At 71.9% G+C, this 46969-nt stretch carries 46 protein-coding genes and 2 pseudogenes; 29 read left to right on the top strand and 19 right to left on the bottom strand.

Going from position 1 to position 46969, the window contains the following annotated elements; all coding sequences use genetic code 11:
- From ACFW2Y_RS13100 to ACFW2Y_RS13070, 7 genes and pseudogenes are all read left to right on the top strand, one after another.
- Window positions 1-392 (top strand): annotated as a pseudogene (locus ACFW2Y_RS13100) (methylaspartate mutase); the annotation flags it as partial.
- A gap of 86 nt (window positions 393-478) precedes the next feature.
- Window positions 479-1483, top strand: a complete 1005-nt coding sequence (locus ACFW2Y_RS13095) for an asparagine synthetase A (protein WP_384877230.1) — start codon at window positions 479-481, stop codon at window positions 1481-1483.
- The gene (locus ACFW2Y_RS13090) at window positions 1480-2787 is read left to right on the top strand and encodes a glutamate synthase-related protein (RefSeq protein ID WP_384877228.1); all 1308 of its coding nucleotides are present in this window, start codon (window positions 1480-1482) and stop codon (window positions 2785-2787) included. Before ACFW2Y_RS13095 ends, ACFW2Y_RS13090 begins: the two co-directional genes overlap by 4 nt.
- Window positions 2784-3203 carry a hypothetical protein gene (locus ACFW2Y_RS13085; protein ID WP_384877226.1) on the top strand — a complete coding sequence of 140 codons (420 nt, stop codon included), beginning with the start codon at window positions 2784-2786 and terminating at the stop codon, window positions 3201-3203. The genes ACFW2Y_RS13090 and ACFW2Y_RS13085 overlap by 4 nt, the downstream gene beginning before the upstream one ends.
- A 56-nt stretch (window positions 3204-3259) precedes the next feature.
- On the top strand, window positions 3260-4555 hold the full coding sequence (locus ACFW2Y_RS13080; RefSeq protein WP_384877224.1) for an MFS transporter: 1296 nt from the start codon (window positions 3260-3262) through the stop codon (window positions 4553-4555).
- A gap of 7 nt (window positions 4556-4562) precedes the next feature.
- The gene (locus ACFW2Y_RS13075) at window positions 4563-5336 is read left to right on the top strand and encodes a 4'-phosphopantetheinyl transferase family protein (protein WP_384877222.1); all 774 of its coding nucleotides are present in this window, start codon (window positions 4563-4565) and stop codon (window positions 5334-5336) included.
- A gap of 170 nt (window positions 5337-5506) precedes the next feature.
- On the top strand, window positions 5507-6742 hold the full coding sequence (locus tag ACFW2Y_RS13070) for a nuclear transport factor 2 family protein (protein ID WP_384877220.1): 1236 nt from the start codon (window positions 5507-5509) through the stop codon (window positions 6740-6742).
- A gap of 99 nt (window positions 6743-6841) precedes the next feature.
- On the opposite strand, the gene ACFW2Y_RS13065 is transcribed toward ACFW2Y_RS13070, so the two are convergent.
- Window positions 6842-7795, bottom strand: coding sequence for a hypothetical protein (locus ACFW2Y_RS13065; protein WP_384877218.1), 954 nt, complete (start codon window positions 7793-7795; stop codon window positions 6842-6844).
- A gap of 389 nt (window positions 7796-8184) precedes the next feature.
- Between ACFW2Y_RS13065 and ACFW2Y_RS13060 the strand changes: the two genes are divergently transcribed.
- Window positions 8185-10161 carry an ATP-binding protein gene (locus ACFW2Y_RS13060; RefSeq protein ID WP_384877236.1) on the top strand — a complete coding sequence of 659 codons (1977 nt, stop codon included), beginning with the start codon at window positions 8185-8187 and terminating at the stop codon, window positions 10159-10161.
- Window positions 10162-10278: 117 nt separating this feature from the next.
- Here ACFW2Y_RS13060 and ACFW2Y_RS13055 read toward each other — a convergent pair whose 3' ends face one another.
- The gene (locus ACFW2Y_RS13055; protein WP_384877216.1) at window positions 10279-11091 is read right to left on the bottom strand and encodes an amidohydrolase family protein; all 813 of its coding nucleotides are present in this window, start codon (window positions 11089-11091) and stop codon (window positions 10279-10281) included.
- Window positions 11092-11348: 257 nt separating this feature from the next.
- On the opposite strand from ACFW2Y_RS13055, the gene ACFW2Y_RS13050 reads away from it, so the two are divergent.
- Window positions 11349-13034, top strand: a complete 1686-nt coding sequence (locus ACFW2Y_RS13050) for a serine/threonine-protein kinase (RefSeq protein ID WP_384877214.1) — start codon at window positions 11349-11351, stop codon at window positions 13032-13034.
- Window positions 13031-13663 carry a hypothetical protein gene (locus ACFW2Y_RS13045; protein ID WP_384877213.1) on the top strand — a complete coding sequence of 211 codons (633 nt, stop codon included), beginning with the start codon at window positions 13031-13033 and terminating at the stop codon, window positions 13661-13663. Before ACFW2Y_RS13050 ends, ACFW2Y_RS13045 begins: the two co-directional genes overlap by 4 nt.
- Here ACFW2Y_RS13045 and ACFW2Y_RS13040 read toward each other — a convergent pair.
- Window positions 13648-14961 (bottom strand): MFS transporter, encoded by a 1314-nt coding sequence (locus tag ACFW2Y_RS13040; protein ID WP_384877211.1) that lies wholly within the window; start codon window positions 14959-14961, stop codon window positions 13648-13650. The genes ACFW2Y_RS13045 and ACFW2Y_RS13040 overlap by 16 nt on opposite strands.
- Before the next feature lie 39 nt (window positions 14962-15000).
- Between ACFW2Y_RS13040 and ACFW2Y_RS13035 the strand changes: the two genes are divergently transcribed.
- A complete protein-coding gene (locus tag ACFW2Y_RS13035; protein WP_384877209.1) occupies window positions 15001-15501 on the top strand; it encodes a MarR family winged helix-turn-helix transcriptional regulator in 501 nt (166 codons plus the stop codon).
- Here the strand turns inward: ACFW2Y_RS13035 and ACFW2Y_RS13030 are convergent.
- Window positions 15476-16651: an Lrp/AsnC family transcriptional regulator gene (locus tag ACFW2Y_RS13030; RefSeq protein ID WP_384877207.1), complete on the bottom strand. Its 1176-nt coding sequence runs from the start codon at window positions 16649-16651 to the stop codon at window positions 15476-15478. The genes ACFW2Y_RS13035 and ACFW2Y_RS13030 overlap by 26 nt on opposite strands.
- Before the next feature lie 58 nt (window positions 16652-16709).
- Between ACFW2Y_RS13030 and ACFW2Y_RS13025 the strand changes: the two genes are divergently transcribed.
- From ACFW2Y_RS13025 to ACFW2Y_RS13015, 3 genes are all read left to right on the top strand, one after another.
- Entirely contained in the window at window positions 16710-17954 is a 1245-nt protein-coding gene (locus tag ACFW2Y_RS13025; RefSeq protein ID WP_384877205.1) for a M20 family metallopeptidase, read from the top strand.
- A 2-nt stretch (window positions 17955-17956) separates the two neighbouring features.
- A complete protein-coding gene (locus tag ACFW2Y_RS13020) occupies window positions 17957-19420 on the top strand; it encodes an MFS transporter (protein WP_384877203.1) in 1464 nt (487 codons plus the stop codon).
- A 510-nt stretch (window positions 19421-19930) separates the two neighbouring features.
- Window positions 19931-21574: a TROVE domain-containing protein gene (locus ACFW2Y_RS13015; RefSeq protein ID WP_384877202.1), complete on the top strand. Its 1644-nt coding sequence runs from the start codon at window positions 19931-19933 to the stop codon at window positions 21572-21574.
- A gap of 48 nt (window positions 21575-21622) precedes the next feature.
- Here ACFW2Y_RS13015 and ACFW2Y_RS13010 read toward each other — a convergent pair whose 3' ends face one another.
- From ACFW2Y_RS13010 to ACFW2Y_RS12985, 6 genes are all read right to left on the bottom strand, one after another.
- The gene (locus ACFW2Y_RS13010; RefSeq protein ID WP_384877200.1) at window positions 21623-22627 is read right to left on the bottom strand and encodes a MerR family transcriptional regulator; all 1005 of its coding nucleotides are present in this window, start codon (window positions 22625-22627) and stop codon (window positions 21623-21625) included.
- Between the two features lie 6 nt (window positions 22628-22633).
- A complete protein-coding gene (locus ACFW2Y_RS13005; protein ID WP_384877198.1) occupies window positions 22634-23302 on the bottom strand; it encodes a HEAT repeat domain-containing protein in 669 nt (222 codons plus the stop codon).
- A gap of 91 nt (window positions 23303-23393) precedes the next feature.
- Window positions 23394-23930, bottom strand: a complete 537-nt coding sequence (locus tag ACFW2Y_RS13000) for an NUDIX hydrolase family protein (protein WP_384877196.1) — start codon at window positions 23928-23930, stop codon at window positions 23394-23396.
- 128 nt (window positions 23931-24058) lie between these two features.
- Window positions 24059-24439, bottom strand: a complete 381-nt coding sequence (locus ACFW2Y_RS12995) for a VOC family protein (RefSeq protein ID WP_384877194.1) — start codon at window positions 24437-24439, stop codon at window positions 24059-24061.
- Window positions 24440-24667: 228 nt separating this feature from the next.
- Window positions 24668-25594 (bottom strand): peptidoglycan-binding protein, encoded by a 927-nt coding sequence (locus ACFW2Y_RS12990; RefSeq protein ID WP_384877192.1) that lies wholly within the window; start codon window positions 25592-25594, stop codon window positions 24668-24670.
- A 197-nt stretch (window positions 25595-25791) separates the two neighbouring features.
- Window positions 25792-26544 carry a GntR family transcriptional regulator gene (locus ACFW2Y_RS12985; RefSeq protein WP_384877189.1) on the bottom strand — a complete coding sequence of 251 codons (753 nt, stop codon included), beginning with the start codon at window positions 26542-26544 and terminating at the stop codon, window positions 25792-25794.
- A gap of 293 nt (window positions 26545-26837) precedes the next feature.
- Between ACFW2Y_RS12985 and ACFW2Y_RS12980 the strand changes: the two genes are divergently transcribed.
- From ACFW2Y_RS12980 to ACFW2Y_RS12955, 6 genes are all read left to right on the top strand, one after another.
- A complete protein-coding gene (locus tag ACFW2Y_RS12980) occupies window positions 26838-27950 on the top strand; it encodes an ABC transporter substrate-binding protein (protein WP_384877235.1) in 1113 nt (370 codons plus the stop codon).
- On the top strand, window positions 27950-28843 hold the full coding sequence (locus ACFW2Y_RS12975) for an ABC transporter permease (protein ID WP_384877187.1): 894 nt from the start codon (window positions 27950-27952) through the stop codon (window positions 28841-28843). Before ACFW2Y_RS12980 ends, ACFW2Y_RS12975 begins: the two co-directional genes overlap by 1 nt.
- Window positions 28831-29751, top strand: coding sequence for an ABC transporter permease (locus ACFW2Y_RS12970; RefSeq protein ID WP_384877185.1), 921 nt, complete (start codon window positions 28831-28833; stop codon window positions 29749-29751). The genes ACFW2Y_RS12975 and ACFW2Y_RS12970 overlap by 13 nt, the downstream gene beginning before the upstream one ends.
- A gap of 3 nt (window positions 29752-29754) precedes the next feature.
- The gene (locus ACFW2Y_RS12965; RefSeq protein ID WP_384877184.1) at window positions 29755-30840 is read left to right on the top strand and encodes an ABC transporter ATP-binding protein; all 1086 of its coding nucleotides are present in this window, start codon (window positions 29755-29757) and stop codon (window positions 30838-30840) included.
- Window positions 30837-31538: an HAD family hydrolase gene (locus ACFW2Y_RS12960; protein WP_384877182.1), complete on the top strand. Its 702-nt coding sequence runs from the start codon at window positions 30837-30839 to the stop codon at window positions 31536-31538. Before ACFW2Y_RS12965 ends, ACFW2Y_RS12960 begins: the two co-directional genes overlap by 4 nt.
- Window positions 31539-31620: 82 nt before the next feature.
- Window positions 31621-32430 carry an alpha/beta fold hydrolase gene (locus ACFW2Y_RS12955; protein WP_384877180.1) on the top strand — a complete coding sequence of 270 codons (810 nt, stop codon included), beginning with the start codon at window positions 31621-31623 and terminating at the stop codon, window positions 32428-32430.
- A 115-nt stretch (window positions 32431-32545) separates the two neighbouring features.
- On the opposite strand, the gene ACFW2Y_RS12950 is transcribed toward ACFW2Y_RS12955, so the two are convergent.
- Window positions 32546-35266: an FAD/NAD(P)-binding protein gene (locus ACFW2Y_RS12950; protein WP_384877234.1), complete on the bottom strand. Its 2721-nt coding sequence runs from the start codon at window positions 35264-35266 to the stop codon at window positions 32546-32548.
- 215 nt (window positions 35267-35481) lie between these two features.
- Between ACFW2Y_RS12950 and ACFW2Y_RS12945 the strand changes: the two genes are divergently transcribed.
- The 4 genes from ACFW2Y_RS12945 to ACFW2Y_RS12930 all read left to right on the top strand — a co-directional run bounded on the left by ACFW2Y_RS12945 (window position 35482) and on the right by ACFW2Y_RS12930 (window position 37537).
- Window positions 35482-35949 (top strand): RrF2 family transcriptional regulator, encoded by a 468-nt coding sequence (locus ACFW2Y_RS12945; RefSeq protein WP_384877178.1) that lies wholly within the window; start codon window positions 35482-35484, stop codon window positions 35947-35949.
- Window positions 35950-36058: 109 nt separating this feature from the next.
- Window positions 36059-36688 (top strand): class I SAM-dependent methyltransferase, encoded by a 630-nt coding sequence (locus ACFW2Y_RS12940; protein ID WP_384877176.1) that lies wholly within the window; start codon window positions 36059-36061, stop codon window positions 36686-36688.
- A 110-nt stretch (window positions 36689-36798) separates the two neighbouring features.
- Window positions 36799-37050 carry a hypothetical protein gene (locus tag ACFW2Y_RS12935; protein ID WP_384877174.1) on the top strand — a complete coding sequence of 84 codons (252 nt, stop codon included), beginning with the start codon at window positions 36799-36801 and terminating at the stop codon, window positions 37048-37050.
- Between the two features lie 19 nt (window positions 37051-37069).
- Window positions 37070-37537, top strand: a complete 468-nt coding sequence (locus ACFW2Y_RS12930; RefSeq protein WP_384877172.1) for a hypothetical protein — start codon at window positions 37070-37072, stop codon at window positions 37535-37537.
- A gap of 132 nt (window positions 37538-37669) precedes the next feature.
- Here the strand turns inward: ACFW2Y_RS12930 and ACFW2Y_RS12925 are convergent, their stop codons facing one another.
- Window positions 37670-37993 carry a hypothetical protein gene (locus tag ACFW2Y_RS12925; protein WP_384877170.1) on the bottom strand — a complete coding sequence of 108 codons (324 nt, stop codon included), beginning with the start codon at window positions 37991-37993 and terminating at the stop codon, window positions 37670-37672.
- 709 nt (window positions 37994-38702) lie between these two features.
- Here ACFW2Y_RS12925 and ACFW2Y_RS12920 point away from each other — a divergent pair.
- Window positions 38703-39143 (top strand): ATP-binding protein, encoded by a 441-nt coding sequence (locus tag ACFW2Y_RS12920; protein ID WP_384877168.1) that lies wholly within the window; start codon window positions 38703-38705, stop codon window positions 39141-39143.
- 97 nt (window positions 39144-39240) lie between these two features.
- On the opposite strand, the gene ACFW2Y_RS12915 is transcribed toward ACFW2Y_RS12920, so the two are convergent.
- Window positions 39241-40158: an NAD-dependent protein deacetylase gene (locus ACFW2Y_RS12915; protein ID WP_384877166.1), complete on the bottom strand. Its 918-nt coding sequence runs from the start codon at window positions 40156-40158 to the stop codon at window positions 39241-39243.
- A 241-nt stretch (window positions 40159-40399) separates the two neighbouring features.
- Between ACFW2Y_RS12915 and ACFW2Y_RS12910 the strand changes: the two genes are divergently transcribed.
- Window positions 40400-40747: a VOC family protein gene (locus ACFW2Y_RS12910; RefSeq protein ID WP_384877165.1), complete on the top strand. Its 348-nt coding sequence runs from the start codon at window positions 40400-40402 to the stop codon at window positions 40745-40747.
- A 78-nt stretch (window positions 40748-40825) separates the two neighbouring features.
- Here the strand turns inward: ACFW2Y_RS12910 and ACFW2Y_RS12905 are convergent, their stop codons facing one another.
- Window positions 40826-41032 (bottom strand): hypothetical protein, encoded by a 207-nt coding sequence (locus ACFW2Y_RS12905; RefSeq protein ID WP_384877163.1) that lies wholly within the window; start codon window positions 41030-41032, stop codon window positions 40826-40828.
- A 517-nt stretch (window positions 41033-41549) separates the two neighbouring features.
- On the opposite strand from ACFW2Y_RS12905, the pseudogene ACFW2Y_RS12900 reads away from it, so the two are divergent.
- Window positions 41550-41714: pseudogene (locus ACFW2Y_RS12900) on the top strand (GntR family transcriptional regulator); the annotation flags it as partial.
- Between the two features lie 114 nt (window positions 41715-41828).
- On the opposite strand, the gene ACFW2Y_RS12895 reads toward ACFW2Y_RS12900, so the two are convergent.
- The 4 genes from ACFW2Y_RS12895 to ACFW2Y_RS12880 form a co-directional block, all read right to left on the bottom strand.
- The gene (locus tag ACFW2Y_RS12895) at window positions 41829-42788 is read right to left on the bottom strand and encodes a hypothetical protein (protein WP_384877161.1); all 960 of its coding nucleotides are present in this window, start codon (window positions 42786-42788) and stop codon (window positions 41829-41831) included.
- A gap of 23 nt (window positions 42789-42811) precedes the next feature.
- Window positions 42812-43267 carry an NUDIX domain-containing protein gene (locus tag ACFW2Y_RS12890; protein WP_383163824.1) on the bottom strand — a complete coding sequence of 152 codons (456 nt, stop codon included), beginning with the start codon at window positions 43265-43267 and terminating at the stop codon, window positions 42812-42814.
- A 181-nt stretch (window positions 43268-43448) separates the two neighbouring features.
- Window positions 43449-43679 carry a hypothetical protein gene (locus ACFW2Y_RS12885; protein WP_384877159.1) on the bottom strand — a complete coding sequence of 77 codons (231 nt, stop codon included), beginning with the start codon at window positions 43677-43679 and terminating at the stop codon, window positions 43449-43451.
- Between the two features lie 223 nt (window positions 43680-43902).
- Window positions 43903-44115, bottom strand: coding sequence for a hypothetical protein (locus ACFW2Y_RS12880; RefSeq protein ID WP_384877157.1), 213 nt, complete (start codon window positions 44113-44115; stop codon window positions 43903-43905).
- A gap of 140 nt (window positions 44116-44255) precedes the next feature.
- Here ACFW2Y_RS12880 and ACFW2Y_RS12875 point away from each other — a divergent pair, with 140 nt between their 5' ends.
- Complete coding sequence (locus tag ACFW2Y_RS12875; protein ID WP_384877155.1) at window positions 44256-45620, top strand: hypothetical protein; 1365 nt, start codon at window positions 44256-44258, stop codon at window positions 45618-45620.
- A 403-nt stretch (window positions 45621-46023) separates the two neighbouring features.
- Window positions 46024-46260, top strand: coding sequence for a hypothetical protein (locus ACFW2Y_RS12870; RefSeq protein ID WP_384877153.1), 237 nt, complete (start codon window positions 46024-46026; stop codon window positions 46258-46260).
- Here ACFW2Y_RS12870 and ACFW2Y_RS12865 read toward each other — a convergent pair.
- On the bottom strand, window positions 46257-46445 hold the full coding sequence (locus ACFW2Y_RS12865; RefSeq protein ID WP_384877232.1) for an HNH endonuclease: 189 nt from the start codon (window positions 46443-46445) through the stop codon (window positions 46257-46259). The two genes, ACFW2Y_RS12870 and ACFW2Y_RS12865, sit on opposite strands and share 4 nt — an antisense overlap.
- Window positions 46446-46969 lie beyond the last annotated feature (524 nt).

Genomic DNA, 46969 nt, shown 5'->3' with positions numbered 1-46969 from the left:
CCGGGGCACCGGTGAGCGCGGCGGCGAGCGAAGGGGACGACGAGGTGTACCAGGAGGCCCGCACCCTCATCGAAACCGTCCTCGACCTCGACGCCGACCTGTCCAGGGCCCTGCCGGCCGCCTTCGCACGGGGGCTGCTCGACGTGCCCTTCTGCCTCCACCCCGACAACGCCGGACGCTCCCTGGGGTTCGTCGACCCGGCGGGGCGGCTCCGCTGGGCCCGTACAGGGGGCATGCCGATCCGCCCGGACCGCGCGGCCGAAGCGGCTCCCCTCACCTCGGCCGGTCTGCTCGCCGCCCTCCACCACGTCGCCAACCACTACGACGACCCCCGGCACCGCGACGGCGGCGACGGCCACGACCGGCCAACGGTCACCCCGCTCGCCGTCTGAACCACCGGTGACCGGCGTCCGCCGCCCGCCCGCGGTCGGCGACCTCCGTCCGAACCATCCGCGACCACCACGAACAGGAGCCCGTTATGGACCAGCCCCTCCCCACCGACGCACCGGCGTCCCCGCCCCCGCTCGGTGAGCACCTCCGGTCGCCGCAACTGCGCGCCGCCATGCTCGTCCAGCAGGAGGCACTGCACGCGGCCCGCGCCTATCTGCGCAGCCAGGACTTCACCGAACTGCTGCCCCCGCTCGTCGGGCCCGTCACCGATCCCGGCGGGCGCGGCGCCAAAGCCCTCGACGTCGACTACTACGGCCACCCGTACAAACTGATGACCAGCGCCATCCTCTACAAGCAGGCGTCGCTGAGGGGCTTCCCCCGCCTCTTCTACATCGCCCCCAACGTGCGCGTCGAACCCGAGGAGACCGCCGGCACGGGGCGCCACCTCGTCGAGTTCCACCAGATCGACGTCGAGATCGCCGATGCAGGTCGCGAAGACGCCCAGGAGATCGCCGCCGGGCTGCTCACCCACGTCGCCGAGCACGTCTGGACGACCGTCCCCGACGTCCTCACCGAACTGGGCCGGTTCGAGAACGACTTCGCCGACCTCCGAGCCGGCAAGTACGACGTCTGCACCCACGACGAGGCCGTCGCCCGGCTGCTCGCCGCAGGCCACCCGCAGAACCCCGACGGCGAGATCGACTGGGCCGGCGAGCGGCTCCTCTCCCTGGAGGGCGACCGCCCCTTCTTCATCAACGACTACCCCAAGGGTTCCCGCGGCTTCTACGACAGGGAGGACCCCGACCGCCCCGGCGTGCTGCGCAACTTCGACCTGATCGCTCCGCACGGCTACGGCGAGCTCGTCTCCGGCAGCGAGCGCGAGGCCGACTACGCCACCATCGTCACCCGCATGCGGGAGAGCGGCGAGAACCCCGCCAAGTACGCCTGGTACCTCAAGGAAGCCCGCGAGGGGATACCGGCCAGCGCCGGATTCGGCATGGGCCTGCAGCGCCTGGTCCGCTTCCTCACCGGCCTCGACGCCCTGTGGCAGGTCAGCGCCTACCCGAAGCTCCCCGGGGTGGTGGCCCCGTGACCTCTCTCAGTGCCCCGGACTTCCCCGAGCAGGCGGTCCGCGCCCGCGCCCGCAACGGCACCGCCGAGGTCTTCCCCGACCCCGCCGGATACGGCACCCGGTTGTACGGCCCCGGCGCCGTGCCCCCCGGTGACGCCCTCGACCGGGCGCGCCTCGTCCCGCCCGTCTTCATGCCCCAACGCCTCGAAAAGCTCATCGACCTCGCCCGCGAACCGGAGTTCACCGACGTCGACCTCGCCTCCCGCGTCGGCGGCTTCACCGCACGGCTCCCGCTCTACCTGTCCGCCTTCGGGTCGACCCGGGCCGGCAGCGGAGACCTCGCCGTCCACGCGAGCCGGCAGGCCGCCCGCCTTGGCATCCCCATGGTCATCGGCGAGAACATGATTCCCGTGCATGGCTACCGCCGTGCCGGCGACGCCACCCGGTCCGCGCTCCTCACCCGTGTCGAGGCGTACCTGGACGCCGCGCCCGAAGGCGTCGGCGGCATCGTCGTCCAGCAGTCCACCGAGGACGCCGACTCCGAAGTTTGGAACCTCCTCTACAGCGACCCCGCATTCCGTCCCCTCCTGGAGACGGGCAGGCTCGCCTTCGAGCTGAAGACCGGCCAGGGGGCCAAACCCGGCCTCGGCGGGATGACGGTCGTCGACGGGGCGGAGGCGGAACAGCTCGCCCGCCGATTCACCGTCCGCAAGGTCTTCGACCGCGACGGCGAGCGCCAGCTGCGCTGCGCCACCCCCGGCACCTTCACCGAGGAGATCCTCCGCCAGCAGCTGCGGTTCATGCGGAACAACTTCCCCAAGGCCCGTACGTGGGTGAAGTTCCACCCCGGCCGTGACGTGGCCCGTGCCGCTCGCGCAGCCTGGTCCGCCGGAGCGGACGCCGTCACCGTCGACGGGGCCGAGGGCGGTACCGGTTGGGCTCCCGGAGTGTTCCTCGACCACGTCGGCCTGCCCCTCGCGGAATGTCTGCGCCGCATCGGCCACCCCGTCGGCTGCCTCCTGGCCGGCGGCGGGATGTGGGAGGGCGGTCGCGCCGTGCGCGCCCTCGCCCTGGGCGCCGGGGCCGTGGGCCTCGGACGAGCAGCCCTGCTGGCCGTCGACGAGGACCCCGACCACGGGCTGGAACGCCTCGTCGAGAGCATCGCCCTCGAACTGCGGCTGCTCATCAGCGCATTGGGCAAGTACACCGTCACCGCGCTGGAGCCCGAGGACCTGTGGTGGCCCGACGACCACCCGACGCACGTCGAGCACCGGGCCGCCCCTCCGTTCCCGATCGGCACGGAGCCCGCGGGGGCGACGTCATGACCGCCCGTCGGAGGCGCGGCGGGGACCGCGCGGTCCGGGCCCGCTTCTCCGTCCGCGAAGCCCCCGGCATCACCGTGCACCTCTCCCACGGTGTCGGGGGCGACGGTGCCGGACCCACTGCCGAAGACGTCCGTCGCTCCGTCGGCGATGCCGTCCACGGGGCGCTCCTGGCCGATGCGGCCCGACGGACGGCACAGCGCGTCCTCGCCGAGGCGGGCCGCGGCTACCTCGGAGGACGCGTCGAGCTGTGCACCCCCCGCCCGGGCTCCCGGAGCACCTGCCGCCCCACCGCCCGCGGCACCCGTGGGCGCCGTGCCGTGCGCCGCGCCGCCGACCGCGCCGTGGCCCTCGCGGTCGCCGCGACGCTCCGCGGCGATCCGGCGGACGCCCGGGTACGGGTCCGCCCGCCCCTCTGACGACGGGGACTCCACCACATCCCGCCCTCCTCCTCCGACCACAGGAAGCCGACACCATGGCAACGCCCCCGACCACCACCAGCGCACCGGCGGAGCAGAAGAACACCGTCGACTGGCGCCGCGTCAGCAGTCTCGTCATCGGCCAGGCCGCCGTCCAAGCCGGCAGCTTCGCCCTCCTCATCGCCATGAGCTGGACGGCGGTCCAGCTCGGTGGCCGGGAAGCCGTCACCTACGTCACCCTCGCCGCCACCCTGCCGCGCGCCCTGCTCCTCCTCTTCGGCGGCGCGCTCGCCGATGTGCTCGGCCCCCGTGCGGTCCTGCTCCGTGCAACCGGCATCCGCATCCTCGTCCTTGGAGCCGGAACCGCAGTCACCGTCACCACCGAGACCCTCTGGCCACTGATCGCGGTCGCCCTCGTCGACGGCCTGCTCCTCGGCATCTCCGGCCCGGCCTCCGGGGTGCTGCTGCCCCGCCTCGCCCCGCGGGAACAGCTCGGCCGCGTCAATTCGCTCTTCTCCATGGTGCTGCGCCTCGCCCCCATTGCGGGATCACCGCTCGGAGCCTGGCTCGTCACCGTCGGAGGCCTGCCCGTCGCCATGGCGGCCGGCGCCGTCGGCTGCGCCGTCTGGCTCGGCTGTGCCGCCCACGTCACCCGGGGCATGGCGCGGCCCGAGCCCGCCCCCCAGGGCCCCTCCCTGCTGCGCCGGTCCGGTGACGGCTTCCGGCTGCTCGCTGCCCACCCACGACTGCGATGGATGTTCGTGGCCTGCTTCTGCATGGACCTGGCGTTCCTGTGGCCGGCCGAAGTCGCGCTGCCGCTCCGGGCGTCCGAAGAGGGGTGGGGCGTCGGTGCCGTCGCCATGGTGTTGTCCGTCTTCGGCGCCGGTGCACTCGCGTCCGCCGCCCTGGGAGCCGCCCTCGCCCACCGGATTCCGGCACGCACCAAGCTCGTGGTGACCGGTGTCGGCCTCGCGGTCGGCATGGCAGCCATGGCGCTCGTACCCTCAGCCCTGGTGCTGGCCGCCACCGCCGGCGTCGTCGGCCTGCTGTCCGGCCTCAACGGGCCGGCGCTGGTGACCGGCTACCAGCAGGCCGTTCCCGAAGGGAGCATGGGCGCCGCGATGTCGACCTTCGCCCTCTCCGGGATCGGCGCGGCGCCACTGTCCCTGGCCCTGTTCAGCCCCGTCTCCCTGCTCCTCGGGGTGACCGGGACCTGGCTGCTGTGCGCAGCCCTCGCCCTCTGCTCCCCGGTCGCCGCGGCCGTCGCCCTGCGGGGCGGGACGGCCACCGCCACACCGCACGTCGAGGGTTCTCCCCGTATCGCACCGGAGCCCACCGCCACTTCCGTGTGAGGCAGACATGATCCCGCTGCTCCTTCCATCAGCGCAGGACCCCCCCTCGGCCGACCTCGACGGGACCGGCCGACCGGAGGGCGACCTTCTCGTCCCCACCTCCCTTCCCCTCCTGTCCACCCCCCTGTCACCGCTGCCCGAGCTGCGTCCGGTCCGCCCCCAACTCTGGCTGGTGGCCACCGACGTGCACCAGGACACGGCCGCCCGGTACGCGCCCCTCGTCCTGGACACGAGGGAGCTGGCCCGGGCCGACGAGTTCCGCCGCCCCGCCGACCGCGCCACGTACCTGTGCGCACACGTGGGACTGCGGCGTCTGCTCGGAGCCCATCTGGACGTCGCGCCCCGTGCCGTTTCGGTGGCCCGGGCGCCCTGTCCCTGCTGCGGCGAACCGCACGGACGGCCGGTGCTCCCGGGCCGGCGACTGCACTTCTCGCTCTCGCACTGCGAGGGGCTCAGCCTGATCGCCGTTGCCTCCACCCCCGTCGGAGTGGACATCGAACGGGTGCCGGCGCCCCATACGGTTGCGGAGGCGTCGGAGGTTCTCCACCCGGCGGAGGCGGCGGAGCTCGCCACTCTCGCCCCGGCCTTGCGCCCTGCTGCCTTCGCCCGGGTCTGGACCAGGAAGGAGGCCTATCTGAAGGGTCTCGGCATCGGTCTGGGCGCCGATCCGTCCGCCGATTACGTGGGTTCCGGTCCGGTCCCGTCCGCGCCGACCGGATGGATCCTGGTCGACGTCGCCGTACCGGAGGGGCACCGTGCCGCGGTGGCGCTGCAGGGGTGAAGCGCCCAGGCAGCGGCAACTCCGATCTCCGGCCCCGGTCCCGGTCCCCAGGGCCTGTGGTGCGACGCCGCGGGCGGGGCCCGTTCGGTTCCGGGGGCCGGCCGGAAGCACCGTGGTAGGGCCCGCGCCGCGCCCACCCGGACCGAAGCGGCGAGCCATGCGCAGAGGGCATGGCTCGCCTGCGAGATCGTCGCTTGTCGCATGGGTGGTGCGGCGCCACGATGAAGGGCATGACCACACCGCACACGATCGCCGTGCTCGGCCTGGGGCGCATGGGCTCGGCCATGGCCACGCGACTGGAGGCCCTGGGCCTGGACGTCACCGGCTGGACGCGCTCGGGGCGAACCACGGGCACCGTCAGGACCGCCGCCGACCCGGCCGACGCCGTGGCGGAGGCCGATGCCGTCCTGCTGTCCCTGTTCGACGGGCCGGCCTGTCGCCAGGTGCTCGACGAGGTCCGTGACGTCTTGCGCGCGGGCACGGTCGTCATCAACACGAGCACCGTCTCCCCTGCCGAAGCGTCGGAACTGTCGGGGGAGTTCGGTCCTTCCTACGTCCACGCCCCCGTGCTGGGCTCCGTGCCGGCCGTGGCCGCCGGTGCCCTGCGGATCCTCGTCGCTGCGGACGGAGGCGTACGGGACCGCGTCCGACCGGTACTGGAAGCGCTGGGCACCGTGCGGCACGTCGAGGACGCCTCCACCGCTGCAGTGCTGAAGCTGGTCGTCAACAGCAGCCTCGCCGGAGCCGTCCTCGCGTTGCGCGACTCCCTCCAGCAGGCCGATGCCCTCGGACTGCCGCGCGCCGAGGCGCTGGACGCCCTCGCGCTCGGCCCTCTCGGCGGGCTGGTGGCCCGCAAGCGCCCGTTCCTCACCGGGCGCCCTTCCGGAGCGGCCGAATTCACGGTCGGGGCGCTCGCCAAGGACATGGCACTGCTCGCCGAGGCGTCGGACGCCCCCCTGGGCGCTGCGGCCGGTCTCGCCGGTTCCCCCGTCGGCCCCGAGGCCGACATCGCCCTCGCCGCCACGGTCCCCCCGGTGGAGGACGCCGTGCTCGAACCACTGCGCGCCTATGCCCGCGGCCACGCCACGGGAGACCCCGCCCACTTCCGCGATGCCTTCCTGCCCACGGCCCACATCGAGGGCGTCCGGGAGGGCGCGTTCGTCTCGTGGCCCCTCGACGCGTACTGCGCACTGTTCCCGGGGCACCCGGCCCCGGACGAGCACGAGCGCTCCCGGCGCATCGACGCGGTCGACGTCCACGGCACCGTTGCGACCGCGACCATGACGCTGCTGCACGGTGCTGACGCGTTCGTGGACGTCTTCCTGCTGGTGCGGGGCGCGGACGGTTGGCGGATCGCCAACAAGGCGTACCACCGACGGGCCGCCGCAGCGCACCAGCGTCCTTGACGTCGGTCGGCGCGGCGCGGTCGCGCCGCGCGGCCCTCGCCCGCCCCGTGGCGCTGCGGCGACGGGCTCGTCCCACGGGCGACCGCCCCCACCGGGGGCTCAGTTGCCGTAGCGGCCGGTGGCGATCTCCCAGCGGTGGTAACCGGCGATCCAGGCGGTGAGGCCGTCGACGTAACGGTGGGCGGCCTCGCGCGCGGCCGGAGGGAGACCGAGGAGGTCGCAGATCCCGGGGACTTCGGACGACAGCTCGACGAAACGGTCGACCATCCCCTGGGCCTCGCACATGACCTGGGCTGCCGCCTCCTCCGGGGTGCCGCCGCGCTCCTCGCGGACGATCATCACCAGGTTGGCGACGTCACCGCGGGCGATTTCCTGGTCGTACGAGTGTACGTCGTTGGTGAACGACGGTATGTCCGCGGCCAGTTGCCTCATGCGCCGGAAGGTCGGGTGGTGCAGCACCTCCTGTGGCAGCTCGAAGCGGTTCAGCCGCTCGACCATGTCGAAGAGGGTTTCCATCGCGGCGGTACCCCGACGGAGCGCCAGATAGCCCTCCCGGTCCGGGAGCCGCCCGGAGAGCCGACCGGCGGCCTCGGCCGGGTGGCAGGCGAAGTACCACTCCCAGTTGTAGGCGGCCCGGGCTCGCCATCGGGCGGACATGCCGCGCTCGCTGCGTTCCCAGAGGTCGGCGAAGGCCTGCTCGACCGGCGTCCGGATCTCGGGGGCGGGGTCGTTCCCGTGGAGAAGGGACGTCAGCCGGGTGCACATCTGGGCCACTTGCGCCGGAGCCCGACCGAGGGCGGAGTCGAAGCGGTCGTCGAAGAGGAAGTAGAAGCCGAGCAGGTCCGCGGCGAGGACGAGGTCGTCGGCGGCGCTGTAGGGGCTGGTGAACGAGGCGAGTCGGGGCACGTCCCACCGGTCGTACGACGGAAGGTCGATGGTGACGGCCAGTCCGTCGTGGCGGAGCAGCCAATCCTGATGGCGCCGCGTCACGGACGCCCGGTGCGGATTGCTGCGGGGTGGGAACGGCAGGTCGAGCAATGCGACGTTGGGCATCTGTCCCCCAAGTTCTGCTCCCGGGTGATCGTCAGACGCCCCCCGGCGCGATCGAAGATTACTCGAATTGATCATTAACTGCCAGACGCGTCAAGCGGATCCCTTTCAAGCCAACGGAAGAGTCTCCTCCGGGTCGGCTCCAGGGTGAACCTCCCGGGCCGGTTCGTCGAGTGGGGCTACATGGTGTCGGTCTCCTGTTCCCCCGTTCGTCGTGGTGGGTGGTTCGGCGTCGTCGTGCGCCACTCGTGGCGGGGCGAGAGCGTTGGGGTTGCCGTGATGACCGTTGCAGTGACGGTTCTGCAATCTGGACCTGCAGTTTTCTTCCGTACTGCACGGTTTCGGCGGGTCAGTGGCGAGAACGACGATGGGGATGGTGCGCGGTGCCTGAGATGTGGACTCGGAGCGAGGGACACGAGGCCCCGTTCGTGGGGTACCACCGGGATGGGCACGCCCTGATCGGTCGTGACGAAGAGCTCGCCGTGCTCCGGACGGCCCTGGCCGGACACCGGCTGGTCACCGTGACCGGAGCGGCCGGGACCGGGAAGAGCCGACTGGCCCTGGCGGCCGTCTCCTCCCTGCCGACCGACCCCTGCCGGACGGTCGTTCGGGTGCGTTGGCACGACGGCGTTCCCGTGGGGCGCCGGGCGCTGACGGCGAGGGTCACCCGGGCACTCGGCGCCACCGGTCTCTCCTGGGAACCCGGGGGAACGTGCCCCCGCACGGCCGACCGACCGGCTCCACCCGGCGGAGTACTGCTGTTCCTGGACGACGTCGACCCCGTGCACACGGAGGGCATCGGCCTCGTCCAGACCCTGCTGATGGCGCTTCCGACCGTACGCGTCCTCGTCACCGCCCGGCGATCGCTCGGGCTCGGCGACGAGACGGTGCTGCGCCTGGAGCCACTGTGGTACGAGCCCGGGGCGGACCGTGCGCGCTCCTCGCCGGCCGCGGAGCTCCTGCTCTCCCGCGCCCGTGCGCACGGATGGCGAGGAGAGCCCGATCCGACGGCCGTGACACGGGTGTGCCGACTGCTCGAAGGCGTTCCCCTGGCCCTCGAACTCGCCGCCGGCCGACTGGGTGAGTGGACGATGGAGGAACTGGCCGACCACCTCGAATCCGGTCCGTGCCGGCTCGCCGACCCGGCCCCGCTCCTGCGGCGGCACCGCACGTTGCGGACCTCCATGGGAGCCGTGCACGCCCTGTGCGAACCAGCGGCCCGCAAGGTCTGGCGGCGCCTCAGCGTCTTCGCCGGAACCTTCACGGAGGCGGCGGCCGTGCCCCTGTGCTCCGGAGTCGACCTCGCGCCGCACGAGGTGCCGCCCGCGCTGGCGACGTTGAGCGCCACGGGGGTGCTCCAGGTGCACGGGGAAGCAGGAGGGGTGCGCCAGCACCGCTACCGCATGGCACGGGCGGCCCGGGACTTCGGCGCCGAACGGCTATCGGCAGCAGGAGAAGGGCCGGTGACCCGAGATCTGCACGCCGCCCACGTCCTCGGCACGGCGGCCGTCGCCGAGACCCTCTGGACCACGGGCCTCCAGCGTCAGGCCCTCCGCACCGTCCAGGACGAACACGACGACCTGGTGGCCCTGGTACGGCGATGCGCGACCGGGGCCGGACACGTCGAGGAGGCCCTGCAGGCCGTGCTCCACCTGTGGTTCTGGTGGGTGGTCCAGGAGCGTGCCGAGGAAGGGAGCGCCCATCTGCACGTGCTGCTGGCTCGACTCCCCTCCAGTAGCCCGCTCGCAGCGTACGGCCAGTGGCTCGCGGCCTGGCTCGGCGCGACCCGGGACCCCCGGACGGCCCAGCGGTTGCTGTCCCTGGCCTGGCCGGCCGCCGTGCTCGCCGGCGACGACGCCCTGCTGGGGCGCATCGCCCATGTGCACGGCACCCTCGCCTGGCGACGGCAGGACGCCGAAACGGCCGTGCGGTACTACCGACAGGCCGCGGAGACCACGCCCCGCGGGGCTCCCGGAGGCCCGCCGCCCAGCGTGAGCCTTGCTGCGCTGGCCGTCGCCCAGGCCCACCGCACCCCTGCGGCGGCCGTCCGCACCGCCCGTCGCGCCCTGGCCCAGCCGACCTGTGCGAACGATGCCTGGGCCGCCGCCCTGGCCCACTACGCCCGGGCCTTCGCCGATCACCGCGCCGGACGCACCGGGCGCGCCCGCCACCACGCCCGCCGCGCCCTGACGGAGCTGGAGTCCCGGCTCGACGCCCCGCAGGCGCACCGGGCACTGCGCCGCCTCCTGGCCGCCCTCGAACCCGGGGCGACGGCAACCGCACCGGCGCCGCAACGCCTCCGGCACGTACCGGGGCCCCGTGACGGAGCGTCGAAACCGCCCGCTGCGGCCACCCCGGCGCAGCGATGACCCGATGCTGCGGTCACCGCACCGGGCGGGTCCGTCGCCCCGCGGTACCGAGCCGCTGCACCGCGGGACCTGAGGGAAATGGTTCCCCGAGGGAGATCCCTCCGTCTCTTCCGAGGGTCAGAGACGGAAGACCCGGCGTGCGTTCTCGGAGAGGAACAGTCGGGTGGTCTCCTCGTCCAGACCCAGTTCGTCGAGGTGTTCCAGGGCCCGGGCGGGGGTGATCATGGGGTAGTTGGTGCCGAACAGGACCTTGCCGCGACCCCGTCCGCGCAGGTATTCGACCAGCTCGCGCGGGTAGCGGCGGACGGTGTAGGCACTGGTGTCGATGAAGACGCGGGAGTGCTTGTCGGCCACCGCGATCATCTCCGCCGTCCACGGGTGGCCGATGTGGCCGCAGACGATGGTCAGCTCCGGGAAGTCGAGTGCGACCTGGTCGATGTACGGGATGGGGCGACCGGTCTCGGACGGGCGCAGCGGTCCGGTGTGCCCGACCTGGGTGCAGAAGGGGACGCCGAGGTCGACGCAGGCGGCGTACAACGGGTAGTACAACCGGTCGGTGGGCGGAAGCTGCCACAGCCAGGGCACGATCCGCAGGGCCACGAAGCCGAGTTCCGTCACGGCCCGGCGGAGTTCCCGCACCGCCTCCACCGGACGGGTGAGGTCCACTCCGGCCACCCCGCGCAGCCGTCCCCCGGAACCGGCGACGAAATCGGCCACTTCGTCATTGCTGATCAGCGGCCCCCGGGGCCCGTACCAAGCTGCCGAAAGTCCGATCTCGACGTCGGCCGCGGCCATGGCGGCCACCGTCGCGGCGACCGGCAACGGTTCCTCAAGGAGCTTCGCTCCGGTCCACCGGCGCAAGGACTCGAACATCTCGTGGTTCGAGTGGCGGAGCGTCGGGTGCTGCATCCAGGCGTCGACGACGGGCATGGGCTGGCTGCCTCTCTTCCGGTTGCGCTGCCGTGTCCGGGACGGCCGGCCCGTCCCCGGCGCCGCCCGCACACGGTGCACCGAGCCGCAGCACCGCTCGCGCCCGGCGCCGGACGCCCGGGCAACCGCTTGCCGGGACCCTACTCGGTGCATGACGTCCACAACCGTCGGCTTCCCCCTATCGCCGGGAACCGGCCTTGGCGAGAATTTGTCTCTGTGGGGAGAAGAAGGCCGTGGCGGAGGGAAGGGGGACGAGGATGAGCGCATGGGTGGTCCCGGGATACACGGAGTCCAGGGAACTCGGCTCGGGCGGCAGCGGGCGCGTGGTGCTGGCCACCCACGACGGAACCGGTGTGCCGGTCGCCGTGAAGTACTTGAGCGAGCGGCTGCGCACGGACGAGGCGTTCGTCCGCGGATTCCGCTCCGAGGCCCGTCTCCTGGGCGCCCTCGACAGCCGACACGTCGTGGGGCTGTACGAGTACGTCGAGGCGCCGCGGGGAGCGGCCATCGTCATGGAACTGGTGGACGGCGTCGCGCTGCGCGCCCTCCTGGCCCAGGAGGGATCGACCGGCCCCGAGGCCGCGCTCGTGGTCCTCAAGGGCTCGCTCCTGGGGCTCGCCGCCGCCCACCGCGCAGGCGTCGTGCACCGTGACTACAAGCCCGAGAACGTGCTGGTCGCCGCCGATGGATCGTCCAAACTGGTCGACTTCGGGATCGCGGCCGGCCGGGACAGTAGACCCGGCGTCGCCGGAACGCCCGCCTACATGGCGCCCGAACAGTGGAACGGCGCCCCCGCCGCCCCGGCGGCCGACGTCTATGCGGCAACCGCGACCTTCTTCGAGTGCCTCACCGGTCACAAGCCCTTCGCGGGGGACAACTTCGCCGAGCTCGCGCTCCAGCACCTGGAGGCGCCGGTGCCGGATGGCCAGGCGCCGGAGCCACTGCGCCCGCTGATTCGTCGGGGCCTGGCCAAGGCTCCCCACGAACGGCCCGAGAACGCGGACGCGTTCGTCAGCGAACTGGAATCGATCGCCACGACCGCCTACGGCCCCGATTGGGAGGAGCGGGGGCGGGGGCGCCTCGCGGCGTTGGCCGCGCTGCTCCCGTTGCTCTTCCCTTCCCAGGGAGCTCCGGCCCAGGGCATGACCGCGCTCGCCACGACCACCCTGCCCCGACCGCCGGCACCGCGTCCGCGCCGGTACCTCCTCAGGGGACTGCCGGCGGGAGCGGCTGCGTTGGTCCTGGCACTGCTGCTCGCCCTTGCCGCACGGGCCGGAGGAGAGGAGCCGAACGGCGACGAGACCGCTCAGGCCTTCGCGACGACGAGCACGACGCCGGACCCGAACCCACCGGATCCCGGCCCGGGGCCGACGCAGCCGCCGACGGCCACGTCCACTCCGACGGTTTCGGACCCGCCCACCCCGTCGGAGTCCTCCAGCTCCGGCCCCACGGAGACGCCCGACACCCCTTCCACGCCCACCACGACGCCACCGGCCCCGCCGACCACGCTTCCCCCCACCCTGCTTCCGCCCACGACCGTCCCGCCCACGACCGTCCCGCCCACGACTGTCCCGCCCCTGACGAGGCCGCCCCTGACGAGGCCGCCGACCAGGCCGCCGGTCTCCGTCACCGCGGTCTCGGTCACGAGCCTGCGCCAGACCGGGTATGCGACCGCCGAGGCGACCGTCGAGATCACGACGGACGGAGTCGGGCCGGTGACCCTCCTCGTCGAATGGTTCACCAGTGACGAGAAGGGGGTGCCGGGCACGCCCGACGGTTCCGTGACCTTCCGGCGGGAAGGAGCCACCCGGTACACGCTGACGGTCCCGCACACGGTTCGGAACGCCGGTTGCTACTGGGGAGCGCGCGCCACGACGGACCCGGCCGCCGCGAACGGCGGTTCCCTGCAGCAGATCTTCCTCCAGCGGTGTGTGATCAGATGAACGACGACGACTACAGCGCCACCGAGTTGGGCAGTCACTGGTTCCAGGGACCGGAGCAGGAGCAGGAGCAGGCGCAGGCGTCCGGGCCGGCACCCGATCGGGTCGAGGGAGAAGTCCTCCGTTTCGGCCCCGGAGTGACCGCGGCCGTCGTCCACCGCGTCGAGAACACCCCCACCGCGGCCCAGATCTGGCACGGCACCCTGCCCGGCGCCCCGATGCCGCCCCGTCCGTCCCGCGCCCGGTGGCCCCGCAGATACGTCCCCGCCGCCGTGATCCTGCTCCTCGTCCTGGGCTTCCTCTTCTGGCGCGAGTACGGTCCCCGGGTCGCGGTCCGGGCCGTCGACGTCACCGCGTCCGAGCAGCCGCTCGCCTGTGACGGCACTGCGAACGTGCTGGGTCTGGTACGGACCGACGGGCGTCCGGGGACCCTCACCTATCACTGGGAGCGCAGCGACGGAACCCGTTCCGAGCCCCTGCGCGAGACCCTGGCCCGGGGGCAGGAGGAGGCCAGGCTCCACCTCCTGTGGACCTTCCACGGGGCCGGCACCCACCGGGCCGTGGCGCGGCTCGTGATCACTTCTCCCACTCCCCATGCCGCGGAGGGGACGTTCACCTACCGCTGCGAGTGAGCGCGGACCGGGGTCGGTCGGCCTCCGTGCACCCCGTCGGCCTCCGGGCGGGGCGCACGGTTCGCCCGCTCCGGTAGCGAGCGCTCGGCGAGCAAGAGGACCGCCGCACCGGTGAGGACCAACAGGGCGAGGACCGTCCACAGGTGCCACGGGCCGGTGTCGAGCAGGAACCCCAACAGCATGGGGGCGATGGTGCGACAGACCGACCAGGACAGTTGGTGGACCGAAAGGTAGCGCCCCCGCAGGTGATCGGGGGCGGCCTGGACGGAGAGGACCTGTGAGGGGGCGGAGTGCACGAGTTCGCCGGTGGTGTAGAGCACCGCGACCGCCAGGACGGCGAGGAGGGCTCCCGGGCCGTGGACGAGTCGGGGCAGGGCGGCGAAGGCCGCGAACGAGAGCGCGAAGGTCACCGCACCGAGTGCGGCCGTACGGGTTCGCCGTCCGCGTGAGGTCAGCCGTGCGGCGGGGACGCCGAGTACGGCGACCAGGGTGGTGTTGACCGCGAAGACGGCTCCGGCCAGGGCGTCGGGGAGCGCGACGTCGCGGGTGAGGAACACCGGCAGGGCCATGGCCTGGGTGGTGTAGCCGAAGGCGATCAGGAAGTTGGCCGTGGTGAGCAGTAGGTACGGTCGGTCGGTGAGCACCCTCCGGTACCCGCCGGGAGGCCGTGGCTGGTTGGTGGTGCTGCGGACGTGGGGGATCCGGGCGACCAGGACGGCCGCGACGGCGAAGAGCACCGCGAGGACCTCGGCGGCCACGACGAAACCGGTCGTTCCGCGCCACGCCAGCATGCCGGCCGCCGCCAGGCTTCCCCCGCCCATGCCGGCGTTGCGCAGACTGCGGTCCCAGGCCAGCAGCCTGTCGCGTTCCGCTCCCCGGGAGAGGTCGCCGATGAGCGACTGCTGGCTCGGTGCGGACGCCCACGTGCCCACCGCCACCACCAGGGCGATCGTCAGGAAGGCCGGGTAGGAGTCGGCGAGCGGGTAGGCCGCGAACCCGATCGCGCGCAGCACGAGTACCCCGATGAGCACGCGTCGGCCGCCGCAGCGGTCGATGAGGATGCCCGTGGCCGGCATGAAGGCGAGTGCGGCGAGTCCGGCGATGGTGAGGCCCGTGCCGATCGAGGTGAGGGACAGCCCGGTGAGTCCGTGGACGAACAGCATGGTCAGCGGTACGTAGATGCCGTCGCCGATCGAGGTCGTGAGGCCCGCGGCGATGAGGCGACGTCGGGCGGGGGCGCCGGCACCGGACGGGGGGACCGCAGCCGGGGCGACCCGAGGGCCGGATATATCTTCCATGGAAGGGAAATTATCATCCGTGGAAGATAAGATGAAGGCATGCCGTCCGACGCCATCGCCGCCATCGTCGACCAGTGGAAACGTGAGCGCCCGGATCTCGACGCCACTCCGATGCTCGTCATCGGCCGGCTCTTCCGGCTCACCCAGACCCTGGACCAGCACCTGCGACCGCCGTTCGCCGCTGCGGGCCTGGGCAGCGGAGACTTCGACCTGCTCGCCGCCCTGCGGCGAGCGGGTGAGCCCCATGTCCTGTCCGCGGGCGACCTCAGTCGCGCCGTCCTCGTCACCACCGGCGCCATCACCAAGCGCGTCGACCGGCTCGAAGCCCGCGGGCTGGTCTCCAGGAGCGTCGACGAGACGGATTCGCGCGGACGCCTCGTCACGCTCACCGCCGAGGGCATCGCCCTGACCGACCGGCTCATCGCCGTGCACCTCGACAACCAGCGCCGACTGCTCGCCGGGCTGGACGACGAGGAACGGACCGAACTCGCCGACCTGTTGGAGCGGCTCGCCCTCACGCTCGCGGAGCACGGGGACTGAGGTCCCCGACGGGCGGACGGCTCAACCCCGATCGGTCGGTCCGGGCCGTGGGCGTGGCGAGACGGCGCACGAGGTCCGCCTCCGAGCGCTCGGTGGCGGGGTCGTGCCAGAAGCCGACGGGGACGCCACGGATGCGCCGCCCCTGCGGATCGAGGATCTGGCCGGCGAGTTTGAGCGGCCAGAGGGTCACGGCCCGGTCCGCGACGGTCAGTTCGGGGAACCGGGAGTACAGGCGGGTCTCGAAGGAGGGGATGTCCTCCGCGGAGCGCAACCAGACCGTCAGCAGCAGGTTGTGGGGGCCGGAGATGGATGCACAGAGGCGGGTTTCGCGTTGGGTGGCGAGGTGCGCGGTGATCCGGGTCGTGGCATCGGGTGGCGCGATGCCCCACAGGGTGACCGCGACCGGCCAGCCGGAGAGGTACCGGGCCACCTCGCAGCGGTAGACGAGCGCATCCGTGCGGTGGAAACGGTCCAGGCGCCGCCGCACGGTGCTGGCGCTCGCACCGCTGCCCTGCGCCAGCGCGGCGACCGACTGCCTGCAGTCCTGCGCGAGCAGGCCGAACAGCCGGTGGTCGAGTTCGTCCGCGGGGGCCAGGCGCCGCCCGATCCCGGCGCCGATATGCGTCGGGGGCGGCGCCAGGTTCTCCCTGCCGCTGGGGGCCAGCCTGTCCAGGCGCCAGCGGCTGCCCACGGAGTGCAAGGTGGAGGCGATCTGGGACCGGGTCGCGGCGACCCCCGGGAGGGCCTCCAGGCGCAGCCCCACGTAGCGGGCGAGTGCCGCCTGGTCGGGAAACGCCGCCGTCAGGATCAGGTCCCGGGACCCGGTCACATGATCGATGGTGACCAGGTGCGCGTCGTCGACGATGGACGCGGCCACCCGGTGCAGGCTTCCGGAGGCACAGTCGACCTCGATCACGGCGACGGTCGGGGGAGTGGGGCCGAAGCCGGTGGGGTGGCAGCTCATCCAGGCGTGACCCGCCTCGGTGAGCCGTCTCCAGCGACGCGCCACCGTCGACGCGTCCACGCCGACGGCCGCGCCGATCCGCTCCCACCGAGCCCTCGGCGAGGTCTGCAGCGCGGTGATCAACTGGTGGTCGAGTTCGTCGAGAACGCCGGAGGCAGTGGCTGATTCCAGCAGATGCATGCTCATGAGCGGTGGCTTCCTGCGGATGATCTCTTCTGCTGACGCGGATCGTCACGATACACGCATGTCTCTTCTGCGCGACGCACACACTCTGACCCCCGCCCTGGCCGCACTGCGCCATTCCCTCCACCGGGAACCGGAGTTGGGGCTCGACCTCCCCCTCACCCAGGCGAAGGTGGTCGCCGCCCTCGACGGGCTCGATCTGGAGATCACTCCGGGCCGCTCCCTGAGCTCGGTCACGGCCGTCCTGCGCGGTGGCCGCCCGGGGCCCGCGGTGCTGCTGCGGGGCGACATGGACGCCCTTCCGGTCCAGGAGGACACCGGCCTTCCGTACGCCTCCGTCCTCGACGGCCGGATGCACGCGTGCGGCCACGACCTGCACACCGCCGGGCTCGTCGGTGCCGCACACCTGCTCGCGGCCCGTCGAGAGGAGCTCGCCGGGGACGTCGTGTTCATGTTCCAGCCGGGGGAGGAGGGGCAGGGGGGCGCGAAGATCATGATCGACGAGGGGGTGCTCGACGCGGCCGGGGAGCGGGTCGTCGCCGCGTACGCGCTGCACGTCGTCTCCCGGGGCGCCCCGACCGGCTTCGCCGCCACCCGCCCGGGCCCCGTGCTCGCCGCATCCGACACGGTGCACGTCACGGTACGGGGAGAGGGGGGCCACGGTTCGTCCCCGCACGCCGCGGTCGACCCGGTGCCCGCGCTGTGCGCGATGGTCACCGCCCTGCAGACCCTGGTCACGCGCGAGGTCGACATCTTCGACCCGGCCGTCGTCACGGTCGGTCGGCTGGAAGCCGGTACCGCGGCCAACGTCATTCCCGGTTCAGGACGCTTCTCGGCCACCGTCCGGACCTTCTCCGACCGCACGCGCGCCACCGTCCGCGCGGCCTTCGAGCGGACCGTGCACGGCATTGCCGCCGCCCACGGCGTCGGCGTGGACATCGACTACGTCCACCAGTATCCGCCGACCGTCAACCACGACGGAGAAGCCGCGTTCGCCCTCGAAACGGCCCGGAGCGTCCTCGGCGAGGACCGGGCCTTCCCCGCCCCGACGCCCTTGGCCGGCTCCGAGGACTTCTCGTTCGTCCTCCGCGAAGTGCCGGGTGCCTTCCTCGGACTCGGCGCCTGTCCGCCCGACACCGACCCCGCGACCGCCCCGATGAACCACTCGCCGCAGGCCGTCTACGACGACGGCGCCCTGCCGCACGCCGCCGCCCTACTCGCCGGGTTGGCCCTCCGGCGTCTGGCCCGCGCCGCGTCCCTCCCGACCGCCCCCACGTCCCCGACCGCCCCCACCTCCCAGGAGTGACCGTGCCGCACGCCACCGGGCCGAGAGGGCCCGCCGCTCCGCTCCCCACCCCCGCCGTCGGCGCGGTCGTCGGGCTGCTGGTCTTCTTCGAGATCACCAGCGGAGTCCTGCAAGCCGGCATCGCCCCCCTCCTGCCCGACCTGGCCACCCGTCTGGGCATCGACGCCGTCGACACCAACTGGATCATCTCCGTCCAACTCCTCGCGGCAGCCGTCTGCGTGCCCCTGTTCGGACGCCTCGGTGACCTCCACGGTCACCGACGCCTGCTCCGGATCGCGCTGGCCCTGGTCGCGACGGGCACCCTGGTCGTCGCGCTCGCCGACGGCTACCCCCTCGTCCTGATCGGACGACTCCTCCAGGGGCCCCTCGCCGCACTGCTCCCGTTGGAGATCGCCCTCGTACGGGACCGGCTGTCCGTCGCCGACGCGCGGAAGGCCATCGCCCTCCTGGTGGGATCGCTCGCCCTGGGCTCCCTCGCAGGCGGAGTCGTCATGGGCCTCCTCCGCTCCGCCGTGGCCGACCTGCGCCTCGTCCTGCTCGTACCGGCGGTGCTCGCGCTGATCTGCGTACCGGTCTCCTTCGTCGCCGTGCCCGAGTCCACCGGCCGGGCGAGCGGCCGGGTCGACTGGCCCGGCGTGACGCTGCTCAGCACGGCGGTGCTCGCCCTGCTGAGCGGCGTCGGTGCCGCGAAGAACGGTGCGTGGGGCGGCGCCGCGGTCCTCGGCCCGCTCCTCCTCGGCGTCGCTCTGCTGACCGCCTGGGTCCTCGTGGAGCTCCGCGCCGACGAACCGCTGGTGGACGTTCGCGCCCTCGCCGGCCGAGAAGCGGCGCCCTTCTACCTCGGAGCGTTCCTCTTCGGCATCTTCTACTTCGGCAGTCAGGCGCCCAACGCCACCTTCTTCGCCGCCGACCCGGAGTCCGTCGGATACGGGTTCGCGATGTCGGCCCTCGCGATCTCACTGGTCTCACTGCCCGGCTACGGTGCAGCCGTCCTCGGCTCCTTCGCCACCGAGGCCGTCGCACGACGCATCGGCTACCGCCCCACCCTGGTGGCGGCCTTCGCCCTGGTGGCGGCGGCCTTCCTCCAGTACGCCCTGTTCCACGGGGTGGTGTGGCACATGGCGGCGGGCTCCTTCTTCCTGGGCCTCGGCATCGGCCTGGCGCTCGGGGCCATGCCCACCGTGATCGTCGAAGCCTCGGACCCGTCCCGCACGGGGATCGCCGCTGCCCTCTACAACAACGTCAAGACCCTCGGGGGCGCGGTCGCCGGAGGCGTCTTCGCCTCGCTCCTGGGCGCGTTCACCTCTTCCGCGACCGGTGAGCCCGGCGAGGACGGCTACCGGGCCGTCTGGCTCGCGGGTGCCGCCTGCGCCCTGTTGGCGGCCGTGTTCAGCGCGCTGGCCCGCCGCCACGAAGACCCGTCCCCGGTCGTGGAAACGCTTCGCCCCGCCGCCCCGGCCGGCTGAACCGCCGTTCCCCGGCCCGCCCCGGCCGTCGTCGGCACCTCCGGCGGCAGCCCGGGCGGGCCGGGGCCGTCCGTCAGGGCCCGGAACCAGGTCGTCTTCCACACTCCCCGGCGGACGCACGACGACGGCCGAGACACCCCGTCGCGCCGTCGGAACAGCCACACGCACCCGCTACGGGGGTGCCGCCCCGTTCGGTGCACCGCACCCGACGCCGCCCCCCGATCCACCGCGAATCACGGTACGGCCCTTAACCATTGGTGCGGGGCCCGGCGGATCTTGTACCGTGTGCTCGCGACCGCGCCTCCGGTGCGCTGGGCTGCGGCTCCTTCCTTCTGACACTCAAGTGATGCCGCCGCCTCCTTTGATCTCGGTGGGCGCGGGCGCGTTCGGCCCGTCGCACGGGCCCCGACCCACGTCCCGTAGCCGCTGCGGCCGGGACCGTCCCGTCCTTCACCACCGGAGGATTTGCTGCCTCGTCACACTCCACGCGTCTCCAAGGTCTGGTCCGAGATGCTCGTGGCCCCGCACATCGCGGAAGCCGCCCGCTCCGTGCGCCCACCGCAGGGCCACCGCGGCTGCACCGCGCAGGGGCCCGCCGGGCAGGAGTTCCGCACCCACGCGGGCGGTCCTGCCTTCGTCCGGGAGCCCCGGGAAGAACTCTTCCTCCTCGCGGTCGGAAACTTCGCCTCCCAGCACACCTTCTACGAGACCGGCGAGGAGCGCCAGGACCGGTACATCCGCCTCGTCCGGGAACTCGCCGTGCAGGACCCCGAGTGGACGGCAGGCCTCCTGCGCTGGCTCCGCACCGAGGGCAACGTGCGCAGGGCCTCCCTGGTGGGCGCCGCCGCATACGCATCGGCCCGGCTCCGGGCGGGGGAGACCGGCGGCCCGTCCAACCGCTCCGTCGTCGACTCGGTCCTCCAGCGCGCGGACGAGCCGGGCGAACTGCTCGCCCACTGGACGGCGACGTACGGACGGAACGTACCGAAGCCCGTGAAACGGGGCGTCGCCGACGCGGTGCGCCGGCTCTACACCTCCCGGTCCCTGCTCAAGTACGACACCGCCTCCAGGGACTTCCGCTTCGGCGACGTGCTCAACCTGGTGCACGCCTCGCCGCACCCCGACAAGCCCTGGCAGGGGGAGCTCTTCCGCTACGCCCTGGACCGCCGCCACCACCCCGACGGAGCGGTTCCGCCCCCCGCCGACCGCACGCTGACCGCCCACCAGGTCCTGAGGGAGTCGGCCCGGGACGAGCGGCGGGCGCTGGTGACCGGGCCGGAGGGCACCGCGCGGCTGGCCGAGGCGGGCATCACCTGGGAGTTCCTCGCGGGGTGGCTCCACGGGCCGGTGGACGCCGCCGTCTGGGAAGCCGTGATCCCCACGATGGGACCGATGGCGCTGCTGCGGAACCTGCGGAACTTCGACGAGGCGGGTGTCTCGGACACGGTGGCGGGACGGGTCGCCGCACGACTCTCGGACCCCGTCGAGGTCGCCCGCTCCCGACAGTTCCCCTTCCGCTATCTGGCCGCCCACCGACACGCCCCGTCGCAGCGCTGGGCGGTGGCGTTGGAGGCGGCACTTGGTCATTCGTTGGCCAACGTCCCCTCGTTGACCGGCCGTACCCTGGTCCTGGTGGACCGGTCCGACTCCATGTTCTGGGACACGCTCTCCGAGCGGTCCGAACTGACCAGGGCGGACGCGGCAGCCGTGTTCGGCACCGCGGTGGCGATGCGTGCCGAGCAGGCGGACCTGGTGGAGTTCGGCTGGGGCAGCGCCGCGGTGCCGTTCGCACCGGGAGAGTCGGTGCTGGAGGTGCTGAAGCGCTTCCGCTGCCTTGGCGGCACCTACACCGAGAAGGCACTCCGGAAGCACTACCGGGGACACGACCGCGTCCTGATCGTCACCGACGAGCAGGCGGCTCCCTACGACCCCCGTGGCCCCCGGGCCCGACGGGGAAGCAGCGGGCCGGCCGAACCGGTCCCCGCCGAGGTCCCTGTCTACACCTGGAACCTTGCGGGATACCGGCCGGCCCACACCCCCGTCGGCCCCCACCGACACACCTTCGGCGGCCTCACGGACGCCGCGTTCCGGATGGTGGGCCTCATCGAAGCCGGTCGCAAGGCGGCTTGGCCGTGGACCGCCGATCCCGGTTGAGCCGGACACCGGGCCGGGCCGTCCCCGCGCCCCGACGGACCGTGCCCGTCACCGGCTCCCGCGCATTCCGAGGACGTACTCCGCGGTGAGCGCCACCGCACGGTCCTCGTCGTGAGAAAGCTCCAGGAGCGCACGGGTCGCCGTGCTCCCCGGGATGTCGGCGAGCGCCTGGGCCAACCGGAGGCGTGCGGGCGGTGGTGTGGCGGGAGCCCGGAGGAGGTCGACCAGGCTGCCGGCGATCTGATCCGCCCTTGCGAGGCCGTGAGCGAGCGCGCTCAAGGCGTCGGCGGCGTCGACGTCGGTCACTGCCCCGACGATCATGTCGATCAGCGTCGGCACTCCTTCCGCGGTGCCGCGTGCCGCGAGTTCCAGGGCGGCGCATCGGCGGACCGCGACGTCGGAGCCGGCGAGGGCGTGGCGTAGGAGCGCCGTCGCTTCGTCGCCGGGGATCTCGATCAGTGCCCGAACGGCTCTTTCCCGCACGGGGGCCTCCGGGGAGCCGAGTCCCGGCACCCGCAGCGGCAGCCCCTCGGAACCCGCCCGTGCCAGGGCCCAGCGAAGGGTCCCCGCGACGATCGGATCGCTCTCGTCGAGCACGGCTTCGACCAGGGCCTCCACCGGGACCGCAGCCTCTTCCGCGGAGGAGAGGGCCGCACGTTGGCGGGTGCGGGCGCTCGGTGATCCGAGCGCCCGGAGGAGGGCGACGGTCTGGAGGACCTCGTGCCAACCGTCGGGTGCGGAGGAGCCGATCCGGCGCAGCCGGGTGAGCAGTTCCGTCTCCGTCGCGATCCGTTCCTGGGTTTGGCGGATGAGGTCGTCGACGAGCTCGGAGGGGGCGAAGCCCGGATCGTCGAGGGCGCGCCCGACCTCGCGCAGCGACAGCCCCAGGGAGCGCAGGCTTTCGATGTGGAAGATGCGTTGGACGTCCTCGTCCGAGTACGCGCGGTAGCCGGATCCGGTGCGGTCCGTCGGACGGAGCAGGCCCAGCGACTCGTAGTGCCGGAGCATCCGGGCACTGACCCCGGACCGCCGCGCCACGTCACCGATCAGCACGGCCCGTCACTCCTCCTGTCCGGTCGTGCCGAGGAGCACGATCCGTTTCGCTTCCTCGATCGCGAAGTCGAATCCGCTCTCCGGCTCGCGTGCGAGCCGTTCGGTGGCGATCGCGTGCCGGCGCACATGGGGGTCGGGGGCCGACATCGCGGTGCGCAGGACCGGGTCGGCCGGCTCGCCGAGCGCGATCAGCGCCCGGCTGAGGCTCAGCATCGTTTCGCGTTCGCCCCGTCCGAGCTGTTCCACCAGCAGGCAGGCCAACCCCGGCTCCTCGCCTTCGGGTACGAGCGCGACCGCCGCTCGCCAGGCGCTGCGCGCCACGTCCTCGTCGGCGTCGGCCATCAGCTCCCGCGTGACCGCGGGCCACGCCCGCCGGTCCCCGATTTTGGACAGGGTGTGCAGGGCCTGGCTCCGTGCCCGTGCCCGCGGGGAGCGCAGCTCGTCGATGAGCCGGGGGACCGTGAGGGCCGCCGGGTGACGGGTGAGGGCCCAGGTCAGCGTTTCCCGGACGTGGAAGTCGGGTTCGACCGCGCACCGGCGGACGAGTCCCTCGACCTGGAGCGGGTCGGGCGCCGCGCCCGAGGCCAGCGCCGCCCGCAGCCGCACCGAAGCGCTGCCGCCCATGAGGTTCCGCAGCGTCTGCTGCACCTTTGCACCCTCGTTCGCCATGGTCATCGGGACCACCTCCTCGTCCACAGCGAAGACCTTGTCACCGTGTCAAGGTCAAGCGGGGCCGCGCGGGCGGCCCCGCTCGGGGAGCGGGATTTCAGTACGCGTGTCCGACGTGTGCCAGGGCCTGCTTGAGGAGCGTTCCCTGGCCGCCGGGCATTTCGTTCTGCACGGCGGGGGAGGCCGCCTCCTGCGGGCTGAACCAGACCAGGTCGAGCGCGTCCTGTCGGGGGCGGCAGTCGCCGGTGACCGGGACGACGTAGGCGAGGGACACGGCGTGCTGGCGCGGGTCGTGGAAGGGCGTGATGCCGGCAGTCGGGAAGTACTCGGCGACGGTGAAGGGCTGCAGGGAGGAGGGGACGCGGGGAAGGGCGACGGGGCCGAGGTCCTTCTCCAGGTGCCGCAGCAGGGCGTCCCGCACCCGCTCGTGGTGCATGACCCGGCCGGACACCAGCGTGCGGCTGATCGTTCCCTCCGCGCCGATCCGCAGGAGCAGTCCGATGCTGGTGACTTCGCCGCTGTCGTCCACGCGCACGGGAACGGCTTCGACGTACAGGATCGGCATCCGGGCCCTGGCCACGTCCAGTTCGTCCGTGGTCAGCCAGCCGGGCGTGGTCTCAGTCATGTCAGACATCGCTTGATCATACTTTCCGGGCGTCGCCCCGACCCGGGCCGCGTGTCTGCCAGCCGGGTGGGAGTGCAGGTGGATCCCCACGGGCCGCTCCGTTCCCCGGTGGAGGCGGGCAGCCGGTGGGAAACGGATCAGAGGGGTCGCAGGCGCTGGTGCAGGAGGCAGAACTCGTTCCCCTCCGGATCGGCCAGGACGTGCCAGCTCTCGGCTCCGGTCTGACCGATGTCGACGGGCTCGGCGCCGAGGGCGAGCAGCCGCTCCAGCTCCGCGCCCTGGTCGCGGTCGGTGGCATTGACATCGATGTGCAGGCGGAGCTTTCCGGTCCGCGGATCGCCGCTGGGGCTCAGGATCAGGGTGGGCTGTGGACCGCCGAAGCCCCCGGGCGGACCGATCTCGATGCTCCCGTCCTCCTCCCGGCCGAGTTCCACGTAGTCGAGGACCTCGCCCCAGAAGGCGGCGAGCCGCTCGGGATCGGCGCAGTCGAGGACCAGCTCACTGATGCGGGATGCCATGGTGGCGAGTGTACGTGTCGACCCGTGCTGAGGGGGCGTCATGGAGTGTTCTTCGAAAGCCTGTTGGATGCCTTGGGCGCGGGGTCGCGTCCTCCGCCCGGTCCCGTCGGCCCGAGGAATCCGCCGGGGCGCGCCGTCGTGCCGGGTCGGACCGTGTGGAGCGCTTCCCTCCGGGTCCCGCCGAACGGGCGCACGGCAACCACCTCGGGCTGCCTCCGGAGGGTCCGGTCAGTCGTGCGGACCGTTCCGGTGGCCCCGGCCCTTCCGCTCGGGGCGGCTTGTTTCGGCGAGCAGGGCCGCGCGGGACATCGGGCCGTACACCCCTGACTCCTCCGGAATCGAGCGGGCCACCTGGAAGCGGGTGAGGGCCGTGGCCACGGATTCGCCGAAGGTCCCGTCGGCCCTCCCGAGGTACAGGTACAGCTGCTGGAGCCGGTGCTGGAGGTCCACGACCCCGGGGCCGGTGCTGCCGAGCGCAAGCACCTCCGACTGCTCGGACGGGCGGGAAGCGGGCGTTGCGGAAGAGGCGGGGCGGTGGGGGGTCGGGGCGGGTTGGTGGGGGGTCGGGGTCGTGGGTGCGGCCCGGACCGGGGGAACGACGGGGGACGGCGGTGTCGTGTCGCGGGGAGGCGTCGACGACGGCGTCGGGACCGTTCCTGGCGTCGTCGGGGCGACTTCGGGTGCCGTCGGATCGGCAGACCGGGCCGGGAGTGCCGGTGCGGGATCCGAGGTTTCCCGGAGGGCGGGCAGGTCGGGCATCGTGAGTGAGGCGCCGTTCGGAGGGGTCTGCGACTTGGGGGTGAGGCCGACCGTCAGGCCGATCCCGGCAGCGAGGGCGCCCGTGAACAGCAGGGGGAGCGACATGCTGAACCGCTTCTCGCGCTCGGGCTCCCGCGGGGCCCTTCGCCGCTTTCCCGCCCTCCGTGTGTGCCGGGGCCTTCCCGTGCCGTGGCGCCCGTGCGGTCGCGCCCGTCGGGAGCCCTCCGGCAGGGGGGCCGCGGAATCGAACATCTCGACGTCCTGCGTGCGGGCCCCCGGCCCGTCGCCGCCCGGCTCGGCGACCTTGCCGAAGACGAGGTCCTCCTGCGCGGGGCGCGGCACTGCCGAGGGGGCGCCGTGGGCGACTGCTGTGGGCGGGGCAGTCCTGTTGCGCATCAGATGCTCCAGATGGGGTGAAGCCGTGGAAGGCGGCGCGAGATCGAGAAGAATTTGACTGCCGGTCAAGGCAAGCGTCAACTACGCCCAAAGCAAGGGAAAAAGGTACTTCCACGACGGGCATTCTTAAACAACACTTAATAAGTGATGCACCTCACATCGGAGGGGGTGGGGCGTGCCGTCCTCCCGGCGGGGGCTCACGCCAGCAGCGAGCCGGCGTCTCGGACCAGGGGGGCCGTGCCCACCGAGTTGCTCACGTTGAAGGTGACGCTTCCCGCGCGGTAGCGGTCCTCGGTCCATTCGATGGGGCGGCCGTCCTGATTGCTGGTCAGGTGTCGCTGGCGCAAGAGGGGACTCCCGCGGCGAACGCGGAGCAGGCGGGCGTCGTCGCTCCCCGCCGGGACCGCGTCGATGAGGTGCTCGCCGTAGTGGGCGACGATCCCGGCCTCCTCGGCCATGCTGTCCATGATCGAGGCGCAATCCACGGGCAGGGATTCGACCGTGGGGGCGACCCATTCCGCGTACGCCGTGCGTTCCAGCATCACCGGCTCGTCGTCCAGGCAGCGCAGTCGCAGGACGTCCAGGACCCCGGTGCCCTTCGGGAGGGCGAGGCGGCGCGCCTCCTCGGGACTGGCCGCGCGGCGCTCGCGGTGGAGGAAGCGGCTGGAGGAGCGGTAGCCCATCGTCCGTGCCCACTGGGCGAAGCTGTGGAGCTCGGCGAAGCTGTGTCGACGCTCCCTGCGCAGCACGATGCGGCGGGCGCCCTGGCGTGAGCCGATGACCCCCTCCGAGGTGAGCAGGGCGACGGCCTGGCGCACCGTGCCGCGCGAGGCGGACCATCGTTCGGCGAGGTCGCTCTCGGACGGCAGCCGCGAGCCGACGGGGTACTCGCCACCGATGATCGAGCGGCGGAGCTCCTCTGCGATCTCCAAGTAGAGCGCCGTCACCATGTCCCCTTGTCGCGTGCAGCTGTGCGCATACGGTCACCGGTCGTGCCGTCCCGGTGTCCACCCTAACCCGAGGTTTCGGTGCGGGGCGGTGTCGCGGAAACCTCCCAAGTCCGCCGGCTCCACCTGGGGTTCACCACAACCGGCTCTTCCGGGAGTCGTGTGGAAGCCGCCATGTCCCGTTCATGTTCTGGACAGGAAGCGCAGGCGAACTAGGGGCGGCTTGTTCAGACAAGTTCCATCACTCGTTCCTGGGAGAACCCGTGCGCAGAACCCCCGTCCGCGGTGCCGCCGTCCTGCTCGGCGCCGTCGTCCTGACCACCGTCACCGCCTGTGGTGCCGCCCCCGAGGGCGCGGCCGGCGCTGAGGGCGGAAAGGCGGCCACCACGACATCGGCCGCGGACTTCGGCGGCCTGGACGCCCTCGTCAAGGCGGCGAAGCAGGAAGGCGCCCTGCACGTCATCGCGCTCCCGCCGGACTGGGCCAACTACGGCGAGGTGATCAAGGCGTTCGAGGCGAAGTACGGCATCAAGATCGAGAGCGAGAACCCGGACGCCTCCAGCTCCGACGAGATCGCCGCCGTCAAGTCCCGCAAGGGCCAGAAGCGCGCGCCCGACGTCCTCGACCTCGGCATCGCCTTCGCCCGCAGCGGTGCGGCGGAAGGCCTCTTCGCCCCCTACAAGGTCGAGGCCTGGGACCAGATCCCCGCCGGGCAGAAGGAGGAGACCGGCCTCTGGTACAACGACTACGGCGGCTACGTCTCCATCGGTTGCGACGCCAAGCGCATTCCGAACTGCCCGAAGACCTTCGCTGACCTGCTCAAGCCCGAGTACAAGGGCAAGGTCGCCCTCAACGGCAACCCGACCAAGTCCGGCTCCGCCTTCGGCGGCGTGTACGCGGCGGCCCTCGCCAACAAGGGTTCCTTCGCGGACATCCAGCCCGGCATCGACTTCTTCGGCGAGCTGAAGAAGAGCGGGAACTTCATTCCCGTCGAGTCCACCCCGGCCACGGTCGAGAAGGGCGAGACGCCCATCAGCATCGACTGGGACTACCTCAACGCCGGCTACGCCGACCAGTTCAAGGAGAAGGGCGTCGACTGGCAGGTCGCCGTCCCCACCGACGGCGTGTACGCGCAGTTCTACTCCCAGGCCGTCAACAAGGACGCCCCGCACCCTGCCGCCGCCCGCCTGTGGATGGAGTTCCTCTACAGCGCCGAGGGGCAGAACCTCTGGCTCAAGGGATACGCCCGTCCCGTCCTGCTGCCGGCCATGACCGCCGACGGCACCGCCGACGAGACCTTCGTGGCCAAGCTGCCCAAGGTCGACGGCACCCCCGCCTTCCCGGCCTCCGCCGAGCTCGACAAGGCCAAGGCCACCCTCGCCGAGAAGTGGGACAAGGCCCTCTCCTGATGTCGTCCACCGCCCCCATCCCGGGAACCGCCGGCGGCCCCCGCCGCCGGCGGCGCGGCCCCCGCACCTGGCTCGCCGCCCTCCCCCTCATCCTCTTCACCGGGCTGTGCTTCGGACTGCCCCTCGGCGCCCTTCTGTTCGGCGCGGTGACCCGCACCGATCCGAACACCGGCGCCACCGCCCTGACCGGCGAGCACCTGAGCCGCTCGCTCCAGGGTCCCTATCTGGGATCCCTCCTCGGCAGCCTGCAACTCTCCGGCCTCACCGCCCTGATCGGCTCGGTGCTCGGAGTGTTCATCGCCCAGGCCATCGTCACCTCCCGGTCCCCGGCACTGCGGAACGCCGTCCTCACCGCCTCCGGGGTCCTCGCCAACTTCGGTGGCGTTCCGCTGGCGTTCGCCTTCGTCGCGACCCTCGGCATCTCCGGCGTGGTCACCCAGCTCGCCGACCTGACCGACCTCGGATGGAACCTGTACTCCTTCGGCGGCCTGGCCGTCGTCTACCTGTACTTCCTCGTACCGCTCATGGTCCTGGTCATCCTTCCCGCCCTCGACGGCCTGCGCCCCCAGTGGCGGGAGGCCGCGCAGAACGCAGGAGCCGGAAACCGCCAGTACTGGCGCCACGTCGGCATCCCCGTCCTCGCGCCCTCCCTCCTCGGAGGGTTCGTGCTGCTCTTCGGGACCGCGTTCGCCGCCCACGCGACGGCCGCGGCGCTCGTCGGAGGATCCGTTCCCCTGGTCACCCTGAAGATCGCGGACGCCCTCTCCGGCAACGTCCTGGTCGGCCAGGAGAACGTGGCGCTCGCCCTCGGCCTCGACATGATCCTGATCGCCGGCCTGGTCATGGCGGTCTACCTCCCCCTCCAGCGCAGGAGCGCACGATGGCTGCGATGACCCCCACCGCTCCGGACGTCGACCGGAAGTCCGCGGCGCGGGCGCCCCGGCCCGCCGCGCGCGTACGGACCGGGCGCCGCCCCCGCCTCTGGCGCGGCCTCGTCCTCGGCCTCGGCGGGGCGTACTTCCTCGTCCCGCTCGTCGCGTCGTTCGTGTTCACCGTGCACACCCCCGGGCAGGGCGTCTCCTTCGAGGCGTACACCGCGCTGCTCGCCGCCGACGGATTCACCGAGAGCCTGCTGCTGTCCCTCGGCCTCGCCGCCGCCACCATCGCCCTGGCCCTGCTGCTGGCGGTGCCCGCCCTGGTGGCGGTCCGGCTCGGCGCACCGCGCCTGCGGCCGGTCGTCGAAGTGATGTGCATGCTGCCGCTGGTGGTCCCGCCCATCGCGCTCGTCACCGGCATCAGCACGGTACTGCGCTGGGGCCCCGACCACCTGTCGCGGACCCCGCTGTACCAGACCTTCCTCGCGGTCCAGAACGAGGACTTCCCCGTCGTCCTGGTCCTCGCCTACACCGTCATGGCCCTGCCGTTCGTGTACCGCTCCCTGGACGCCGGGCTGCGCGCCGTCGACGTGCCGACCCTGGTCGAGGCCGCCCGCAACTGCGGCGCGACCTGGCCGTACGTCATGCTCCGCGTGATCCTCCCCAACCTGCGCTCCTCGCTCGCCGGCGCCGCCTTCCTGACCCTGGCCCTGGTCCTCGGCGAGTTCACCATCGCCTCGATCCTCGGCTTCCGGCCGTTCGCCGTGTGGATCGTCTCCATCTCCGGCGCCCACGCCCGCATGTCGGTGGCCGTCTCCCTCCTCAGCCTGCTCATCACCTGGCTGCTGCTGCTCGTCCTGTCCCGGGCCGGAACGGCTCCGACCAGCACGCCCGGAGCCCCTCGTACCTCCCGCAAGGAGTCCTGACCCATGACCTCTGCAACAGCGGAACGGACGGAGTCCACCCCCGCCACCGGGGCCCGCGTCGAATTCCGGGGCCTGCGCCGTGCCTTCGGCACCACCGTCGCACTCGACGGACTCGACCTGACCGTCGAGCCGGGCGAACTCCTGGCCCTGCTCGGCCCGTCCGGCTGCGGCAAGACCACGGCGCTCCGGGTCCTCGCCGGCTTCGAACGCCCCGATGCGGGAGAGGTCCTCGTGGACGGGGCGGACATCACCCAGGTGCCGGCCAACCGACGTGACGCCGGCATGGTCTTCCAGTCGTACAGCCTCTTCCCCAACCTCACCGCCCGCGACAACGTCGCCTTCGGCCTCCGGGTGCGTGGGAACGCGAAGGCCGAGCGCCACGCCCGCGCCGCCGAACTCCTCGACCTGGTCGGCCTGCCCGAGCACGGCGACCGCTACCCCCACCAGATGTCCGGCGGTCAGCAGCAGCGCGTGGCGCTTGCACGGGCCCTGGCCCTGCGGCCCCGCGTCCTGCTCCTCGACGAGCCCCTGTCCGCCCTGGACGCCAAGGTTCGGCTCAGCCTCCGGGAGGAGATCCGACGGCTCCAACTCTCCCTCGGCATCACCACCGTGTTCGTCACCCACGACCAGGAGGAGGCGCTGTCCATGGCGGACCGCGTCGCCGTCCTCAACGCCGGAAGGCTGGAGCAGTGCGCCGCCCCGGCCGAGCTGTACCGCCGGCCGACCACCGCCTTCGTCGCCGAGTTCGTCGGCACCATGAACCGGCTGCCGGGCCGGCTGACGGACTCCGGGCTCGTGGAGGCCGCGGGCAGCCGCCTCCCCATCGACGGCGACGTCCCCGCCACCCCGGACGTGGAGGTGCTCGTCCGCCCCGAGAACGTCACCGTGACCGCCGAGGCAGACGGCGGAGCCGTCGTCACCTCCACTTCCTTCTTCGGTTCCGTCACCCGCGTCCACCTCGACGACCGGGGCACACAGGTCAAGGCGGACCTCCCGTCGCGGGACGCGGCCGAGCTGACCCCCGGCACCCGCGCCACCATCGGCCTCGCCCCGCACCCCGCCCTCGTGGTGCCGAGGACGGAACGATGAGCGCGCTCGCCGCCGTCCTCTTCGACATGGACGGCACCCTCGTCGACACCGAGGTCCTCTGGTGGCAGGCCACGGAGGAGGTTGCCGCCCGACTCGGCCACCGGCTCACGGACGCCGACGCGCCCGAGGTCGTCGGACGCGCCGTCGTGGACACCGCGGCACACCTCGCGCGCGCCACCGGCGCACCCGGTGCCGAAGGGATCGCGACGGAGCTGACCACGGCCTTCCAGCAGCGCGTCGACGCAGGAGCGCCGCTGCGTCCCGGAGCGGCGCGGCTGCTCGGCGCACTGGAGGCCGCGGGCGTGCCGTTCGCACTGGTGAGCGCATCGCCCAGGTCGGTGGTCGACTCGGTGGTGGGAGGCGCGCTCGCGCACGTCCCCTTCGCCTTCACCCTCTCCGCCGACGACACCGCACGCACCAAACCGCACCCCGACCCCTACCGCACGGCAGCCGAGCGACTGGGCGTCCCGACCGCCGTCTGCGTCGCCGTCGAGGACTCGCCGGACGGCACGGCCTCGGCCGACGCCGCCGGCTGCACCGTCCTGGTCGTCCCCTCCCTCCTCCCGGTCCCTCCGGGCCCGGAGCGGATCTTCGCGGACAGCCTCGACGGGGTGTCCCTCGACGACCTCCGCGGCTACGTCCGCGACCGAACCGCGGGCCGGAGCGACGGACGGACGGAGCACCGCCCCGGCGGATGAACCGGAGCCGGGCGCGCGGCTCCGAGTGCCCCCTCCCCCCACTCCTCCCTATGCTGGGGGGAGCGAGGTGAGGAGGTCCGCGATGGCCGCCGTCGCCGTACACAACGCCGTCCTGGGGGAGGGGCGCCCGATGCTTCCGTACGCGGAGGCGGGGTGGCCGGAGGGCACACCGATCGTGCTGGTGCACGGCTACCTGGACTCCTGGTGGACGTTCGAGCCGATGCTCCGAGCCATGCCTCCGGGCCTGCACGCGTACGCCCCCACCCAGCGGGGCCACGGTGATGCCGACAAGCCGTCCGACGGCTACCGACCGGACGACTTCGCCGACGACCTCCTCGCGTTCATGGACAGCGTGGGCCTGGAGCGCGCGGTACTCGTCGGCGGATCGAGCGGAGGGGTCCAGGCCCGCATCCTCGCGGGCCGCCGACCCGACCGGGTGGCCGGCCTCGTTCTGCTCGGCGTGCCGGCCTCGCTCGCCGACAAGCCCCGGGTCGGCGAGTTCTGGAACGCGGTGAGGGAGCTGAAGGACCCCGTGGACCGCGCACTGGCAACGGACCTCGCCGACGGATTGACGGCGACCCCCGTGGGGCGCGGCTTCTTGAAGACCGTCGTGGACGAGAGCCTCAAGGCCCCGGCCAGGGTCTGGCGGGAAACCCTGCGGGGCCTGTTGGAGGCCGACCTCCTGGCCACTCTGACCGGGATCCTGGTGCCCACCCTGGTCGTCTGGGGCGACCAGGATCCGCTCCTGGACCGCGCGGACCAGCAGACGATCCTCGACGCGATCCCCGACTCCCGCCTCCTCGTCTACGAGGGAGCGGGACACCTCGTGCACTGGGAGAGTCCGGAGCGCGTCCTGCGCGACGTGACGGCCTTCACCGCGGACCGCATCTGAGGCCCGGGGCCGCCGCGCCGCCGGGGCCGCCGCGCCGCCGGGGGCGGCCCCGAGGACGGAACGATCGGGGATCAGGCCCGGCCCGCAGCACCGCACCCGTGCCGAAGCGGTCCGTTCAAACCCCCAACCCGGTCAACCGGCGGCGGTCGAGGGGAGAAGCCCGCCGATCGAGACGTTCCTCCAGGAGACGGCGGGCCGTGTCGCGGTGGCCCGCTTCGACCAGGGCGTACAGCAGGGTCTCCTCGACGACCTCCCGCTGCGCCGCGCTGCCTCCCACCCGACGCAGCGAGGGCAGCAATCCGCGCAGTTCCGCCACCGCGGTGGCCCACTCCTCCTCCAGGACGGCTTCCAGCGCACGGCACAGGGGAACGACCACCTCCCGCTGGACCCGGTCCGCACCGGCCGCATGATGACGCAGCCGGCGGAGCGCGGGCAGGTCGCCCGCGGCGGTGAGGGCGATGGCGCCGTGCAGGGCGGTGAAGGCGGTCGAGGGACGTTCGACCAGGTCGCGGGCGACGGCGTCGAGGACGCCGTCGGCCGGCAGCCGACCGGCCCAGTTCCGGGACATGCGGGCCCGCCACAGGAGCGACCCGGAGTCCACGAGGGCCCTGACCCCGTTCACCTGGCCCGGGGCGAGCTGCGCGAACCAACGACGGCGCACCGCCGCGGAGTCGTCGAGGGCGAGCTCGTGGAGCGCCACGTGCCAGGAGAAGTGAGCCCGGTGGACGGCCCCCCGCCCCCGGTTGCCGATCCAGTCGTCCAACCAGTCCCGCCCTGCACGGTGCGCCCCGGACTCGTAGTGGACGTGCGCAAGGGCGTGCACGGCGTGGCCGGAGGCGGGTTCCACGGAGAGCGCCGTCCGCGCGAGTTCCCCCGCTTCGTCGATCCGTCCCTGCTCCTGGCGGACGAAGGAGAGCAGCGAGGTGTGGAACCAGTGGCCCTCGTACGCGGAGGCGGTGCCCTCCACCAGGCGCAGCGCGAGCGTGCCGTCGAGGTCCCCCACTCCGGCGAAGGCGATGGTGGGCACCGCGATGCCCAGGGCGAAGGCATCGCCGGGGAAGCGGGTCAGATGGTCGACGAGGGCCTTGTCGCCGTCCACCGCGTCGCCGTTCCCCCGTCCGTCCGCCGCATGGCCCCGGATCCTGCGCGTCACGACGTCCACGAACGACCGCTCCCGGTCGTCCGCCCGGTCACGCACACTGCGCTGTGCGTCCGCGAGCGCGCGGGCGACGTCGACGTCCGCACCGCCTTCGTGACCGAGCAGGGCCAGTGCGGCATGGCCGAGCGCGAAACCGGGGTCGAGTTCGACCGCTCGGGCGAAGGCCTCGACCGCCTTGGCCCGTACGGTGATCACCCGTCCGAGTCCGCTGCGGTACGCGGCGGCGGCAGCCGCGTGCGTGGACAGCGACAGCCCGAACTGGTCGGTCGGACGGCGTCGTGCCACCGACCGCGAACCGTGGGGCAGCGCGGCGAGGACGGCCTCGGCGACCTCCTTGGCCTGCGTCCGGATCTCGGGGATCGCGGTCGTCTCCCACAGTTCGCCGCGACGGGGCGCCCCCAGCGTGAACAACGGTCGCTCGACGCTCCCGGTCCCGTCGCGCAGGCACCCCGCGTGCGTGGAGACGCCGATGCCCAGGGGGCCGGGCACCGCGAGGCCGTCGGAGAGCAGCCCGCGCCACAAGGGGTCGCCGCCGGCATCGGCCGCGAGTCCCGGGCCCGTGCAGTCGACGACCCATGCCACGTCGAGTTCGCGGCCGTCGGCGAAGGACACGTGGAGACCGCCGTCCTGGCGCGGTGCGGCGGAGGCGATCCTGCCCGCGTGGATCCGGAGTCGGCGCGCGGCACGCGCCCGGGTGATCGTCTCGGCGGTGGAGGGGGCCATGCGGTGCCGGTGGACGTTCCAACGCGTGGCGTCGCGGCCGAGGAACTCGGCCCTTTCCTCCGGGGTGAGGCCCTGCCACAGCTGCCCGACCCAGGGGCGCAGCCCGTCGAAGGCGGGGCGCCAGTCACCGCGGGTGCGGCGGGTCTCGGCGACGTACCGCATCACTTCCCTGCGCAGGCGGTGGAGCGGAAGAAGGGGGAGGCCCCGGGGCGGCAGGACGGCGGGCAGCGGGGCGACGGCGTGCGGTTGGGGGAGCAGCCCGGTGCGGGACACGGCGTGCACGGTGCGGCCGGGGCGGTCGAGGACGAGCGCGAGGTCGACGGCGGTGAGCCCGGTGCCGACCAGTAGGACGTCATCAGAGTCCGCCACCCCGTCGAGCGCGCCGGGCGACCAGGGGCGGGGGACGAACCTGGGCGAGCCGAGCAGCCCGTCCGGTGCCCAGGCGGACGGCCCCGGTGCGGGCCCGGTGGCGAGCACCACGCTGTCCGCCGCCACCGTCCCGTCGTTCCCGAGGGCGAGTCGGAACCGGCCTTCGGGCGTCTCGGTGCAGCCGGTCGCCCTGGTGCGAAGGCGTCGCACGGAGACCGTGCCGTGGGCGGCGATGATGGCGCGGCCGAGGGTGTCGGCGAGGTAGGAGCCGTAGCGGTACCGCGGGGCGAAGTCCGCGGCGGTGATCGTGGGCTCCCCGTGGTTCGTGAGCCAGCGCAGGAAGTGGCCAGGATCGTCGGGATAACAACTCATCCCGCCCACCGGGACGTTGAGACGGTGATCGGCGTCCTGGGTGGAGTAGGCGACACCCCGGCCCGCCTCGGGGGCGGGATCGACGAGGACCAGGTCCAGCGGGGTGCGCCGCCGGGCCGCCGTCTCGCACAACTGGACGGCGACGAGAGCGCCGGCTGCCCCCGCTCCGACGATCGCGACGGTCGGCCGCGGAAAGCCGGAGGAGGAAGTCACGGCAGGGGCGGGGCGGGCAGGGGATGCCACGGGCACCTCCGGGGACGGAGTGGACACGGAACGGACAGGGGGTCGGGCAAAGTTCACTATGTCGATGAACAAAGTAGATCGACAACGAGGGATTTGGACAACGCCGTCGGAGGACGGGAGGGAAAGCAGCCGGGCCCCGTCCAGACCGAAGCCGGGTCCCCGAACCGCTGTGAGACATTGGCCCGGTGAGGATCTCTGCACGAACGGATTACGCCCTCCGGGCCATGGCGGAACTGGCCGACACCCCGGACCGGCCGCGCAAGGCCGAGGACATTGCCGGCCGCCAGGACATTCCCGGCCGCTTCCTCTTCGTCGTACTCGGCGACCTGAGGCAGGCCCGTCTCGTGGTGAGCGTCAGAGGGCCCGACGGCGGCTACGCATTGGCCCGCCCTCCGGCGGAGATCAGCCTCGCCGACGTCATCCGGGCGATGGACGGACCGCTGGTCAGCGTTCGTGACCTGAAACTGACGGGCCTCGCCTACCAAGGGGCGGCTGCGCCCCTGCCGGACGTGTGGCGTGCCGTGCGCACGAGCATCCGCCAGGTCCTGGAAGGCACGACGCTCGCCGACCTGACGGCGGGGACGCTGCCGGACCTCGTCAGGGAACGCGCCTCCGCGTACAACGAGGACGTGCGGACGTACCCGCACGGGTAGCCGGGTGGGCACGACCGCCGGGCCGGTCGGTTTCCCCCAGTGGTGGTCCGCCCCGCTCGTCGGTGCCGCTCGAAGGCGCCGTGTTCGTAGGGGTGTTAGGTTCACGCCCGTGACGGATCACCAGAACGAGACCAGGGCGGCCTACGACGCCGTCGTCGAGCTGTACGCGTCGATGTTCGCCGATCGGCTGGAGACGAGACCGTTCACGCGCGCCATGCTCAACACCTTCGCCGAACTGGTGCGCGACGGGGGCGATCTCCGGGTGGCCGACGTCGGATGCGGTCCCGGACACCTGACGGCCGTGCTGTACGACCTGGGTCTCCAGCCCTACGGGTTCGACCTCTCCCCGGGCATGATCGACCACGCCCGAGCGGCCCATCCGACGCTGCGGTTCGAGGAAGCGCGGATGGAGTGCCTTCCGGTCGCCGACGACACGCTCGGCGGTGTCCTGGCCCACTACTCGATGATCCACACACCACCGGAGGAACTGCCCGCGCTGCTCGCCGAGCAGGCGCGCGTCCTCGTGCCGGGAGGCCTGTTCCTGGTCTCGTTCTTCGCGACCGGGGCATCGGAGCCGGTCCGCTTCGACCACAAGGTGACGCCTGCCCACAGCTGGCCGGTGGACCGGTTCGTCGACCTGCTCACCGACGCCGGATTCGTCGTCTCCGCCCGTCTCCTCCACGACCCGGCCTCCGAGCGGGGCTTCCTCGACGCCCATGTGCTCGCCCGGCTCCCGTAGGACGTCTCCGACCGGCAACTGCCGCTGGACTGCCGCTGCCCACCACCGCTCACGGCCCTTCCGCTTCCCTACGCTCCTGAATTCCCATCACGGCGAGACAGGAGCACGATATGGAGAACCCGACCCGTCGGACGGCAGCGACCGGGGCGGCCGCACTGCTGGCAGCGAGCCTCGTTGCCGCAGTGGCCGTCACGGCGAGCGAGCAGACCCCCACCGCGTCCGACCGCATCACCTCGGTCACCCAGCTGAAGGAGAGCATCAGGGCCGCGGCCGAACTGGAGCAGCAGGAAGCCGCCGCAGCTGACGTCGGCGGCGGCACCGGCGGCCAGGTGACGCGCGTCGGCGCACGCGCCGCCTGCTGAGGCCGGGGAGGTGACCATCGTGGGCGGAAACGAGTCCGTACGGCAGACCTGGTGCCCCAGCGGTGAGGCGGACAGGCCGGAGTCCGTCGTCCTGGGCGTGCGCTCCGGACAGGACGGGAGCGTGGTCTACCTGGCCGATCCCGTGCCGGCCTCCGAAGTGCTGGGCGAAGTCCCGGAGGGCATCGAGCCGCGCCGCATCCTGCGCTTCGCCTCGCACTGCGCGAGCGACTGCCTGCACCGCAGGGGCGCCGACTGCACGCTCGTCGAGCGCGTACTGGCGCGCCCGGTCGCCGGCCGGGGCCGTTCCGTCCCGCGGTGTCACCTCCGGACCAGCTGCCAGTGGTGGACCCAGAGGGGCGTCGACGCATGCCTGCGGTGCCCGGCGGTCGCGACGCGTCACCGCGCCGACGACACCCTGGCCGAAATGGTGGCCGACCCCGCCACGACGAAGGAACAACTCGACGCCTGGATCGCGGCTTCCGCCTGAGCGCACTGCCGACCGGGCCGGGGGGCCATCGGCCGCCGCAGAAGAACGGTCCAAGGCCTTCCGCGGCCCCGGGCACCGGGCAACCGACGAGCGGGCGAGAAGAGGACGGTGCGGTTCCTTCGCGAGGTGCGATCAGCCGGAGTCCCCGTCCTCATGTTCATCGGCGTCATGCCGGTGCCAACGCTCCCGGGGAACGTCCCAGATGGGGTTCTCGGCATCGGGGCGGGGGACCACGGGCAAGGGGCCGGGTGCCGTTTCGATGAGGTGGATCAGCGTCCAGCCGACGCCGTAGCAGTCGTCGGGCCCGAAGCAGCCGGCCAACGCGTGGGCTTCCTCGGTGGTGACGGGTCGGGCGATCGCCACCAACTGTTGGCAGCGCCGGTCGATCTCTTCCTCAGAGGAATCCTCGTCGGGCAGTGGACCGTCGGCGACGAAGATCTGGACTTCGGTTCTCACTCGCGTTCCCGTTCTCAGGTGTCGACGGCACGAACCTAGCCGCCGGCATCCATCGGCGGCAACGCGCAGCCCCCGTCGTCGCAGGGCGAGCACCTCCTGGCAGGAACGACCGGCCCCGTCGGTCCGAGCTCGAACCGTAGATCGGTCCGTGATCGTGCCCAGCTCCGCGTCCCGCACCGGAACCCCGGATCCGAAGAGCCCCGCGCGTGCGCAGACTGAAGGGCTCTCGCCGGGAACCCACGAGCCCCACAGCCGGTTCCCGGGGGAGGGCGCCCGGGAGTTCGGGATACGGCTGAGGAGCCCTCGCCGGCGCGAGGAGATCGGTACGCGCCGCCTGCCGCTCAGAAACTGTTGATGGTCCCGGCCCCAGAGGGGGCGGGATGAGGAACGAGGGCCGCATCCACGGCCAGTGCCCCGTGCCGTGCGGACCAGGGGGAACCATGGGTATGACACTCGGCTCGAACGACCTCCTGCCGGGCGAGACCGTGCAGTTCGCCAAGAAGGCGAACGCCGTCGTCAAGGTCGATGAGGCCGGGCTGACGCGCTACCACCGTGACCGGTTGATGGGGACGATCCACATGCAAGGGTCGGAGGCGATCAGCAGGAGGCGCCGGCCCCTCGGCGCGGGTCCCGCGAACATCGGAGGCACTCGCGCCACGCTCAAGCCCCACATCCTCACCGAGGTCGACGTCGGCGGCTTCACCGGGAAGTGGCAGCCGCCGAGACGATCGGCGAGACGCTCATGGACATCACACCGGGGTTGCCCGCTACGGACAACTTCCAGCACTGGCCGCCATGGCGACCTCTTGTGGTCGAGACCGCGCGACGCGTTCTCGATTGCACCGGCGGCGTTCTGGTGGTTCCCATGACCGTCCTGGTCGAGCAGTACTGGCGCGAGATCAGCTCGGGCCTTGCTCGGCACGCCATTCCGCTCCGGCGCTTCGTCCTCCACGCCGACCAGGACCCTCTCCGAGGGCGCATCGCGGGCGACACCGTTGTTGGCCCCGACTCGCCGCTCCGTCTCCACTACCTGGAGCCCTACGCCGAGGCGGCCCGCACCTGGTTGCACGGCGAGGCCGAGGTCGTCGACACCACACGCCTCACGCCCGCTCAGACCGCCCTGCAGATCGCGGAGGCCGTCAAGAATTGAAGCGCACGACATGCGGCGCCGCAGCCTCGCAGGTGCCAAGAAGCCCGCCCGTGTGACGACCAGAGCGCTCCGGCCGAATCGGGAAACGGGCAGCACCTCACGAGCCGCCGTGTCGGTCGGTCTCCACTCCGTGGCCGACGGAGACGCCCAGGAGGTCGGCGAGGGACATGAGGGCCGTCCCGAGGGGAAGGGCCACGCGGGTGGCAGCCAACCGGTCACCGCGGGTCGGGTCCCGGTTGACGATCAGCACCGGCGTTCCTGCCTCGGCCGCCTGCCGGACGAACCGGAGGCCGGACATCACCGTGAGTGAGGAACCCAGGACCAGCAGTGCGCTCGCCCGGTCGACCAGCCGCCGACAGTGCTCGACCCGTGGCGGCGGGACGTTCTCGCCGAAGAACACCACGTCCGGCTTCAGGACACCGCCACAGTCGCTGCACGGCAACACCCGGAACCCCTCGACCTGCTCGTCGCTGAGGTCGGCATCGCCGTCGGGGTTCATCCCCGCGGCCACCGGCTCGAAGCCCGCATTGGCCTCTTCCAGCCGCTCGGCCAGTGTGCGACGCGGGCTGAGGGCACCACAGGAGAGGCAGACGACACGGGCCAGGCTCCCGTGGAGTTCCACCACGTGCTCGCTGCCGGCGGCCTGGTGCAGACCGTCGACGTTCTGGGTGATCACTCCCGAGACCAGGCCGTGGTGGGCGAATGCCGCCACGGCCCGGTGCCCGGCGTTGGGGCGCGCCCGGCCGAACGTGCGCCAGCCGAGGTGGCTGCGTGCCCAATAGCGGCGTCGCGCCCGTGCACTGCCGGTGAAGTCCTGGTACGTCATCGGAGTGTGTCGACGCAGGCTGCCGCCCTCGCCGCGGTAGTCGGGGATGCCCGACTCCGTGGAGAGGCCCGCGCCGCTGAGCACCAGCACGCCGCGGGTGCCCAGTGCGTCGACGACCGGCCCCAGGTCCGTGGTGCCCGGCGGCAGGTCCTCGGTGGGCGTCCAGCTCAGTGTGGGGCGCATGCGCATGCAGTCAGGGTACGGAACGGCCCGGGCCCCCCGCATCGTCCCGCGCCCGGTGGCCGAAGGAGCCCACCGGAGCCGGGGGAGCCCGTTGCGGGACCGGAAGCGTCACGCAGCGTGAGGGGTGTGCTGCCGTCGGGCGCGCTGTCGGGGCAGGGACCGGACCGTGGTGCTCCGGCATGGCTGCGGGTGGGGGAACAGCGCAATCCGGTGGCGCGCGGCGAGGAGATCCGCAAGGCTCGCACCCATGGTCTCGGTACTGCAGAACGTGGCGATCGACTGTGCGGACGCCTATGAACTGGCCCGGTTCTGGAGCGGAGTGACGGGCCGCCCGCTCCACCCCGACGCCAGACCGGGGGACCGGGAGACGGAGGTGCTGCTGACGGAGGGCCCGGTGCTGTACTTCAACCAAGTGCCGGAGCCCAAGACGATCAAGAACCGGATCCACCTGTGTCTGCGGCCAGAGAGCTCGCGCGATCAGGAAGTGGAACGGTTGCTGGGCCTCGGCGCCCGCCTCGTCGCCGACCACCGGAACCCCGACGGCTCGGGCTGGGCGGTCCTCGCCGACCCCAACACTCCTGACTACCAGTTCTGAGCATACGCGCACGTCAGAGAACACAGAAGCCCCGCACGGCAGTTGAGCCGCACGGGGCGTTTTACTGTCTGTGAGGGGCTACGCGCCCCGCTCCAGCTCTCCGGGCATGGGGCGAGGGATCATAGCCATGGCGTGACTGGGGCAGCCCCAGAGGACGACTCCGGGGCCGCTTGCGCGCTCGATGTACCCGACTTCCACGGCCGCGTACGTCCAGCGCTTGCAGTGGCAGCACAGTGCACGGGTCACGGGCGGGGCGGTCTCGGTGGTGAGTGCTTCGCGGGTCATGCCGACGCCCCCGCCGCAACGAACGCGGACGCAGGGAACGGGGCGCCCTCGTACGTGTAGGGGTAGTCCACCCCTTCCGCAGCAAGTACGGCAGCGCGCCGACGTTCCCGGATCACGCACAGCTCTAGCGTCCGCTCGGCTTCCCGCGCGAGCAGCCACGGGCCAACGCGGTGGCGCCACGGGGACGGAATCGAGCGGGCGAGGACGTGAGCGGGAATCGGTGAGGTCGGGCCGCAGATGACGCGGGGCGGGGTCGTCGGCTCGGGGGCGAGCACGGGGACGGCTCGGCGCTTTCCTCGTGCGGGCAGCAGCAGGGACAGCGCCCACATAAGCGTGCGGGCGATAGAGTCGCGCATGGTCGTTTCAGCTCCTGTTAGCTGTTTCGGCAAGCCCCGATGGACCGGGCCTAATCGGTCCCTCGGGGCGCTTTCGTTTTCGACGGCAGCCAACTCCTCTACCCTCGTCTACCTACGTATGGAAACGGACCCCGCCGTGTCCGGTTGTCTACGCTTCCCCTATGAGCCCGAGCATTGACTACGAAGCCCCGACACCGCCGTATCAGCAGATCGCGGCGGAGATCATCCGGGACATCGAGTCGGGCACGCTCGCCGTGGACCGTCCGATCCCCTCGGAGTCGTCGTTGATCCAGCGTTGGGGCGTGGCGCGGGACACCGCCCGCCGCGCGGTGCGGCACCTGCGGGAACTCGGGTACGTCTACACCGTGCCGCAGCGAGGACGCGCAGTAGGCCGTCCGCGCACCCGTGGGGGGCGGGTGCACGGACAACGTAGGAACCGTTCAGACGGGCACCCCGGGGTCGAAGTATTCCGGCGTACGGAACAGACCGGCGAAGGTGCCGGGGCCGTGCCGGTCGTCCAGCCATCCCGAGAGGGCCCCGGTCGCTCCGCTGATCACCGAGCGCAGGACAAGGGTGTGTAGGTCTTCCTGCTCCCCGGGAGCGAACTCGTCCAGGAATGACGCGTACCGCCGGTTCACTCCGGCTTCGTAGCGCCAGAGCGCCCCGGTGTATCGGGTGATCTCGTCCGTGGGCGCGTCGGCCGAAGCGGCTCCCTCGTCCCCCGCCAGGGTTCCCGTCACGTCTCGGAACGCGAGCCTTCCCACCGCGTCCCCGGGTTCCTCGACTCCGACACGTGCCGCAGCCTCACGGGTGATGCGGCGAGCTTCCCTGTCGCACGCACCTTCCATGACGACGCCGAGGTTTCGGGTGTGCGGCGCGTCCTTCGGGTCAGCGGCAGAGTACGTACGTCCCGACGCACGACGGAAGTTGATCCCGTACTGCGTGCGAACCAATCGCCCGTCGATGTCCACGTACCGGCGGCGGGAACCGAAGTGCAGACAGTCGTGTGCGTAGGCACGCAACAGATCGAGTAGGGCCAGACTCGCCCGTTCGGGAACGTCCCTCCCCAACGGACCATGCATGGTGACCAGGGCGATCATCTGCAAGTGCCGGTATCCCTGGTCGGGGTGGTGGAAGCCCCCGAACGCGCCGGGGCGCGAGGACTCCGCCCCGACCAGCACCCGGTGTAGCGGGAGCATCTGCGAGAGTCCCAGCTCGGCGTACCGGTCCCAGGCCATGTAGAAGCCGGCGTGGAAGACCCCCGTGTCCAGACCCGCCGCCTGCCATCGGGCCAGACGTTCGGTGGCGGTGCGGAACACGTGATCGGGGTGGGCCGAGGTGAGGACGGCGGTGTCGGCCCGCAGGGAGGCCAGAGCCTCTGACGCCCGCGCGCCGACCACCGTTTCGTTCGGGGCCAGAGAGGCTACGACGGGGTGGTGCCCCTGATGAGCTGCCGGTGGGATTCCTGCATCCCCTCCGGCAGGGAGTCCGGTTCGAACCATTGCGCCTCCAAGATCTCGAAACCGTCGATGGTCAGCGTTCCTCCGGCGTGCAGTGCCTCGTAGGCGACTTCCACGCGGAGCTTGTAACCGCTCGTCACGCTCACCAGACGACCGGGCTTGACGATGAGTCCGGTCTCTTCCTTCACCTCCCGGACGATGGTCGCCGGGAACTCCTCGCCCTTGATCGCATACCCCGTAGGCAGTCCCCACGGGCGCTCCGGCGGCCACATCCGGTGCTTGAGGAGCAGAACGCGCCCCTGGTCGTCGCGTACGACGCCGGTGACGCCCACCATGAACTTGGCGTGGGCGAACCAGAGGACGCGCCACTGCAACGGGCCCCGGATGAGCCGCCAGAGCCGGGCCACAACACGCTTCATGAGCAAGCCTTTCGAGGGGAACAGGTCCGCAGGGTTGCCGGATACGGCACCAACCTGTCAGACCGCGAGCGGGTCACGTCCGCTCTACGAAACCGACGCGCGCCGCGTCACTTCGCGAGGACGGCGACGACCAGAGAGAGCAGCAGGAGAACAGTGGTCACCGTGACGGCCACGGCTTCCTTCACTCACGGGTCACCAGCGCCACGTACTCCAGCGTCACGGCGAAGACGGTGTGTCCGGTCGTGACCGTGTGCGCTTCACATCCACCCGACGACATGTCGGCCGGTGTCGGCTCCGACTCCCAAGCACACCCGCCGCCCAGGCAGCGAGCCGTCATGGTGACCTCGGACTCCGGCCCGGGATGCTTGGCCATGCGGTAGACCGGGACCGCGACAGTCGGCGCCGCAGTCACGGGGCACACTCCCTGATCATCAACTTCGGTTCCTCGTGAGGGTGATTGCGTATCTCGACGCGGTAGTCCGCAGCCGCCGACTCGTCGCGGACGCGGACGCTGTGCCGCTCTGCCTCCGCCGCGAGCGCACATGTCGTGCAGCCCGAGACAGGCACGGCGGGCGGTACCGACGTCATCGGAAGGGTGATCGGGGACTCGGCGTAGGTCCGCGTTCTGTCGGTCCTCACGCGGGCATCCCCGGGGTCCCGTTCCGGATGGCTCGGCGCATCCCGTTCTCCTCCGAGACCCGCGCCATGAGGGCGACCATCACGGGCGAGTCATCGGTGGTGCCGGTCGGCACGGCCTGGTCGTGCCTGGCGTCGTCGATCCGGTCTCCGTCGGGCACCTGCGGGCGGGGCGCACTCGTTACCGGGTCTGCCGGGGGGCCATTCAGCACGGCTCACCTCCTTTACGGGAACGGCTTGTTCCCGCCGTGCGCTGATCTCTTGCGTACGAAGAGCAAACCGCGAAGCACGCTTGAACCGGTACCGTTGCGGGGAGGGCAAACCATAAGACTCATAAGCGCCGGGGGTTGTCGTGCCCAGAGCTTCCGAACGACCGCGCAATGAAGGTCTCTGCACCCTCCTTGAACAGGCGGGATACTCGGAAACGAAGTTCGCCCATGCTGTGAACCGAGTTGCTGCCGAAGCGGGTCTGTCGGTGGACTACCGCCAACCTTCCGTTTCGCAGTGGAAGCAGGGCGGACAGCCGAAACCCCAGATCAGGCCCGTGATCATCGCCGTACTGGAACGGAAGCTAGGACGCCCGGTCTCTTACGCGGAAGCGGGCTTGCAGCGGCCTGCCGGGGTAGCTGCCGATCCTGGGCGTGACACCGTGGATTCTCTTATCGACCTCGGGAAGGAAGATATGGACCCGTCCCGCCGCAAGCTGCTCACGACGACTCTGTACTCCGCCGCCCTCACCGTTCCGGCCTTCTCCGCGCTGATGACCACGGCGCACGCGGAGGACCAGGGACGGCTCACCAGGCCCACGGGCCGCATCGGTCAAGGTGAGGTCGAGACCGTTCGACGGATGACGGACAAGATCGCCGACATCCTCGATGATCTCGGCGGCGGGCACGCCCGTCCGATGGCATCGGCGTTCCTCGTCAACACCGTTGGCGGGTACCTGCGCGCGGCGGCTCCGGACGCCGTGCACCGTGACATGCTCTCCGCCGCGTCGGATCTGGTCTACCTCACCGGGTGGATGGCCATGTACGAGCGCGCCCATGGTCTGGGGCAGACCTACTACCTGCACGCTCTCGATCTCGCCCGGGAATCCGGCGACCAGCTCACGTACTGCCGGACCCTGCGCGGGATGAGCCTGCAAGCATCGCACCTGCGCTACGGCCGGCGAGCCCTGGAGTTCGCGGACTCTGCGGCCGAGGCAGCTCCGACCGGCGCGGCCGGTCCCCGTCTCGTGGCGTTCCTGCGGGGTCAGCAAGCCCACGCCTCCGCGATGGTCGGTGACCGGCGGACGGCCGTCGTCCGACTCCGGGAGGCGGAAACCGCGCTCTCGCGGGCGGACTCGCGGCGCGACGCCGTGGGCGGCTACGACCGCGCTGCGTTCCTGTTCCACATCTCTCACGTCCACTACGAGGGGCGGGACCTGGAGAGTTCGATCAAGGCACTCAAGTCCTCCATCCGGGTCATGAACCCATCGGAACGTCAAGGCCGACTCCATGCGCACGCGGTGCTGGCACAGCGGCAGCACGAACACGGACACCTCGAAGAGTCGTGCCGTACGTGGGGGCGCTTCCTGGACGACTACGAAGTACTGTCCACCGCGCGCGGTGACGAGCATTTCGGCAAGCTTCGGGCACTCACGATGCCGCGCAATTCTTCCGTCGTCCGGGAACTCCATGAACGCGTGCGCGAGGTGGCCAAGCTCAAGGCCGCGTGACTTCCTGAACGCAGAAAGCCCCGCCAGCCTCTCGAAAGAGGACTGGCGGGGCAATGAGCACTCCACGGGAACGCTCTAATGAGCCATGCGAGTTTTTTGTCTCCCCCACGATCTTTTGACGGGAGGGAGGGGAGTTACCCCCTGGTCGGCGTCACCAGCGGCGAGGCTTGACCCGCTCGGCAGCCCATCCGCCGGGCTGGTGGCGTGCCGTCTCGCGGTTATGGCACGCCGCACACAGCGGACGCAGCCGAGAGAATGCGTCCGGATCGGACACGCCCCGAGCGACCAGCAGGGCACTCGGGTACCGAGCACGGAGGGCGGGGTCTACCGGGCACGGACACACCTCGTTACGCAGGGGGCAGTGTTGAACGTGACCCGACAGGTCCAAGATCGTTGGTGAGGCATGAACAACACCAAGCGCGCACTTGCCGCCATTGCCCTTGCAGGGGCCGCCCTGTCCTTCACCAGCACTGCGCACGCCGATTCGATTGGGGCCGGGGACTCGGGAGGAAAGGTGCTGGACCAGTCGTACAACTTCGCCCTTGACGCACATGGCGACTCGCTTTTTAGCGGACAGAACAACGAGTTCGGTGCGGTGACGAATGAATTCCAAGACGCCGCCAAGGACATCGTCTTCTAGCATCTGGACACCGCATATGCAGCAGGGGGAGTCTGGAAATCAGGCAAGCCTGACGCCCCGAACTCCGTCGCCGTCTTGAGCTGGTGACACCCCCGGCAGAACACATGAGCGTTTCCGTCCGTGTCGGTCCCTCCCATCGAGAGGGGCCGCGCATGGTCCACGTCCACCGTGGGGAAGTCGTCCAGGCACCAGTCACACCACGCGGTCCCCTTCCGCTCGATGATCCGGCGGAGCCGTGCCGCAGCGTCATTCCGGGCCGCTCGTCGTCGGCTCCGGGCGCGACGGATGCGGACACGGTGGGAGCTGCACCACCTTGCGCAGCCCCCACGCTCTCCGCACGCCCAGCCCTATGAGGGCGTCGTTCCCTGGGGCGGAATGGTCGGCGGCTGAATGAGTGTCCCGTCCGGCCGGCGAGGCGTGACGTCCACGAGTAGAACCCGACCGGGCCGCGCAGGGTCACGCATCCGCTGAACGCCCCGGGGCATCACGGTGCCCTCTTCTTCGCCGTGGGGAGTGTCGGACCACACGGGGCGCCCCTCGGCGTCGCGCGGGAAGTACGGGTAATCCCCATTCAGTCCGGGGTCGAGTGCGTCAGTCGTCACAGTCAGTGAACCCTTCTCGGTAACGTCTCGTGACGGTTTGTGATCTTCATTCAGGCGGTGCGGCCGTGTTCGAGCTGCAGGACGACGAGGGCAGCTCGGGCGATCCG

Origin of the sequence: Streptomyces sp. NPDC058877 (assembly GCF_042742855.1) — a bacterium.
Classification (GTDB): domain Bacteria; phylum Actinomycetota; class Actinomycetes; order Streptomycetales; family Streptomycetaceae; genus Streptomyces.
This window is presented reverse-complemented; position numbering and strand designations above follow the sequence as displayed.

Bases quoted from the DNA above. Each gene is read 5' to 3' on its own strand.
- ACFW2Y_RS13095 (WP_384877230.1), top strand. From the start codon at position 479: ATGGACCAGCCCCTCCCCACCGACGCACCGGCGTCCCCGCCCCCGCTC.
- ACFW2Y_RS13085 (WP_384877226.1), top strand. From the start codon at position 2,784: ATGACCGCCCGTCGGAGGCGCGGCGGGGACCGCGCGGTCCGGGCCCGC.
- ACFW2Y_RS13080 (WP_384877224.1), top strand. From the start codon at position 3,260: ATGGCAACGCCCCCGACCACCACCAGCGCACCGGCGGAGCAGAAGAAC.
- ACFW2Y_RS13075 (WP_384877222.1), top strand. From the start codon at position 4,563: ATGATCCCGCTGCTCCTTCCATCAGCGCAGGACCCCCCCTCGGCCGAC.
- ACFW2Y_RS13070 (WP_384877220.1), top strand. From the start codon at position 5,507: ATGGCTCGCCTGCGAGATCGTCGCTTGTCGCATGGGTGGTGCGGCGCC.
- ACFW2Y_RS13065 (WP_384877218.1), bottom strand. From the start codon at position 7,795: ATGCCCAACGTCGCATTGCTCGACCTGCCGTTCCCACCCCGCAGCAAT.
- ACFW2Y_RS13060 (WP_384877236.1), top strand. From the start codon at position 8,185: ATGTGGACTCGGAGCGAGGGACACGAGGCCCCGTTCGTGGGGTACCAC.
- ACFW2Y_RS13055 (WP_384877216.1), bottom strand. From the start codon at position 11,091: ATGCCCGTCGTCGACGCCTGGATGCAGCACCCGACGCTCCGCCACTCG.
- ACFW2Y_RS13050 (WP_384877214.1), top strand. From the start codon at position 11,349: ATGAGCGCATGGGTGGTCCCGGGATACACGGAGTCCAGGGAACTCGGC.
- ACFW2Y_RS13045 (WP_384877213.1), top strand. From the start codon at position 13,031: ATGAACGACGACGACTACAGCGCCACCGAGTTGGGCAGTCACTGGTTC.
- ACFW2Y_RS13040 (WP_384877211.1), bottom strand. From the start codon at position 14,961: ATGGAAGATATATCCGGCCCTCGGGTCGCCCCGGCTGCGGTCCCCCCG.
- ACFW2Y_RS13035 (WP_384877209.1), top strand. From the start codon at position 15,001: ATGCCGTCCGACGCCATCGCCGCCATCGTCGACCAGTGGAAACGTGAG.
- ACFW2Y_RS13030 (WP_384877207.1), bottom strand. From the start codon at position 16,651: ATGAGCATGCATCTGCTGGAATCAGCCACTGCCTCCGGCGTTCTCGAC.
- ACFW2Y_RS13025 (WP_384877205.1), top strand. From the start codon at position 16,710: ATGTCTCTTCTGCGCGACGCACACACTCTGACCCCCGCCCTGGCCGCA.
- ACFW2Y_RS13015 (WP_384877202.1), top strand. From the start codon at position 19,931: ATGCTCGTGGCCCCGCACATCGCGGAAGCCGCCCGCTCCGTGCGCCCA.
- ACFW2Y_RS13005 (WP_384877198.1), bottom strand. From the start codon at position 23,302: ATGACCATGGCGAACGAGGGTGCAAAGGTGCAGCAGACGCTGCGGAAC.
- ACFW2Y_RS13000 (WP_384877196.1), bottom strand. From the start codon at position 23,930: ATGTCTGACATGACTGAGACCACGCCCGGCTGGCTGACCACGGACGAA.
- ACFW2Y_RS12995 (WP_384877194.1), bottom strand. From the start codon at position 24,439: ATGGCATCCCGCATCAGTGAGCTGGTCCTCGACTGCGCCGATCCCGAG.
- ACFW2Y_RS12990 (WP_384877192.1), bottom strand. From the start codon at position 25,594: ATGCGCAACAGGACTGCCCCGCCCACAGCAGTCGCCCACGGCGCCCCC.
- ACFW2Y_RS12985 (WP_384877189.1), bottom strand. From the start codon at position 26,544: ATGGTGACGGCGCTCTACTTGGAGATCGCAGAGGAGCTCCGCCGCTCG.
- ACFW2Y_RS12975 (WP_384877187.1), top strand. From the start codon at position 27,950: ATGTCGTCCACCGCCCCCATCCCGGGAACCGCCGGCGGCCCCCGCCGC.
- ACFW2Y_RS12970 (WP_384877185.1), top strand. From the start codon at position 28,831: ATGGCTGCGATGACCCCCACCGCTCCGGACGTCGACCGGAAGTCCGCG.
- ACFW2Y_RS12965 (WP_384877184.1), top strand. From the start codon at position 29,755: ATGACCTCTGCAACAGCGGAACGGACGGAGTCCACCCCCGCCACCGGG.
- ACFW2Y_RS12960 (WP_384877182.1), top strand. From the start codon at position 30,837: ATGAGCGCGCTCGCCGCCGTCCTCTTCGACATGGACGGCACCCTCGTC.
- ACFW2Y_RS12955 (WP_384877180.1), top strand. From the start codon at position 31,621: ATGGCCGCCGTCGCCGTACACAACGCCGTCCTGGGGGAGGGGCGCCCG.
- ACFW2Y_RS12935 (WP_384877174.1), top strand. From the start codon at position 36,799: ATGGAGAACCCGACCCGTCGGACGGCAGCGACCGGGGCGGCCGCACTG.
- ACFW2Y_RS12915 (WP_384877166.1), bottom strand. From the start codon at position 40,158: ATGCGCATGCGCCCCACACTGAGCTGGACGCCCACCGAGGACCTGCCG.
- ACFW2Y_RS12910 (WP_384877165.1), top strand. From the start codon at position 40,400: ATGGTCTCGGTACTGCAGAACGTGGCGATCGACTGTGCGGACGCCTAT.
- ACFW2Y_RS12905 (WP_384877163.1), bottom strand. From the start codon at position 41,032: ATGACCCGCGAAGCACTCACCACCGAGACCGCCCCGCCCGTGACCCGT.
- ACFW2Y_RS12890 (WP_383163824.1), bottom strand. From the start codon at position 43,267: ATGAAGCGTGTTGTGGCCCGGCTCTGGCGGCTCATCCGGGGCCCGTTG.
- ACFW2Y_RS12870 (WP_384877153.1), top strand. From the start codon at position 46,024: ATGAACAACACCAAGCGCGCACTTGCCGCCATTGCCCTTGCAGGGGCC.